56 protein-coding genes and 1 pseudogene (2 of these 57 running past the window's edge) are annotated in these 56,630 nt (G+C 62.2%); 47 read left to right on the top strand and 10 right to left on the bottom strand.

Going from position 1 to position 56,630, the window contains the following annotated elements; all coding sequences use genetic code 11:
- Together PPN31114_RS05490 and map are read right to left on the bottom strand one after the other, a co-directional pair.
- A protein-coding gene (locus PPN31114_RS05490; protein WP_150678432.1) for a [protein-PII] uridylyltransferase crosses the window boundary here: on the bottom strand, positions 1–955 show its 5' end (the start). 1,634 nt of this gene lie to the left of the window's left edge; 955 of the gene's 2,589 nt are visible here — the first part of the coding sequence; its start codon is at positions 953–955; its stop codon lies beyond the left edge, outside the window.
- A gap of 83 nt (positions 956–1,038) precedes the next feature.
- Positions 1,039–1,866 carry a type I methionyl aminopeptidase gene (gene map / locus PPN31114_RS05485; protein WP_150678431.1) on the bottom strand — a complete coding sequence of 276 codons (828 nt, stop codon included), beginning with the start codon at positions 1,864–1,866 and terminating at the stop codon, positions 1,039–1,041.
- Between the two features lie 564 nt (positions 1,867–2,430).
- Between map and rpsB the strand changes: the two genes are divergently transcribed.
- The 16 genes from rpsB to PPN31114_RS05405 all read left to right on the top strand — a co-directional run bounded on the left by rpsB (position 2,431) and on the right by PPN31114_RS05405 (position 18,062).
- On the top strand, positions 2,431–3,180 hold the full coding sequence (gene rpsB, locus PPN31114_RS05480) for a 30S ribosomal protein S2 (protein WP_150678430.1): 750 nt from the start codon (positions 2,431–2,433) through the stop codon (positions 3,178–3,180).
- A 152-nt stretch (positions 3,181–3,332) separates the two neighbouring features.
- Positions 3,333–4,214, top strand: coding sequence for a translation elongation factor Ts (gene tsf / locus PPN31114_RS05475; RefSeq protein ID WP_150678429.1), 882 nt, complete (start codon positions 3,333–3,335; stop codon positions 4,212–4,214).
- Between the two features lie 98 nt (positions 4,215–4,312).
- On the top strand, positions 4,313–5,026 hold the full coding sequence (gene pyrH / locus PPN31114_RS05470) for a UMP kinase (RefSeq protein ID WP_150678428.1): 714 nt from the start codon (positions 4,313–4,315) through the stop codon (positions 5,024–5,026).
- Between the two features lie 89 nt (positions 5,027–5,115).
- Positions 5,116–5,676 (top strand): ribosome recycling factor, encoded by a 561-nt coding sequence (frr, locus tag PPN31114_RS05465; RefSeq protein WP_150678427.1) that lies wholly within the window; start codon positions 5,116–5,118, stop codon positions 5,674–5,676.
- A 65-nt stretch (positions 5,677–5,741) separates the two neighbouring features.
- The gene (gene uppS / locus PPN31114_RS05460; protein ID WP_150678426.1) at positions 5,742–6,524 is read left to right on the top strand and encodes a polyprenyl diphosphate synthase; all 783 of its coding nucleotides are present in this window, start codon (positions 5,742–5,744) and stop codon (positions 6,522–6,524) included.
- A complete protein-coding gene (locus PPN31114_RS05455; protein ID WP_150678425.1) occupies positions 6,524–7,333 on the top strand; it encodes a phosphatidate cytidylyltransferase in 810 nt (269 codons plus the stop codon). The genes uppS and PPN31114_RS05455 overlap by 1 nt, the downstream gene beginning before the upstream one ends.
- Positions 7,334–7,335: 2 nt before the next feature.
- Positions 7,336–8,541, top strand: a complete 1,206-nt coding sequence (ispC, locus tag PPN31114_RS05450) for a 1-deoxy-D-xylulose-5-phosphate reductoisomerase (protein ID WP_150678424.1) — start codon at positions 7,336–7,338, stop codon at positions 8,539–8,541.
- A gap of 47 nt (positions 8,542–8,588) precedes the next feature.
- The gene (rseP, locus tag PPN31114_RS05445) at positions 8,589–9,992 is read left to right on the top strand and encodes an RIP metalloprotease RseP (protein WP_150678423.1); all 1,404 of its coding nucleotides are present in this window, start codon (positions 8,589–8,591) and stop codon (positions 9,990–9,992) included.
- 88 nt (positions 9,993–10,080) lie between these two features.
- Positions 10,081–12,384: an outer membrane protein assembly factor BamA gene (gene bamA, locus PPN31114_RS05440; RefSeq protein ID WP_174987707.1), complete on the top strand. Its 2,304-nt coding sequence runs from the start codon at positions 10,081–10,083 to the stop codon at positions 12,382–12,384.
- Positions 12,385–12,436: 52 nt separating this feature from the next.
- Positions 12,437–12,973 (top strand): OmpH/Skp family outer membrane protein, encoded by a 537-nt coding sequence (locus tag PPN31114_RS05435; RefSeq protein ID WP_370865831.1) that lies wholly within the window; start codon positions 12,437–12,439, stop codon positions 12,971–12,973.
- 14 nt (positions 12,974–12,987) lie between these two features.
- Positions 12,988–14,046, top strand: coding sequence for a UDP-3-O-(3-hydroxymyristoyl)glucosamine N-acyltransferase (lpxD, locus tag PPN31114_RS05430; RefSeq protein WP_150678421.1), 1,059 nt, complete (start codon positions 12,988–12,990; stop codon positions 14,044–14,046).
- Positions 14,043–14,516, top strand: a complete 474-nt coding sequence (fabZ, locus tag PPN31114_RS05425; RefSeq protein WP_150678420.1) for a 3-hydroxyacyl-ACP dehydratase FabZ — start codon at positions 14,043–14,045, stop codon at positions 14,514–14,516. Before lpxD ends, fabZ begins: the two co-directional genes overlap by 4 nt.
- A 17-nt stretch (positions 14,517–14,533) precedes the next feature.
- On the top strand, positions 14,534–15,349 hold the full coding sequence (gene lpxA / locus PPN31114_RS05420; RefSeq protein ID WP_150678419.1) for an acyl-ACP--UDP-N-acetylglucosamine O-acyltransferase: 816 nt from the start codon (positions 14,534–14,536) through the stop codon (positions 15,347–15,349).
- 3 nt (positions 15,350–15,352) lie between these two features.
- On the top strand, positions 15,353–16,528 hold the full coding sequence (lpxB, locus tag PPN31114_RS05415) for a lipid-A-disaccharide synthase (protein ID WP_174987704.1): 1,176 nt from the start codon (positions 15,353–15,355) through the stop codon (positions 16,526–16,528).
- A gap of 122 nt (positions 16,529–16,650) precedes the next feature.
- Entirely contained in the window at positions 16,651–17,286 is a 636-nt protein-coding gene (rnhB, locus tag PPN31114_RS05410; protein WP_174987854.1) for a ribonuclease HII, read from the top strand.
- Positions 17,283–18,062, top strand: a complete 780-nt coding sequence (locus PPN31114_RS05405; RefSeq protein WP_150678417.1) for a TrmH family RNA methyltransferase — start codon at positions 17,283–17,285, stop codon at positions 18,060–18,062. Before rnhB ends, PPN31114_RS05405 begins: the two co-directional genes overlap by 4 nt.
- A 108-nt stretch (positions 18,063–18,170) precedes the next feature.
- Here PPN31114_RS05405 and ppsR read toward each other — a convergent pair whose 3' ends face one another.
- On the bottom strand, positions 18,171–19,070 hold the full coding sequence (ppsR, locus tag PPN31114_RS05400; protein WP_150678416.1) for a posphoenolpyruvate synthetase regulatory kinase/phosphorylase PpsR: 900 nt from the start codon (positions 19,068–19,070) through the stop codon (positions 18,171–18,173).
- A gap of 265 nt (positions 19,071–19,335) precedes the next feature.
- Between ppsR and ppsA the strand changes: the two genes are divergently transcribed.
- From ppsA to PPN31114_RS05385, 3 genes are all read left to right on the top strand, one after another.
- Entirely contained in the window at positions 19,336–21,726 is a 2,391-nt protein-coding gene (gene ppsA, locus PPN31114_RS05395; protein WP_150678415.1) for a phosphoenolpyruvate synthase, read from the top strand.
- A gap of 147 nt (positions 21,727–21,873) precedes the next feature.
- Positions 21,874–22,308 carry an NfeD family protein gene (locus tag PPN31114_RS05390; RefSeq protein WP_150678414.1) on the top strand — a complete coding sequence of 145 codons (435 nt, stop codon included), beginning with the start codon at positions 21,874–21,876 and terminating at the stop codon, positions 22,306–22,308.
- Between the two features lie 123 nt (positions 22,309–22,431).
- Complete coding sequence (locus tag PPN31114_RS05385; RefSeq protein WP_150678413.1) at positions 22,432–23,445, top strand: SPFH domain-containing protein; 1,014 nt, start codon at positions 22,432–22,434, stop codon at positions 23,443–23,445.
- A gap of 126 nt (positions 23,446–23,571) precedes the next feature.
- On the opposite strand, the pseudogene smpB reads toward PPN31114_RS05385, so the two are convergent.
- Positions 23,572–24,033: pseudogene (smpB, locus tag PPN31114_RS05380) on the bottom strand (SsrA-binding protein SmpB); the annotation flags it as partial.
- A gap of 159 nt (positions 24,034–24,192) precedes the next feature.
- On the opposite strand from smpB, the gene PPN31114_RS05375 reads away from it, so the two are divergent.
- Positions 24,193–24,627: a type II toxin-antitoxin system RatA family toxin gene (locus PPN31114_RS05375; RefSeq protein WP_150678411.1), complete on the top strand. Its 435-nt coding sequence runs from the start codon at positions 24,193–24,195 to the stop codon at positions 24,625–24,627.
- Positions 24,617–24,952, top strand: a complete 336-nt coding sequence (locus tag PPN31114_RS05370) for an RnfH family protein (RefSeq protein WP_150678410.1) — start codon at positions 24,617–24,619, stop codon at positions 24,950–24,952. The genes PPN31114_RS05375 and PPN31114_RS05370 overlap by 11 nt, the downstream gene beginning before the upstream one ends.
- 87 nt (positions 24,953–25,039) lie before the next feature.
- Here the strand turns inward: PPN31114_RS05370 and PPN31114_RS05365 are convergent, their stop codons facing one another.
- Positions 25,040–25,969 carry a DMT family transporter gene (locus PPN31114_RS05365; RefSeq protein ID WP_150678409.1) on the bottom strand — a complete coding sequence of 310 codons (930 nt, stop codon included), beginning with the start codon at positions 25,967–25,969 and terminating at the stop codon, positions 25,040–25,042.
- A 191-nt stretch (positions 25,970–26,160) separates the two neighbouring features.
- Here PPN31114_RS05365 and guaB point away from each other — a divergent pair, with 191 nt between their 5' ends.
- The 3 genes from guaB to guaA are packed head-to-tail and all read left to right on the top strand — an operon-like array spanning position 26,161 to position 29,893.
- Complete coding sequence (gene guaB, locus PPN31114_RS05360) at positions 26,161–27,621, top strand: IMP dehydrogenase (protein ID WP_150678408.1); 1,461 nt, start codon at positions 26,161–26,163, stop codon at positions 27,619–27,621.
- 6 nt (positions 27,622–27,627) lie between these two features.
- Positions 27,628–28,335, top strand: a complete 708-nt coding sequence (locus PPN31114_RS05355; RefSeq protein WP_150678407.1) for a hypothetical protein — start codon at positions 27,628–27,630, stop codon at positions 28,333–28,335.
- Positions 28,310–29,893: a glutamine-hydrolyzing GMP synthase gene (gene guaA, locus PPN31114_RS05350; RefSeq protein WP_150678406.1), complete on the top strand. Its 1,584-nt coding sequence runs from the start codon at positions 28,310–28,312 to the stop codon at positions 29,891–29,893. The genes PPN31114_RS05355 and guaA overlap by 26 nt, the downstream gene beginning before the upstream one ends.
- A 91-nt stretch (positions 29,894–29,984) precedes the next feature.
- Here guaA and PPN31114_RS05345 read toward each other — a convergent pair whose 3' ends face one another.
- The 3 genes from PPN31114_RS05345 to PPN31114_RS05335 form a co-directional block, all read right to left on the bottom strand.
- Positions 29,985–30,599, bottom strand: a complete 615-nt coding sequence (locus PPN31114_RS05345; protein WP_150678405.1) for a 3'-5' exonuclease — start codon at positions 30,597–30,599, stop codon at positions 29,985–29,987.
- A 52-nt stretch (positions 30,600–30,651) separates the two neighbouring features.
- Positions 30,652–31,596, bottom strand: coding sequence for an alpha/beta hydrolase (locus tag PPN31114_RS05340; RefSeq protein WP_217426920.1), 945 nt, complete (start codon positions 31,594–31,596; stop codon positions 30,652–30,654).
- A 211-nt stretch (positions 31,597–31,807) separates the two neighbouring features.
- Positions 31,808–32,512 (bottom strand): SDR family oxidoreductase, encoded by a 705-nt coding sequence (locus PPN31114_RS05335; protein ID WP_150678404.1) that lies wholly within the window; start codon positions 32,510–32,512, stop codon positions 31,808–31,810.
- A 136-nt stretch (positions 32,513–32,648) separates the two neighbouring features.
- Between PPN31114_RS05335 and gcvA the strand changes: the two genes are divergently transcribed.
- The 7 genes from gcvA (at position 32,649) to PPN31114_RS05300 (ending at position 39,701) form a co-directional block, all read left to right on the top strand.
- A complete protein-coding gene (gcvA, locus tag PPN31114_RS05330) occupies positions 32,649–33,569 on the top strand; it encodes a transcriptional regulator GcvA (protein ID WP_150678403.1) in 921 nt (306 codons plus the stop codon).
- A gap of 36 nt (positions 33,570–33,605) precedes the next feature.
- Positions 33,606–34,520, top strand: coding sequence for a LysR family transcriptional regulator (locus PPN31114_RS05325; protein ID WP_150678402.1), 915 nt, complete (start codon positions 33,606–33,608; stop codon positions 34,518–34,520).
- 106 nt (positions 34,521–34,626) lie between these two features.
- On the top strand, positions 34,627–36,729 hold the full coding sequence (locus PPN31114_RS05320) for an FUSC family protein (RefSeq protein ID WP_246182405.1): 2,103 nt from the start codon (positions 34,627–34,629) through the stop codon (positions 36,727–36,729).
- A complete protein-coding gene (locus PPN31114_RS05315; protein ID WP_150678401.1) occupies positions 36,719–36,913 on the top strand; it encodes a DUF1656 domain-containing protein in 195 nt (64 codons plus the stop codon). The genes PPN31114_RS05320 and PPN31114_RS05315 overlap by 11 nt, the downstream gene beginning before the upstream one ends.
- Positions 36,906–37,835, top strand: coding sequence for an HlyD family secretion protein (locus tag PPN31114_RS05310; RefSeq protein ID WP_150678400.1), 930 nt, complete (start codon positions 36,906–36,908; stop codon positions 37,833–37,835). The genes PPN31114_RS05315 and PPN31114_RS05310 overlap by 8 nt, the downstream gene beginning before the upstream one ends.
- Before the next feature lie 3 nt (positions 37,836–37,838).
- Positions 37,839–39,275: an efflux transporter outer membrane subunit gene (locus PPN31114_RS05305; RefSeq protein ID WP_150678399.1), complete on the top strand. Its 1,437-nt coding sequence runs from the start codon at positions 37,839–37,841 to the stop codon at positions 39,273–39,275.
- A gap of 33 nt (positions 39,276–39,308) precedes the next feature.
- Positions 39,309–39,701 (top strand): hypothetical protein, encoded by a 393-nt coding sequence (locus PPN31114_RS05300; protein ID WP_150678398.1) that lies wholly within the window; start codon positions 39,309–39,311, stop codon positions 39,699–39,701.
- Positions 39,702–39,707: 6 nt separating this feature from the next.
- Here PPN31114_RS05300 and PPN31114_RS05295 read toward each other — a convergent pair whose 3' ends face one another.
- Positions 39,708–40,358: a GyrI-like domain-containing protein gene (locus PPN31114_RS05295; RefSeq protein WP_150678397.1), complete on the bottom strand. Its 651-nt coding sequence runs from the start codon at positions 40,356–40,358 to the stop codon at positions 39,708–39,710.
- A gap of 109 nt (positions 40,359–40,467) precedes the next feature.
- On the opposite strand from PPN31114_RS05295, the gene PPN31114_RS05290 reads away from it, so the two are divergent.
- Entirely contained in the window at positions 40,468–40,947 is a 480-nt protein-coding gene (locus tag PPN31114_RS05290) for a VOC family protein (RefSeq protein ID WP_150678396.1), read from the top strand.
- On the opposite strand, the gene PPN31114_RS05285 is transcribed toward PPN31114_RS05290, so the two are convergent.
- Positions 40,937–42,148 (bottom strand): MFS transporter, encoded by a 1,212-nt coding sequence (locus PPN31114_RS05285; RefSeq protein WP_217426919.1) that lies wholly within the window; start codon positions 42,146–42,148, stop codon positions 40,937–40,939. The two genes, PPN31114_RS05290 and PPN31114_RS05285, sit on opposite strands and share 11 nt — an antisense overlap.
- A 135-nt stretch (positions 42,149–42,283) precedes the next feature.
- On the opposite strand from PPN31114_RS05285, the gene PPN31114_RS05280 reads away from it, so the two are divergent.
- The 15 genes from PPN31114_RS05280 to PPN31114_RS05210 form a co-directional block, all read left to right on the top strand.
- The gene (locus tag PPN31114_RS05280) at positions 42,284–43,222 is read left to right on the top strand and encodes a LysR family transcriptional regulator (protein ID WP_150678394.1); all 939 of its coding nucleotides are present in this window, start codon (positions 42,284–42,286) and stop codon (positions 43,220–43,222) included.
- A gap of 19 nt (positions 43,223–43,241) precedes the next feature.
- The gene (locus tag PPN31114_RS05275) at positions 43,242–43,856 is read left to right on the top strand and encodes an LON peptidase substrate-binding domain-containing protein (RefSeq protein ID WP_150678393.1); all 615 of its coding nucleotides are present in this window, start codon (positions 43,242–43,244) and stop codon (positions 43,854–43,856) included.
- A 139-nt stretch (positions 43,857–43,995) separates the two neighbouring features.
- Positions 43,996–44,880, top strand: coding sequence for a ParB N-terminal domain-containing protein (locus tag PPN31114_RS05270; protein WP_150678392.1), 885 nt, complete (start codon positions 43,996–43,998; stop codon positions 44,878–44,880).
- A 142-nt stretch (positions 44,881–45,022) separates the two neighbouring features.
- On the top strand, positions 45,023–45,682 hold the full coding sequence (locus tag PPN31114_RS05265; protein WP_150678391.1) for a GntR family transcriptional regulator: 660 nt from the start codon (positions 45,023–45,025) through the stop codon (positions 45,680–45,682).
- 202 nt (positions 45,683–45,884) lie between these two features.
- A complete protein-coding gene (gene dkgB / locus PPN31114_RS05260; protein WP_150678390.1) occupies positions 45,885–46,688 on the top strand; it encodes a 2,5-didehydrogluconate reductase DkgB in 804 nt (267 codons plus the stop codon).
- 109 nt (positions 46,689–46,797) lie between these two features.
- Positions 46,798–48,105, top strand: coding sequence for an MFS transporter (gene tcuC, locus PPN31114_RS05255; RefSeq protein WP_150678389.1), 1,308 nt, complete (start codon positions 46,798–46,800; stop codon positions 48,103–48,105).
- A gap of 113 nt (positions 48,106–48,218) precedes the next feature.
- Positions 48,219–48,836 (top strand): tRNA adenosine(34) deaminase TadA, encoded by a 618-nt coding sequence (gene tadA / locus PPN31114_RS05250; protein ID WP_150678388.1) that lies wholly within the window; start codon positions 48,219–48,221, stop codon positions 48,834–48,836.
- Complete coding sequence (gene ldcA, locus PPN31114_RS05245; protein WP_150678387.1) at positions 48,833–49,765, top strand: muramoyltetrapeptide carboxypeptidase; 933 nt, start codon at positions 48,833–48,835, stop codon at positions 49,763–49,765. The genes tadA and ldcA overlap by 4 nt, the downstream gene beginning before the upstream one ends.
- Before the next feature lie 326 nt (positions 49,766–50,091).
- A complete protein-coding gene (puuE, locus tag PPN31114_RS05240; protein ID WP_150678386.1) occupies positions 50,092–51,048 on the top strand; it encodes an allantoinase PuuE in 957 nt (318 codons plus the stop codon).
- A gap of 118 nt (positions 51,049–51,166) precedes the next feature.
- Entirely contained in the window at positions 51,167–51,682 is a 516-nt protein-coding gene (uraD, locus tag PPN31114_RS05235) for a 2-oxo-4-hydroxy-4-carboxy-5-ureidoimidazoline decarboxylase (RefSeq protein WP_150679171.1), read from the top strand.
- 72 nt (positions 51,683–51,754) lie between these two features.
- A complete protein-coding gene (gene alc / locus PPN31114_RS05230) occupies positions 51,755–52,774 on the top strand; it encodes an allantoicase (protein WP_150678385.1) in 1,020 nt (339 codons plus the stop codon).
- A gap of 74 nt (positions 52,775–52,848) precedes the next feature.
- A complete protein-coding gene (locus PPN31114_RS05225) occupies positions 52,849–53,409 on the top strand; it encodes an ureidoglycolate lyase (RefSeq protein WP_174987701.1) in 561 nt (186 codons plus the stop codon).
- 246 nt (positions 53,410–53,655) lie between these two features.
- Complete coding sequence (locus PPN31114_RS05220; RefSeq protein WP_174987699.1) at positions 53,656–55,080, top strand: circularly permuted type 2 ATP-grasp protein; 1,425 nt, start codon at positions 53,656–53,658, stop codon at positions 55,078–55,080.
- A 45-nt stretch (positions 55,081–55,125) separates the two neighbouring features.
- On the top strand, positions 55,126–56,118 hold the full coding sequence (locus PPN31114_RS05215) for an alpha-E domain-containing protein (protein ID WP_150678384.1): 993 nt from the start codon (positions 55,126–55,128) through the stop codon (positions 56,116–56,118).
- Between the two features lie 4 nt (positions 56,119–56,122).
- A protein-coding gene (locus tag PPN31114_RS05210) for a transglutaminase family protein (RefSeq protein WP_150678383.1) crosses the window boundary here: on the top strand, positions 56,123–56,630 show its 5' portion. It continues 293 nt past the right edge of the window; the window shows 508 of its 801 coding nt (coding positions 1–508); its start codon is at positions 56,123–56,125; its stop codon lies off the right edge, out of view.

Raw genomic sequence — 56,630 nt, 5'->3', positions numbered from 1 at the left:
ATAGCCGCGCTTCGACGTTGAGCAACAGCACCGTGTTGAGTTGCGAAACCGCCTTGGCCGCCCAGTAGTAGCGGCGCATGAGTTGTTCGCTCGCGCGCTTGGTGCTGGTCGCCTCGAAGCCGAGGCTTTGCGCGAGCGGCGTCTGCATGTCGAAGACGAGCACGTCCTGGCGGCGGCGCGCGATCAGATGCAAGCGGGCGCGCAAACCCTTGAGGAACTGCTCGTTACGGCGCAATTCCTTGAGTTCGCGATCGGTCAGCAGATCGCGCGCGAAGAGCTCCGACCAGCTATTGCCGAGGCCCGCGGCCTTCGTCATCCAGAGAATGACTTGCAGATCGCGCAGACCGCCCGGGCTTTCCTTGCAATTCGGCTCGAGGCTGTACGGCGTATCTTGATACTTCGCGTGGCGCTGGCGAATTTCCAACTGCTTGCTGCGGAAGAACGCGCGCGGATCGAGATCGGCGGAGAAGCGTTGCTCGAATTCCTCGAAGAGCGCCGGGTTGCCGGTGAGCAGGCGGGCTTCGAGCAAGCTGGTTTGTACCGTGACGTCGGCATGCGCTTCGGCAATGCACTCGTCGACGGTGCGCACCGAGGAGCCGATTTCCAGCCCGATGTCCCACAAAAAGCCAATGAACGGCTCGACGTGCGAGGTGAGTGCGCCGTCGCATTCGCCGTCGCCGCCGTTGCCACCGTTATGGCGGTGCAAGACGAGGATGTCGACGTCCGAATACGGGTACAACTCGCCGCGCCCGTAGCCGCCCACGGCGACCAGCGCGAGATCGTCGGGCATCGCGCAACTGGCCCACGCTTCGCGCATAGCCTGATCGACGGCGTGGCAAAGGCCATGCAGCAACACGTCGATCTTGCCGTGCGTGGCAAAGCGTTCGACGAGTTCGGCCTTACGTTCTTTGAGGGCCTGACGTAGCGGAGAAGGGGCGTGCGCGCGCGCGTGCATGGCGGCTTCCTGGGCGTGGAGAGACAGGGTCAGGCTGGGCGGCCGCCTGGGGGGGGGGCGGCCGGACACATAAACTCAAAAACTCAAGCGGCAGCGGCGAACGACGCCAGATAGGCCGAACCCGGCGGCGGGGGCGGCGTCAGGGCCGAATGCGTGAGCACTTCGTGGCCCGTTTCCGTGACCAGCAACGTGTGCTCCCATTGCGCCGACAGGCTGCGATCGCGCGTTTTCACCGTCCACTGATCGGGCATCGTGCGAATTTCGCGCTTGCCGGCGTTGATCATCGGTTCGATCGTGAAAATCATCCCGGCCTGCAACTCCAACCCGGTGCCGGGGCGGCCATAGTGCAGAATCTGCGGGTCTTCGTGAAACACCTGGCCGATGCCGTGGCCGCAATATTCGCGAACCACACTGTAGCCCTGGGCTTCGGCGTGCGTCTGAATCGCGTGGCCGATATCGCCAAGGCGCGCACCCGGGCGCACCTGGTTGATGCCGAGCCACATGCATTCGTAGGTCACTTGGGCGAGACGCTTGGCGAGAATGGTGCCGTCGCCGACGATGAACATGCGGCTCGTGTCGCCAAAATAGCCGTCTTTGATGACAGTGATGTCGATGTTGAGCGCGTCGCCGTTTTTGAGCGCCTTGTCGCCCGGAATGCCGTGACAGATCACGTCATTGACCGAAATGCAGGTGGCTTTGGGGTAGGGCGGGTAGCCCGGCGGCTGATAATTGAGCGGCGCGGGCACGGTGCCTTGCTCTTTGACCATGTACTCGTGGCACAGGCGGTCGAGCTCACCGGTGGTGACGCCGGCACGCACGTGCGGCGTAATGAAGTCGAGCACTTCGCTTGCCAGACGGCAGGCGACGCGCATCATTTCGACGTCGTGGGCATTCTTGATGGTGATGGCCATTGGGAAATCGGACATATCGCTGGAACAATGGCGCATTATCGCACCAACCTTCGGTTTTCGCCCCCGCTTTTGCCGGTGCTTGCCCCGTACGGCGTGGATTTCCGGCCGATTGGGCGTCAATTGGCGAGTCGGTTGCCGGGCAGCTTGGCGAGTGGCGCATGTCGGTGTTCCGAACTCGCCGGAAAGCCGCGCAAACCGGGGATTTACGGGATGTCACGGGAAGTTCACGCGTCGCTTGAGTACCAGCACAGTGCGATGCTATAATCTCGGGCTAAGTCGAGGACGAGTTGTCAATAAACCCAAGGGTTTTCCCTTGGAATTCAATGGCTTCTGTTGGGTTTTTGGGGTATTTTCTGCCCCGCGGTGGTGCAAATCGTTTGATTCGCGCTGCTTCCGACGGAGTGCCGGGTGGCGAAACTTGTCATCGGCTTAGAAAACTTTGAAATCGCGGGCCGGCGCACCCAGGGTGCCCGAACTTCGCAGGCGGGTCATGCAAAGCTGTATGGCAGTCTGACGAAACGGGTACGGCAGCCGGTCTAAGACCCAACCCTTACGGAGAATCACATGTCTGTCACTATGCGTCAGATGCTGGAAGCGGGCGTCCACTTTGGTCACCAAACCCGTTTCTGGAACCCCAAGATGGCCCCCTACATCTTCGGCCATCGCAACAAGATCCACATCATCAACCTCGAAAAGACGTTGCCGATGTACCAGGACGCGCTGAAGTACGTGCGCCAACTGGCTGCAAACCGCGGCACGATCCTCTTCGTGGGCACCAAGCGTCAAGCGCGTGAAATCGTGGCAGAAGCCGCAGGCCGCGCTGGCCAGCCGTTCGTCAACAACCGTTGGCTGGGTGGCATGCTGACGAACTTCAAGACCCTGAAGTCGTCGATCAAGAAGCTCAAGGACATGGAGCAGGCTCTGGAAGCCGGCGAGCAAGAGCGCATGAGCAAGAAGGAAGCGCTGCTGTTCGATCGCGAAATGGCCAAGCTGCAAAAGTCGATTGGCGGCGTGAAGGAAATGGGCGGCATGCCCGACGCCATCTTCGTGGTCGACGTCGGTTACCACAAGATTGCTATCACCGAAGCCAACAAGCTGGGCATTCCGGTGATCGCCGTGGTCGACACGAACCACTCGCCGGAAGGTGTGGATTACGTGATCCCGGGTAACGACGATTCGAGCAAGGCCGTCGAACTGTACGTGCAAGGCGTTGCTGACGCGATCCTCGAAGGCCGTGCAAACGCCGTCAAGGAAGTCGTCGAAGCCGTGCGCGGCGATGGCGACGAGTTCGTCGAAGTGAACGAAGAGGCGTAAGCGGCCACCGCTGCGTAACAAAAGGGGCTGCTTGTGGCGCCCCTTTTTTTTAGTCCGATTTCCCCGCGTCGGGTGCGCGGGGCGCCTGGGCAGGGCAGTGCGGCCGCCTGGGTGCCATCCGCCCGACTGATTCGATATACAGGAGTAACGATATGCCGGCAATTACTGCAGCGATGGTGGGCGAACTGCGCGCCAAGACCGATGCGCCGATGATGGAATGCAAGAAGGCGTTGACCGAAGCCGAAGGCAACATGGAACGCGCTGAAGAAATCCTGCGCGTCAAGCTGGGCAGCAAGGCCAGCAAGGCCGCTAGCCGCATCACGGCCGAAGGCGTGATCGCTACGTACATCGACGGCGGCAAGGGTGCTGTGGTCGAAATCAACTGCGAAACCGACTTCGTTTCGAAGAACGACGACTTCCTGAAGTTCGCCAACGACGTGGCCAAGCTCGTCGCTGAGAACAACCCGGCCGACGTGGCTGCACTGGGCGCGCTGCCGCTCGACGGCAAGACCGTTGAACAAGTGCGCACGGACCTGATCGGCAAGATCGGCGAGAACATGACCATCCGCCGCTTCCAGCGTTATGAAACGGCTGGCAAGCTGGCCGCGTACCTGCACGGCACGCGTATCGGCGTGGTCGTCGAGTTCGAAGGTGCTGATGCCGACGTGGGCAAGAACGTCGCCATGCACATCGCCGCGATGAAGCCGGTGTCGGTGTCGGCAGACCAAGTGTCGGCCGATCTGATCGAGAAGGAGCGCAGCGTCGCTTCGCAGAAGGCTGCTGAATCGGGCAAGCCGGCTGAAATCGTCGCGAAGATGGTGGAAGGCAGCGTTCAGAAGTTCCTGAAGGAAGTCACGCTGCTGAACCAAGCTTACGTGAAGGACGACAAGTCGACCGTCGAGCAAATGCTCAAGGCCAACAACACCACGGTCAAGGGCTTCACCATGTTCGTGGTCGGCGAAGGCATCGAGAAGAAGCAAGACGACTTCGCAGCCGAAGTGGCAGCGCAAGTGGCCGCCGCTAAGCAGTCGTAATTCGCGCAGTACCGTAGTATCCGGGGGCGGCGGTGCCGTCCCCGTTGTTTCATCCAGAATACCCTCACAGTGCCAGACCAGACTTCTTAGGGACCGCCATGTCTACTCCTTATAAACGCGTACTTCTCAAGCTCTCTGGTGAAGCCCTCATGGGTGACGATGCGTTCGGCATCAATCGTGCAACCATCGAACGCATGGTCGCCGATATTGCCGAAGTCGTTCGCCTTGGCGTACAACTGGCTGTCGTGATCGGCGGCGGTAACATTTTCCGTGGCGTGGCAGGCGGTGCCGCCGGGATGGACCGCGCAACGGCCGATTACATGGGCATGCTGGCGACCATGATGAATGCCCTGGCGTTGCAAGACGCAATGCGTCACGCCGGCATCGAAGCGCGTGTGCAGTCCGCGCTGCGTATGGACCAAGTGGTCGAGCCGTACATCCGCCCCCGCGCGATCCGTCAGTTGGAAGAAGGTAAAGTTGTGATCTTCGCCGCCGGCACGGGCAACCCGTTCTTCACGACCGATACGGCCGCTGCGCTGCGTGGTTCGGAAGTGGGTGCCGAAGTGGTGCTCAAGGCGACCAAGGTCGATGGCGTGTACTCGGCCGATCCGAAGAAGGATCCGGACGCCGTCAAGTATTCGACCATCAGCTTCGATGAAGCCATCTCGAAGAACTTGCAGGTCATGGACGCGACGGCTTTCGCGCTGTGCCGCGATCAGAAGATGCCGGTGCGCGTTTTCTCGATCGTGAAGCCGGGCGCGCTCAAGCACGTCATCCTCGGCGAAGACGAGGGAACGCTCGTCCACGTTTGAGTTCAAATTGCGGCGTCCGCGCGCATTGGCGCGCCGACGCCGTATCATTTACGTTTGTTTGCGTATCAATTCTAGGTTTGGAGGTTGTCATGACCGTTGCTGACATCACGAAGAATGCCGAGCAGAAGATGCAGAGCTCGATCGAATCGTTCAAGGGTAACCTCGCGAAGATTCGTACCGGACGCGCGCATACCGGCCTGCTCGACCACGTGCAGGTCGACTACTACGGTTCGATGGTGCCCATCTCGCAAGTCGCCAACGTGACGCTCGTCGACGGCCGCACGATCGGCGTGCAGCCGTGGGAAAAGAAGATGGTTGCCGTGGTGGAAAAGGCGATTCGCGATGCGGATCTCGGCCTGAACCCGGCCACCCAAGGCGAGCTGATTCGCGTGCCGATGCCCATGCTGACCGAAGAGCGTCGCCGCGAACTGACCAAGCTGGTCAAGTCGGAAGGCGAGAACGCCAAGGTTGCCGTGCGTAACCTGCGCCGCGACGCCAACGAGCAACTCAAGAAGCTGGTCAAGGAAAAAGAAGCCTCGGAAGACGACGAGCGCCGTGGCAACGATGTCGTTCAGAAGCTGACCGACAAGGCCGTCGTCGAGATCGACGAGCTGGTGCAAAAGAAGGACGCCGAGATCATGACGGTGTGAGTGCGTAAGCACTTGCCGTCTGATTCCTCGCCGACTTCGCGCCCTGACTCCCGCGCCGTATCTCAATGGGTTTTCTGAACTCCACGCTTACTGTTCCTGAAACAGCAAGTATTCCGCGCCACGTTGCCATCGTCATGGATGGCAACGGGCGTTGGGCTACCAGTCGTAAATTGCCGCGCGTTGCAGGTCACAAGCGCGGCGTCGATGCCGTGCGCGAGGCTGTCACGGCCTGCGCGGAGCTCGGTGTCGAGTACCTGACGTTGTTCGCGTTCAGTTCCGAGAACTGGCGCCGTCCGCAGGACGAGGTCTCGACGCTGATGCAACTGTTCATCCTGGCGCTGGAGCGCGAGGTGGGCAAATTGCATAGCAACGGCATTCGTCTTCGCGTGATCGGTGCGCTCGAAGCTTTCGAGCCGCGCATCCAGGAACTGGTGCGCCGTGCCGAGGAACGCACGAAAGACAATAAAGGCCTCACGCTCACCATTGCCGCAAATTACGGCGGCCGGTGGGACATTCTGCAAGCCGCGCAGAAGCTTGCCGCCACGCGTGTGGCGCAAGGCGGGGCCGCGGGGCTTGAGACGTCGTTTTCCGAAGACGATCTCGCGCCTTATCTGAGCATGGCTTATGCGCCGGAGCCGGATCTGTTCATCCGCACCGGCGGCGATCAGCGCGTCAGTAATTTTCTGCTTTGGCAACTGGCGTACACTGAACTGTATTTCACCGAAGAATTCTGGCCGGACTTCAACGCCGATACGCTCAAGCGCGCGGTTGCCGAGTTTCAGCAACGTGAGCGCCGATTTGGCCGTACCAGCGCGCAAGTCCAGAACCCCTCGGGACAATCCGCCTGATGCTCAAGACACGCGTTATTACCGCTGTCGTACTCCTCGCCATTCTTCTGCCCGTGATCTTCGTCGGTACGCCGGCGCAGTTTGCATTGCTCGCCGCTGTGATCGTTGCCGCGGCGGGTTGGGAATGGGGCCGTCTGGTCGGTCTGAACGGCACGGGCGCAGTCTTTTACGGCGCGCTCGCACTGCTCGGTGTGGGCATGACGTGGGCGGGCGGTTGGACGCTCACGCATATCTGGCTGAAACCGGCCGCCATTTTCTGGGTACTCGCCGGTCCCTATACGCTGATGCGCAAGCCCGCCACCAAGGGCTCATGGCGCGGTCTGCTGTTGGTCGCCGGCCCGGTGCTGTTGATTGCTGCGTGGCAGGCGTTGTGTCTGGCGCGCGAGCAGGGTGTGGCGTTCCTGTTGTCGGTGCTCGTCATCGTTTGGCTCGCCGATACCGGCGCGTATTTTGCCGGGCGTGCCTTCGGACGCCGCAAGCTGGCACCGTCGATCAGTCCGGGTAAATCGTGGGAAGGGGCCATCGGTGGCTGGTTGCTGGTGCTCGTCGTGGCAGGTGCGGTGCTCGCGAGCGGCCTTCAGGCGCCGACGATCGTTTCGCATCTTGCTAACACGCTCGGCCTTGCGCTCGGTGTGATCGCCCTCACGGTGCTGGTGGCCTTTTCGGTCGTCGGCGACCTGTTCGAATCTCAACTTAAACGGCAAGCCGGCGTGAAGGATTCCAGCGCGCTGCTGCCCGGCCACGGTGGCGTGCTCGATCGTATCGATGCCTTGCTGCCGGTGCTGCCACTGGCTCTGCTCTTCGTCTGATCATGTCGCAACGTCTCGTCATTCTCGGCTCTACCGGTTCCATCGGCGTTAGCACGCTCGATGTCGTGGGGCGTCATCCCGACCGTTTCTCCGTCTACGCGCTCACCGCGCACCGCAACCTCGAGCGCTTGTTCGAGCAGTGCGTCGCGCACCGCCCGCAAGTCGCCGTGGTGGCCGACGCCGACGGTGCCCGTCAACTGGCGGCACGTCTGGCTGATGCTGGGCTGAAGATCGACGTGACCTACGGTCCGCAAGCCCTGATCGATGTCGCAGAAGCCGGTGAGGCGACGATGGTTGTGGCGGCGATCGTGGGGGCAGCCGGTCTGCAATCGACGCTCGCCGCGGCGCGCGCCGGTAAGCGCATTCTGCTGGCTAATAAAGAGTCGCTCGTGCTCTCGGGCGCGCTGTTCATGGCGACGGCCGAACGTGCCGGTGCCACGCTGCTGCCGCTCGACAGCGAACACAACGCTATCTTCCAATGCCTGCCGCAAGTGGCGGGTGAGAATCGCATTTCCACGCGCGGGGTTGAGAAGCTGGTGCTGACGGCGTCGGGTGGTCCGTTCCGTGAGCGCGAGTTGGCATCGCTCGAGAATGTGACGCCCGATGAAGCGTGTGCGCATCCGAACTGGGTGATGGGCCGAAAGATTTCGGTCGACTCGGCGAGCATGATGAATAAGGGCCTTGAAGTGATCGAGGCGCACTGGTTGTTCAATATGCCGCCTGAGCGTATTGAAGTGCTGATTCACCCGCAGAGCGTGATTCACTCGATGGTTACCTACACGGACGGCTCGACGCTCGCCCAACTCGGTAACCCCGATATGCGCACGCCCATCGCGCACGCACTGGCGTTCCCGGATCGCGTGACCTCGGGTGTCGCAGGGCTGAACCTCGCCGATATCGGCAAGCTCACGTTCGAAGCGCCTGATCTGCGCCGCTTCCCGTGCCTGCGCCTCGCTTTCGAAACGCTGCATCGCGGCGGTACCGCCGGTGCATTGCTCAATGCAGCGAACGAGATCGCCGTCGCAGCGTTCCTCGAAGGCCGTATCCGCTTCACCGCCATCTCGCAGGTTGTCGAGCACGTGCTCGAGAGCGAGGCTGTGGGTGAGGCATCGTCGCTCGACGTCGTGCTCGAAGCCGACCGCCGTGCGCGCGAACTGGCGACGGCCTACGTGGCCAAGTTGCCGGCCCCGGCGGCATCGTCGTCGTGACGCTTTCTTCTATGTTGTCGTAACGCCATCGCGGCCCGAATTCGCTCATGACTCTGCTCACCACGTTGCTCGCCTTCGCCGTCGCCATTGGTGTGCTGGTGGTTTTCCATGAGTTGGGCCACTACACCGTCGCGCGATGGTGTGGCGTGAAGGTGCTGCGGTTCTCGGTGGGCTTTGGGGCGCCGGTCGTCAAATGGACGATGGGGCGCGACCGCACCGAATGGACCCTGTGCGCGCTGCCGCTCGGCGGCTACGTCCGCATGCTCGATGAGCGTGACGAGACGCAGGTGGTGGATCCCGAGGATCGGGCGCGCGCCTTCAATCGTCAGTCGGTCTACAAGCGCTTCGCCATTGTGGCGGCCGGGCCGATCGCCAACTTCTTGCTTGCCATTGCCCTTTACGCCGGTTTGAATCTCGCGGGCGTGACGGAGCCTGTCGCCCGCATTGCCGCACCGGCAGCGGGGACGCTGGCCGCGCGTGCCGGTCTGGCGGGCGGTGAACTCATTACTGGTGTGCGTGAAAACGGCAACAGCCCGGATGAGGCGGTGGGCGACGAAAGCCCAGTGCGTTCCTGGGAAGATCTGCGCTGGCGCCTGGTCGATCCGATGATCGACGGTCAGCGCGTCACGCTCGTTGCGCGCACCCGTGATGGACGGGCCGAGTACATGCTGGACGCTGCCGGTCAGCATTTCGATGCCGACAGCGAACAGGATTTCATGCAGCGTCTGGGGTTGGTGCCGTCGGCGCGCGTCAAGGTGGGGCAGTTGCTGCCCGACGGCGCGGCGGGGAAGGCTGGCTTGCGCGTAGGCGACGAGATTACGGCGGTAGACGGGCTTGCGGTGGTATCTGCCAAAGCGCTGGTCGACGCCGTGCGCGCGCATCCGGGTAAGCCGTTGACGCTCACCATTCGCCGCGACGGCGCGACGCAGCAGATTACGCTCACGCCGAGTGCCGAAGTCGACGCCGAGCAGTCGGGCGGTGGCGCTGCGGCCGCACGCGTGGGCAAAATCGGCGCGGCGCTGGCCAGCCAGGTCGACACGGTGACGGTGCGTTACGGCTTGTTCGAGGCGATCGGGCGGGGTGCGCAGCGCACTTGGGATGTCACGGCCTTTAGCGTGCGGATGTTCGGCAAGATGATCACGGGGCAAGCGTCGCTCAAGAATTTGAGCGGCCCGGTCACGATCGCCGACTACGCGGGGCGTTCGGCTCGACTCGGTCTCGATTATTTCGTTGCCTTTCTGGCCCTTGTCAGCATCAGCCTGGGCGTATTGAATCTGCTACCGATTCCGGTTTTGGACGGTGGCTATCTGTTATATTATGCGGTCGAAGCGATAACCGGTCGGGCAGTCTCCGAGCGGTGGCAGGGCGCGCTGCAACGAGTGGGCATCGTTTGCATCCTTGCGCTCTCTGCCGTAGCACTTTTCAATGACCTGTCAAAGTTGTTGCATTAGGGCGATTTGACCCTGACAGCGTCACGTGCCTGCCGGTCGCAGGCAAATCCGAGTTTTTTACGATTCAATTGTTTCTTGGGGAAGCAAGTTGTCGAATAAATACCACCTTGTTCCGAAGACCCTGGTGATTGCGGTTCTGGCGGCACACAGTTTCCTGGCACGCGCCGTCGAGCCGTTCGTGGTCAAGGATATCCGAGTGGAGGGCTTGCAGCGTATTGAACCCGGCACCGTGTTCTCTTACTTGCCGGTCAAGCCGGGCGACAAGTTCAACGATGATAAGGGCACCGAAGCAATTCGTGCCCTTTATGCCACGGGCCTGTTCTCGGACGTGAGCGTTGAAGCGCAAGGCAGCGTGCTGGTGGTGCACGTCAACGAGCGCCCCGCGATTGCGACCATCGACTTCCTCGGCATCAAGGAATTCGACAAAGACGGTCTGAAGAAGGCATTGCGCTCGGTCGGCCTGACCGAAGGCCGTACCTTCGACCGCAACCTGCTCGACAAATCGGAGCAGGAACTCAAGCGTCAATACCTCACGCGCGGTTACTACGCCGCCGACGTGAAGACGACGATCACGCCGCTCGAACGCAACCGCGTGGGTATCCAGTTTGCCGTGACCGAAGGCCCCAAGGCGACGATCCAGCAGATCAACTTCGTGGGCAACAAGGCGTTCTCGTCGTCTGACCTGACCGCCGAGATGGAACTGGGCACGCCGAACTGGCTGTCGTGGTACTCCAAGAACGACTTGTACTCGAAGGACAAGCTCACGGGCGATCTGGAAAAACTCCGTTCGTTCTACCTGAACCGTGGCTATCTGGAATTCAACATCGACTCCACCGACGTCTCGATCACGCCGGATAAGGACGAGATGTTCCTGACCATCAATTTGCACGAAGGCGAGCCGTACAAGGTGTCGGACGTGAAGCTGTCGGGCGAAATGCTCGGCAAGCAAGACGACATCCAGAAGCTCATCCAACTCAAGGCAGGCGACACGTTCTCGGCCGCGAAACTGCAAGCGAGCACGAAGGCCATTTCGGACCTGCTCGGCAACTACGGCTTCGCGTTTGCCAACGTGAACGCCCAGCCGACCATCGATCGCAACAATCACACCGTGGCGCTGACGCTGACGATCGATCCGGGCCGCCGCGTGTATGTGCGCAAGATCAACATCGTGGGCAACTCGCGCACGCGTGACGAAGTGATTCGCCGCGAAATGCGCCAGCTGGAAAGCTCGTGGTACGACGCCGACCGTCTGAAGCTCTCGCAAGACCGTATCAACCGTCTGGGCTACTTCACCGACGTGAACGTGACGACCGAGCCGGTGGCCGGTTCGAACGACCAGGTCGACCTTCAAGTGAAGGTGGAAGAAAAGCCGACCGGTACGATCAACGTCGGTGCCGGCTTCTCGTCGACCGACAAGGTGGTGCTGCAAGCGGGTATCAGCCAGGACAACGTGTTCGGTTCGGGTACCTCGCTGTCGGTGAACGTGAACACGGGTAAGACGTACCGTACGTTGGCCGTGACGCAGGTCGATCCGTACTTCACCGTCGACGGCGTGAGCCGTATTACCGACGTGTACTACCGTACGTATCAGCCGCTGTTGCTGACCAGCGATTCGGATTTCCGTATCAACACGCTCGGCGGTAACTTGAAGTTCGGTGTGCCGTTCTCGGAAGTCGACACGGTGTTCTTCGGCATCGGCTTCGAACAAACGCGTCTGCACCTGACGAGCGACGGTACGACGCCGCAACGCTACATCGATTACGCGAACCAGTTCGGCTATGTCAGCAACAACTACCCGCTGACGGTGGGTTGGTCGCGCGACTCGCGTGACAGCGCGCTGATTCCGAATCGCGGTCACTATCAGCAGGCCAACATCGAAATCGGCACGCCGATCGGGACGACCAAGTACTTCCGTGCGTACTACCAGCACCAGTACTACTACCCGGTCAGCCGAGGCTTCACGCTGGCCTTGAACGGTGAAGTGGGCTACGGTCACGGGATGGGCGGTCAGCCGTTCCCGATCTTCAAGAACTACTTCGCGGGCGGTATCGGCTCGGTGCGTGGTTATGAGCCGAGTTCGCTGGGTCCGAAGGACACGAACGGCGAACCGCTGGGCGGCGCATCGAAGCTGATCGGTAACATCGAACTGACGTTCCCGCTGCCGGGCACCGGGTATGACCGCACGCTGCGGATCTTCACGTTCTTCGACGGCGGTAACGTGTTCGATAACGGCCAGGCGATTACCTTCAATAACCTGCGCTATTCTTACGGTTTCGGGTTGTCGTGGATTTCGCCGATCGGCCCGCTCAAGCTCTCGATGGGCTTCCCGCTCGTCAAGAAGACGGGCGACCAGTATCAGAAATTCCAGTTCCAGGTCGGTACGTCGTTCTAACGACGGCAACTCGACCGGTTCCGAAGGTTTCATCGTTGTAAGGGGTAATACATTGAACGGTATCCGTAAGCATTGCCTGCGCGGCGTGGCCGCGGCGTTGCTGGCCGGAGCGGCATTTGCCGCATCGGCCCAGGATGCGCGCATCGCCGCTGTCAATTCGGATCGCATTCTGCGCGATTCGGCACCGGCCAAGGCCGCACAAGCCAAGCTCGAAGCAGAGTTCTCCAAGCGGGATCAGGACCTTCAGGCCATGGCAGCACGCCTCAAGGCGATGTCGGACAAGCTCGACAAGGACAACGCCACGTTGTCCGACGCCGAGCGCGCCAAGCGTCAACGCGATCTGGCGGCGGCCGACACGGAATTCCAGCGTAAACAGCGCGAATTCCGTGAGGATCTGAACCAGCGCCGCAACGAAGAACTCGCTGCGGTGCTCGATCGTGCGAACCGTGTGATCAAGCAGATTGCCGAGACGGACAAATACGATCTGATCGTGCAGGAAGCGGTCTACGTGAGCCCGCGCATCGACATCACTGACAAGGTGCTCAAGACGCTGAACGCAAGTTCGGGTAGCAGCACCGGCGGCAAGTGACGGGCGCGCGCTCCATGTCGGTCACGCTCGCTCAGTTGGTCGCCCGCTTCGGCGGCAATCTCGTCGGTGACGGCGAGGTGACCGTCGCAGGTCTGGCGCCGCTCGATCGTGCCGGCGCGCGCGACCTCGCGTTTCTGTCCAATCCGAAATATCTCGCCGAAGTGCCCGATTCGGGCGCGGCGGCCGTCATTCTCTCCCAAGCCGATTTCGACAAACTGCCGTCGCACGACGGCCGTGCGTGGATCATTGCGCCTAACCCTTACGCTTACTTCGCGCGCGTGGCGCAGATGTTCGCGGACGCGGCGGCGCCTGCACCGGCGGCAGGGATTCACCCGAGCGCCGTGGTCGATCCGTCGGCCGTGGTGCCCGCATCCTGCGTGATCGGGCCGAATGTCGTGATCGAAGCTGGTGCCCGTCTCGGCGAGCGCGTGCGGCTGGTGGCGAACGTGTTCGTTGGCCGTGGCACGACGCTGGGCGACGATGTTCTCGTCTATCCGAACGCCACGCTGTACCACACGAGCGTGATCGGCGCGCGTTGCGTCATTCACGCAGGTGCGGTGATTGGTTCGGACGGCTTTGGTTTTGCACCCGACTTTTCTGCCGCTGGCGGCGAGTGGGTGAAGATTCCGCAAGTGGGCCGTGCGGTGATCGAAGACGACGTCGAAATTGGCGCATCGACTTCGATCGACCGTGGCGCGATGGCCGATACGGTGATCGAGCGCGGTTGCAAGATCGACAATCAGGTGCAGATTGCGCACAACGTGCGCGTCGGTGCCTATACCGTCATTGCCGCCTGCACGGGCATTGCCGGTAGCAGTACCATCGGTAAGTTCTGCATGCTGGGCGGGGCGGTGGGTGTCGCGGGTCACGTGACCATCGGCGACAAAGTCATCGTCACGGCCAAATCGGGCGTGTCGAAGTCGATTCCGGGCCCGGGCACGTATACCAGCGCATTTCCGGCAATTCCGAACGCCGAATGGAATAAAAACGCGGCGATCATGCGCAATCTGGACAAGATGCGCGACCGCGTGCGTCAACTTGAAGCGAAGGTCAAGGACCTGCAAGACAAATGAGCGAGACCAATACCAATATCGACGTCAGCAAGCTCGACATCCATAAGATCATGAAGTTGTTGCCCCATCGGTATCCGATGCTGATGGTGGACCGCGTGATCGCACTCGAGCCGCACAAGAACATCAAGGTCATCAAGAACGTCACGATCAACGAGCCGTACTTCACGGGGCACTATCCGCAGCGTCCGGTGATGCCGGGCGTGCTGATCGTCGAAGCGCTGGCCCAGGCTGCTGCGCTGCTCACGTTCTCGGAAGAAGCGGTGCATGACGAAAACACGCTCTACTATTTCGTGGGCATCGAGAACGTTCGTTTCAAGCGTCCGGTCGAACCGGGTGACCAACTGATCCTGGACGTCGACTTCCTGAATGAGCGTCGCGGCTTCTACAAGTTCAAGGGCAAGGCTCTTGTGGATGGCAAGCTCGCGGCGGAAGCCGAGTTCATGTGCATGGTCAAGAAAAACGGCGAATAACCGGAACCGAGACGTCCATGACGAATATTCATTCCACCGCGGTTGTCGATCCCAAGGCGCAACTGGCTGACGACGTCGTCGTCGGTCCGTACGCGATCGTCGGTCCGAACGTGACGATCGGCGCAGGTTCGCAGATCCTGTCGCACACGATTGTCGACGGTCACACGACGCTGGGTGAGGGCAACAAGATCGGCCCGTTCGCGTCGATCGGCGGTACCCCGCAGGACATGAAGTACGCCGGTGAGCCGACCAAGCTCATCATCGGCGATCGCAACACGATCCGCGAGTTCACGACCATCCACACCGGTACGGTGCAGGACGGTGGCCTGACCAGCGTCGGTAACGACAACTGGATCATGGCTTACGTGCATATCGCACACGATTGCCATGTGGCCAACCACACGGTGTTCTCGAGCAATGCGCAGTTGGCAGGGCACGTCCATGTTGGCGATTGGGCCATCATCGGCGGCATGACCGGCGTGCATCAGTTCGTGCGCATCGGTGCGCATTCGATGGTCGGTGGCGCGTCGGTCCTCGTGCAGGACGTGCCGCCGTTCGTGATTGCCTCGGGCGATCGCGCGGTGCCTTACGGCATCAACGTCGAAGGGTTGCGCCGCCGCGGTTTCTCCGCCGATGCGATCAAGGCGCTGCGCGATGCGTACAAGTTGCTCTACAAGAGCGGCCTGACGCTCGACGAAGCCAAGGCGCAGATCGACGCGTTCGACAAAGCCAATACGGCGGCTGCGCCCGCCACCGAAGCTGCCGATGTGCACAGCTCGGTGATCGCACTGCTGGACTTCCTCAATACGAGCACGCGCGGTATCGTGCGCTGACCTATGCCGCCGACCCTTCCCGGTACCGGCCAGCGAACCCTGGCGATGGTGGCCGGGGAGTTGTCTGGCGATCTCATTGCCGGCAACGTGCTTGCCGGTCTCAAGCAGAGACTTCCCGCCGACATCGCGTATGCAGGTGTCGGTGGCCCGCATATGGCCGAAGAGGGCTTTAACGCCTATTGGCCGATCGACAAGCTGTCGGTCATGGGGTACGTGGAAGTCATCAAGCATCTGCGCGAAATTCTCTCGATTCGTAAGCAACTGCGCGAGCATTGGCTGGCAGACAAGCCGATGGCGTTCGTCGGTTTCGATGCCCCCGATTTCAACTTCGATCTCGAAATCAAGCTGCGCGAAGCCGGTGTGCCGACGATTCACTTCGTGAGCCCGTCGATCTGGGCGTGGCGCGGTGGCCGCATCAAGAAGATCAAGCGTGCGGTCGATCACATGCTTTGCCTGTTTCCGTTCGAGCCGGAGATTTACCACCGGGCAGGTATCGACGCGACCTTTGTCGGTCACCCGATGGCCGACAAGATTCCGATGGTGCCGGACGTTGCCGGTGCCCGCGCGAAACTTGGTCTTGCGGGAGATGCCCCCGTCGTCGCGATTCTGCCGGGCAGCCGGACGTCGGAAGTGCAGCGGCTCGCGCCGGTGTTCTTCGCCGCGATGCGTTTGCTTGCCCAGCGCGATCCCTCGATTCGCTTCGTGCTGCCGGCAGCGACGCCGCGCCTGCGCACGATGATGAAGCCGATCTTCGACGCGCACAGCGATCTGAATCTCACGGTAACCGACGGCAAGGCGCCGCTGGCGCTTGAAGCCTCGGACAGCGTGCTGCTCGCCAGCGGGACGGCCACGCTCGAAGCGGCGCTGTACAAGAAGCCGATGGTGATTTCGTACAAGGTGCCTTGGCTCACGGCGCAGATCATGAAGCGTCAGGGCTATCTGCCGTATGTGGGCTTGCCCAACATTCTCTCGGGCGAGTTTGTCGTGCCGGAGTTGTTGCAGCATTTCGCCACGCCAGAAGCGCTGGCCGATGCCGTGTGGAAGCAACTGACCGACCCTGAATTGCGCGAGTCGTTGCAGGCGCGTTTCACCAAAATTCACGAGCAATTGCGCCAGAACACGGCCGAGCGTTCGGCGGAAGTGATCGAGCGTGTGTTGCGCGAAAAGGGGCGACTATGAGCGAAGACGTCGCCCGCACGGGCCGAACGAGCCGTGGCGCCACGCGGGGGCAGGGGGTGGGCGATGTACCGTCGTCGGTTGCCAAGCCGCGTACGCGTGCATCTAAGGCGCCGGTGCCGCAGATGGCCTTCGACCTGTTTGCCGATGCTGCTGAAGACCTGACCTGCGGTGTCGATGAGGTGGGGCGCGGTCCGCTGGCAGGGCCGGTGGTGACTGCCGCCGTGATTCTCGATCCGTCTCGTCCGATCAAAGGACTGGCCGACTCGAAGAAGCTCACCGCAAAACGCCGTGAAGCGCTGTACGACGAGATTATTGAATGCGCGTTGGCGTATCACATCGCCGAAGCCAGTGTTGCCGAGATCGATTCGCTGAACATTCTGCACGCGACCATGCTCGCGATGCAGCGCGCGGTGAACGGCCTGCCGCGTGTGCCGACGCTGGCACTCATCGACGGCAACCGTTGCCCGGTCTTGCCGATGCGGTCCGAGGCGATCATCAAGGGTGACGACAAAGTGCCCGCGATTTCCGCTGCGTCGATTCTTGCCAAGGTCACGCGCGACCGTCAGCTAGTGGCGCTGCATGAGGAATTTCCGCAGTACGGCTTCGACGTGCATGCGGGATACGGCACGCCACGTCATCTCGAAGCCCTGCGCACGCACGGGCCGAGCCCGCACCACCGCCAGTCGTTTGCGCCGGTGCGTGAGGCATTTGCGTTGTTCGGCACGCTCACGGTCTCACGCATGGCCCGTTCGTCATGAAACTGATCAGTTCCAAAGACAACCCGTTCTACAAACGGCTCAAGCTGCTCGCGCAGTCGAATCAGCAGCGCCGCAAGCTCGGGCAGACGCTGCTCGAAGGCGTGCATCTGGCCGACGCCTATCTCGACGCTCTGGGGCAACCTCTGGTTTGCGTGGCGGCAGAGCAGGCACTCGATAACGACGAAGTTGCCGCGATTTGGGCGCGTGTTGAACCGGATCGCCGGGTGTGCCTGCCGCACGCGTTGTTCGAGCCGCTCTCGACGCTTGTGAATGGGGTGCCGCTGCTGTTCGTGGTCGAGATGCCGAGCGGTCATCTGCCCGCCTCGCAAACGGCCGATTGTGTGATTCTCGATGCCGTGCAGGACGCCGGTAACGTCGGCTCGATTCTGCGTAGCGCGGCAGCGGCTGGCGTGCGCGACGTGTACTGCATGTCGGGTACCGCGCTAGCTTGGTCGAGCAAGGTGCTGCGTGCCGGGATGGGGGCGCATTTCTCGCTCAATATCGTCGAGCACTGCACGCCCGATTCGCTGGCACCGCGACTGGCGGTGCCACTGCTGGCCACGAGCCTGCAAGCCAAGACATCGCTTTATCAAGAGGATCTGCGTCAGCCGGTGGCCTGGATTTTCGGTAATGAAGGCGCGGGCGTGTCGCCGCACTGGCTCTCGCGCGTGCAGACGCCGGTGCGCATTCCGCAACCGGGTGGCATGGAGTCACTCAACGTGGCTGCTTGCGCCGCCGTCTGCCTTTTCGAGGCGGTGCGTCAGCGGTTGGATTAAGGTGTGGCGCGTGGCACGCGCGGACTGACGCAAGTCGTGCCGCCAAAAACAAAGGGACGCCAGTGTTTCACTGAGCGTCCCTTTTTCACGCTTGGCTGCAACGTTCGATCAATACACGTCGCGTTCCAGCTTGATTTCCTGAAGAATCGTGGTCGCGATTTCTTCGATCGACTTATGCGTCGACGACAGCCATTTGATGCCTTCGCGACGCATCATCGCTTCGGCTTCGTTGACTTCGTAACGGCAGTTTTCCAGCGAGGCGTACTTGCTGCCGGGACGACGCTCGTTACGAATTTCCGACAGGCGCTGCGGGTCGATCGACAGCCCGAAGATCTTGTCCTTGAACTGGTCGAGCGTGGAGGGCAGTTTCTCGCGCTCGAAGTCTTCGGGAATGAGCGGGTAGTTGGCCGCCTTCACGCCGTACTGCATGGCGAGATACAGCGTGGTCGGCGTCTTGCCGCTGCGCGATACGCCCACGAGGATCACGTCGGCGCTCTTCAGATTCTTGTTGGACTGCCCGTCGTCGTGCGCCAGCGAGAAATTCACCGCTTCGATCCGGTTCTTGTACGCTTCGCTGTCTGCGTTCTGGTGCACGCGGCCGATGGCGTGCATCGACTTAAGGCCGAGTTCGTGTTCGAGCGGTTCGATGAACGTCTGGAACATGTCGAGAATCACGCCCTGCGTGTTGCGCAGAATCTCGTTGGCCCGCGCGTCGACCAGCGTGCTGAAGATAATCGGGCGAACATTGTCGACCCGATACATTTCATTGATCCGTTGCGCCGTTTCATAGGCTTTATCGACGGAATCCACGAACGGCACGCGAATCTGACGAAAACGCATCTCGAACTGCGCCAGGATCGAATGCGCGAAGGTTTCCGCCGTAATGCCCGTGCCGTCGGACACGATAAAGACCGGACGGATGTTCACGGGCTTGGCTGCTGCGGCAGACGTATCGGCAGCAACGGCGGGGCTTGCGGGGGAATTCGGGGGAGTAGAGGCTTCGCTCATGCGCAGAATCGCAAATTGGTGCATTGCACGGTAGAATAGCGGCAACTTGTTGGATAAGCAATTGCGCGGCCATCGCGCGAACCCCCGTCAGAAGCCCGCCCGATGCGGCGCTCCGGGAAGTTCGGGTGGTTTGGGCAAGTTGTTGGGGAGCTAGCCCCTGGTCCTCGACATCGCCAAGGCGCGATTTCTTATCCAACAGGTCAGTCGGCCGATGTTAGTCCCAGCCGATTCGCCGAGAATTTTTTTTCTTACCTTAGGGGCTTTTATGACTAACGCAGCACACGACGGCGCCTACGTGGTGCCGTTTGAGCATCTGCGCATGACCGATGTCGAATCGGTCGGCGGCAAGAATGCATCGCTTGGTGAAATGATCAGCCAACTGGCCAGCGCCGGCGTGCGCGTGCCGGGTGGTTTTGCCACGACCGCCTTCGCTTTCCGCGAGTTCCTCCAACACAACAATCTGACCGAGCGCGTTGCCAAGCGTCTCGAGGGTCTGGACGTCGATAACGTCAAGGCGCTCGCAGAAGCCGGTGCCGACATCCGTCAATGGATCGTCGACGCGCCGCTGCAACCGCAGCTCGAAAAAGACATCCGCGAGCAATTCGCACGCATCACGGCCGATCAGCCGGACGCGTCGTTCGCCGTGCGCTCGTCGGCCACCGCCGAAGACTTGCCCGACGCCTCGTTCGCCGGTCAGCAAGAAAGCTACCTGAACGTGGTCGGCATCGAGCAAGTGCTCGATCGCATGAAGCACGTGTTCGCGTCGCTCTACAACGACCGCGCCATTTCGTACCGCGTGCACAAGGGCTTCACCCACGCCGAGGTCGCACTGTCGGCGGGCGTGCAGCGCATGGTCCGCTCGGACAGCGGCGCATCGGGCGTGATGTTCACCATCGATACCGAATCGGGCTTCCAAGACGTCGTGTTCATCACGTCGAGCTATGGCCTGGGCGAGACGGTGGTGCAGGGCGCCGTGAACCCGGACGAGTTCTACGTCTTCAAGCCGACGCTCAAGGCCGGCAAGTACCCGATCATCCGCCGCACGCTGGGCTCGAAGCTCCTGAAGATGGAATTCACGCAGCCGGGCGAGCCGGGCCGTGTGAAGACCGTCGACGTGCCGATGGAACTGCGTAACCGCTACTCCATTACCGACGACGATTGCGCCGAGTTGGCCAAGTACGCGCTGATCATCGAGAAGCACTACGGCCGCCCGATGGACATCGAGTGGGGCAAGGACGGCAAGGATGGCAAGATCTACATCCTGCAAGCACGTCCGGAAACCGTGAAGAGCCAGGCGGCCGGCAAGGTCGAGCAGCGCTTCAAGCTCAAGGGCGACGCACCGGTGCTGACCACGGGCCGCGCCATCGGTCAGAAGATCGGTGCCGGTCCCGTGCGCGTGATCATGGATCCGAGCGAAATGGAACGTGTGCAGCCGGGCGACGTGCTCGTGGCCGACATGACCGACCCGAACTGGGAGCCGGTGATGAAGCGCGCTGCCGCGATCGTCACGAACCGTGGTGGCCGTACGTGCCACGCCGCGATTATCGCGCGTGAGCTGGGCGTGCCGGCCGTGGTCGGCTGCGGCGACGCGACCGACGTGCTCAAGGACGGCGCACTGGTGACGGTGTCGTGTGCCGAGGGCGATGAAGGCAAGATTTACGACGGCCTGCTCGAGACCGAAGTGACCGAGATCCAGCGCGGCGAAATGCCGAAGATCCCGGTGAAGATCATGATGAACGTCGGCAACCCGCAACTCGCTTTCGACTTCGCGCAACTGCCGAACGAAGGCGTGGGTCTGGCCCGTCTGGAATTCATCATCAACAACAACATCGGTGTGCACCCGCGCGCGATTCTCGAGTATCCGAATATCGATGCCGACCTGAAGAAGGCGGTCGAGTCGGTGGCTCGTGGTCACGCATCGCCGAAGGCGTTCTACGTCGACAAGCTGGCCGAAGGGATTGCCACGATTGCGGCGGCTTTCTACCCGAAGAGCGTGATCGTGCGTCTGTCGGACTTCAAGTCCAACGAGTACAAGAAGCTCATCGGCGGTTCGCGTTACGAGCCGGATGAAGAAAACCCGATGCTGGGCTTCCGTGGCGCCTCGCGTTACATCTCGGAAGACTTCGCTGAAGCGTTCGAAATGGAGTGCCGTGCACTCAAGCGCGTTCGCGACGAGATGGGCCTGACGAACGTCGAAATCATGGTGCCGTTCGTGCGTACGCTGGCCCAGGCCGAGCGCGTGGTGGGCATGCTGGCCGACTTCGGTCTGAAGCGCGGCGAGAACGGTCTGAAGCTGGTGATGATGTGCGAAGTGCCGTCGAACGCCATTCTGGCCGACGAGTTCCTCGAGTTCTTCGACGGCTTCTCGATCGGCTCGAACGACCTGACGCAGCTCACGCTGGGTCTGGACCGCGACTCGGGTATGGAATTGCTGGCCAAGGATTTCGACGAACGCGATCCGGCCGTGCGCTTCATGCTGAGCCGCGCGATCAAGGCCTGTCTGGCCAAGGGCAAGTACGTCGGTATTTGCGGGCAGGGTCCGTCGGACCATCCGGATCTGGCCGAATGGCTGGCGAAGGAAGGCATTGCGTCGATGTCGCTCAACCCGGATACGGTTGTCGAGACGTGGCAGCAACTCGCCAAGCTGGCTAAGTAATTACGGCCGAATTGGGTGGCGTCCGGCGCTCGCGTCGGACGGCTCCCAAAAGCTTGCGAGCCCCATGGGACACGTGCGCTGATTGCCACGGTTTCATGCTATAAACCCCGGTAATACACCGGGGTTTTTGCTTTTTGGGGAATAACAATGGAGCAGGCTTGGCTGTGGTTCGGCGTTGCCGGATTGACGGTGGTACTGGAGCTTGCCAGCGGCACGTTCTATCTATTGATGGTCGCGCTTGGCATGTTCGCGGGCGGCATTGCCGCGTTGCTGGGTGTCAGTTGGCCGGGGCAGTTGGTGGCGGCGGCCGTGGTCGCGGCGGTAGCGGTGTGGCTGTTGCGGCGGAGTAAGTTCGGGCGGCGCCGTATCAAGGTGGATGTGACGGCCGATCCGAATGCGAATCTGGATATCGGGCAGCGGCTTCATGTCGAAGCTTGGCAAGCCGATGGCAGTGCACGCACGAAATACCGTGGCGCGGAGTGGGATGTCGAGTTGTTGCCGGGAGAAGCGGCGAGCGCGGGTTGGTTTGTGATTCGCGAAGTGCGTGGCAGCCGATTGTTCGTCGTGCACGAAGTCGCGTAGGAAAAATCGTTGTTTTACTGGCTTGCGGCAGCAAACGCTGCGTTGACCGGTACGATACACGCCCCGTGTTTACGGGTAACGGGGAACTAGCCGGCAGTGTCCGCCGGCGCTTCAGGGGAAACCATGTTCGCTCTATCCAACGTCGCGTTCATTCTGTTCATCATTGCGGTCATCATCGCGGCGCGCTCGATCAAGATCGTGCCGCAACAGCACGCATGGGTGGTCGAGCGTCTCGGGAAGTATCACGCCACGCTCACGCCGGGCTTGTCGATCGTCGTGCCGTTCGTCGATCGCGTGGCGTATAAGCATTTGCTCAAGGAAATTCCGCTCGATGTGCCGAGCCAGATTTGTATCACCAAGGACAACACGCAGTTGCAGGTCGACGGCATTTTGTATTTCCAGGTGACGGATCCGATGAAGGCGTCGTACGGGTCGAGCAACTTCATCGTCGCCATTACCCAGCTCGCGCAGACGACGCTGCGTAGCGTGGTCGGTAAGCTGGAGCTCGATAAGACGTTCGAAGAGCGTGAGTACATCAATCACAGCGTGGTCAATGCGCTGGATGAAGCGGCGTCCAACTGGGGTGTGAAGGTGCTGCGTTACGAGATCAAAGATCTCACTCCGCCTAAGGAAATTCTGCACGCCATGCAGGCGCAGATCACGGCAGAGCGTGAAAAGCGCGCGCTGATTGCGGCGTCGGAAGGTAAGAAGCAGGAGCAGATCAACCTCGCTTCGGGCGCACGGGAAGCGGCCATTCAGAAGTCGGAAGGCGAGCGGCAGGCCGCGATCAATCAGGCGCAGGGTGAAGCGTCGGCAATTCTCGCGGTGGCCGAGGCCAATGCCGAAGCCATCCACAAGATTGCGACGGCCATTCAGACGCAGGGGGGGATGGAAGCGGTGAACCTCAAGGTGGCCGAGCAATACGTCGACGCCTTCAGCAAACTCGCCAAGACCAACAACACGTTGATCGTGCCGGGCAACCTCACGGACATGAGCGGCATGATCGCGTCGGCGCTCAAGATCGTGCGTGGTACAGAAGGCGGCACGACCGGTGGCTCGGGTGGCAGCGGTGGCGCTAGCGGTTCGGGTGGTTCGGGCGGGGTCGCGGGCTTTGGCGGCTCCAACGTTCGCCGCTGATTTTCACCGTCACATGCTGGGACGCTCACATACGCTGATACGCGCACGCGAGTGAAAACGAAAACGGCCCCTAGGGGCCGTTTTTCTTTGGTGCGGATGTTTTCGCAGAAGGGGGCGGGGTCTTGCTCAATCGCGCGCAGGCGTCGGCGTACGCATCAGGCGGGCTTTCTCGCGATCCCAGTCGCGCTGCTTCTCGGTCTCGCGCTTGTCGTGCTGCTTCTTGCCCTTGCCCAGTCCGATCTCGCATTTCACGAGACCTTTGCTGTAGTGAAAGTTCAGGGGCACGAGCGTGTAGCCGCGCTGCTCGACTTTGCCGATGAGTTTCTTGATCTCGTCGGCTTTGAGCAGGAGTTTGCGCGTGCGAACGGGGTCGGGCTTGATGTGCGTGGAGGCCGTCTGTAACGGGCTGATGTTGGCCCCGATCAAAAAGATTTCGCCGTGCTTGACGACGACGTAGCCTTCCTTGATCTGCGCCCGCCCGGCGCGAATCGCCTTGACTTCCCATCCTTCGAGCACGATCCCGGCTTCGTATCGCTCCTCGATGAAGTAGTCGAAGAAGGCTTTCTTGTTGTCAATGATGCTCATGGATCCTTGGCGGGTAACTTGGTCGGACTCGGTGAGTCGGGCTCGGGTAAAATAGCGATTTTAACAAAGAGTCTCGGCGAGGGGCGGCCCACGACGCATACGTACCGATTCTGATTTTGATTCGATACGCTTCGCGCATACGCACACCTTGCCCGACAGACGATGGCCGAAGTCAGCAAAACCGTTCTCGTGCATTTCTCTGCCGAGCAAATGTACGATCTGGTGACCAATGTCGCCGATTACCCCAAATTTCTGCCTTGGTGCGGCGGTGTCGACATTCGGCATCAGGACGAGCACAGCATGGAGGCGTCGCTGATCATCGACTTCAAGGGGCTCAAGCACTCATTCGCGACGCGCAATATTCAGGAGCGTCCGCACTCCATTCAGATGACCTTCGTCGAGGGGCCTTTCAAGCGTTTTCACGGGACGTGGAAATTCACGCCGCTGCGCGAGAACGCCTGCAAGATCGAGTTCGGTTTGCACTACGAGTTTGCGAATTTCCTGCTCGAAAAGGTCATCGGCCCTGTCTTCAGCCATATCGCGAACACCTTCGTCGACGCTTTCGTCAAACGCGCGGAGGCGGTTTATGTCAGCTGAGCTCTCCGTCGAAGTTTGCTACGCGCTGCCCAATGCGCAAACGATCGTTGCGCTGACGTTGCCGCAGGGCGCGACGGTGGGCGAGGCCATCGAGCGCAGCGGTCTGCTGCAAAAATTCCCCGAGTTGGATCTCTCGCGCATGAAAGCCGGTGTGTTCGGCAAAGTGCGCGCGCTCGATGCCGCGGTGCACTCCGGGGATCGTGTGGAGATTTACCGTCCGCTCAAGGCCGATCCGAAGCTCGCCCGTCAGCGGCGTGTCGATAAAGTTCGCAACGAAGGCAGCCGGGAAGGCCAGAAGTGGCTCGGCAGCCGCCGCGGCAGCTAAATCAGGGCGTCCGGCTAGCTTCGCTGCCCGCCAATCAGTGCGCGGGTACGCGAGGGGCGGGGCATCGGTGCCCGAGCGCCGTAGTTTTCAGTGCGCGGAACCCCGAGCATGCAGCCGCACGGACGCGCTCACCCCGGCCAGCAGCAGGACAACGGCCGCCAATTCCAGCAAACGCGGCAGCCGGTGCTCGTAGATGAAGCCGTAGACCAACGCAAACAGCGTTTCAAACACGATCATCTGACCGGACAGCGTAAGTGGCAGACGTCGGCTGGCCGCGTTCCAAAAGGCATTCCCGATGGTCGAGGCACCAATCGCCACGGCAATGTTCACGATGATGAACATCTGCCAGTCGCGTGGCACGTCGGCGGCCACCGGGTGCGGCAGCAGCACCGCAGGCACGGCCAGCACGAGCGCCAACACGCCGGTGGCCACCCCCGTCAGCAGCGACCATTCCTGACTGGTGAAATGGCCGAATCGAGCCAGATAGCGTGCATTCGCGACCGCATACCACGTCCAACTCACCAGCGCGCCGACGGCACAGAGAATACCGAGCAGCGTAAGCCGCCAGTCGCCACCGCTGGCCGACGCATGCGCAAACACATCCACATTGATGCAGACGATGCCTGCGGCCACCAGCGCCAGCGGGCCTGCGAGCCTCGACAGGGGCAGGGCGCCGTGATCGCGGCTGCCGACCAGCGTCACCGTCACGGGCAGTACGCCAACGATCAGTGAGGCCGGGGCAATACCGGCCATTTGCACGGCACCGGCCAGAAAAAGGTAATAAATCAGATTTCCGACCAAACTCAGGCGGAAGAGCGCCCGCCAGTCGTTGCCCGTGACCGAATGTCGCAGGCGCGTCCAAAGCGGGGCGAGCAGCAGCGCCGATACGAGGCCGTAGAGCACGTAGCGCGCGGCCGACAATTCCAGGGGAGAGAAGCCGGGGAGCAGGCGGGGGGCGAGAAACACCAGTCCCCACAGGGCGCCTGCCGCCAGTCCGAAAGAAATGCCTTGGCCCATGAAATTCGCGTGATTCGTACCATCCGAGAGGGCGCAAGAATAGCATGGGGCTTGCGGGCGCCGATTGTGGAATCCGGCAGTCGGCGGGCGTTGGCATTTGATCGGGGAAAAAGCCCCTTGACATATGGGGTAGACGTGCCATCCCGCGCGCGATTTCTGTATAATTCGGTTTTGCGCCTATAGGATTTGCCATGCGTCTGATCCAAAAAGCACTCACTTTCGATGACGTGCTCCTCGTCCCGGCGTACTCCGCCGTTCTCCCGCGCGACACCAGCCTGAAAACCAAGCTCACGCGCAACATCACCTTGAATATGCCTTTGCTGTCGGCCGCCATGGATACGGTGACCGAAGCGCGTCTGGCCATTGCCATGGCGCAGCAAGGCGGTATCGGCATTATTCACAAGAATTTGAAGCCGGCCGAGCAGGCGCGCGAAGTCGCCAAGGTCAAGCGTTTCGAGTCTGGCGTGGTGCGCGACCCGATCACGATTCCGCCGCATATGAAGGTGCGCGACGTGATGGCGCTGTCGGCCCAGCATGGCATTTCCGGCTTCCCGGTTGTCGAAGGCGCGCAACTCATCGGTATCGTCACCAACCGCGACCTGCGTTTTGAAAAGCGCCTGGACGAGCCGGTGCGCGCGATCATGACGCCCAAGGACAAGCTGATCACGGTGCCTGAAGGTGCGTCGCCGGCCGATGCCGAACATCTGATGCACAGCCACCGCCTTGAGCGCGTGCTGGTCGTGAACGATGCGTTCGAGCTGCGCGGCCTGATGACCGTCAAGGACATCACCAAGGCAACCGAACACCCGCTCGCGAACAAAGATGAACACGGCAAGCTGCGCGTTGGCGCGGCCGTCGGCGTTGGCGCAGACAACGAAGAGCGCGTCGAGCTGCTCGTCGCGGCTGGCGTGGACGTCATCGTGGTGGACACGGCTCACGGCCACAGCCAGGGCGTGTTGGACCGCGTGCAATGGGTCAAGAAGCATTTCCCGCAAATTGAAGTCGTCGGCGGCAACATCGCCACGGCAAGTGCCGCACTGGCGCTGGTCGAGCATGGCGCAGACGCCGTGAAGGTCGGTATCGGTCCGGGCTCGATTTGCACGACGCGTATCGTGGCAGGCGTTGGCGTGCCGCAGATCACTGCGATTGCCAACGTGGCCGAAGCACTGAAGGACACTGGCGTGCCGCTGATCGCGGACGGCGGTATCCGTTACTCGGGCGACATCGCCAAGGCACTGGCTGCCGGCGCGCACACCGTGATGATGGGCAGCATGTTCTCCGGTACGGAAGAAGCGCCGGGCGAAGTGTTCCTGTATCAGGGGCGTTCGTACAAGAGCTACCGCGGCATGGGTTCGGTGGGCGCGATGAAGGATGGCGCGGCCGACCGTTACTTCCAAGACCCGGCCAACAACGCCGACAAGCTCGTGCCGGAAGGCATCGAGGGCCGTGTGGCGTATAAGGGTAGCGTGCTGGCGATCATTCACCAGTTGACTGGCGGTATCCGCTCGTCGATGGGATATCTGGGTTGCCCGTCGATCGAAGACCTGCATAACCGTGCGGAGTTTGTGGAAATCACGTCGGCCGGTATGCGCGAGTCGCATGTGCACGATGTTCAGATCATGAAGGAAGCCCCCAACTACCACGTGGAGTAATTGCCCATGAAGGCCATGTTGCGTACGGTACTGTTCCTCGATGCGGCGTTGAATCTGGCACTTGGCGTGCTGTTGATTGCGTCGTTCTGGTCCTCGCTGTATGCAGCCATCGAGGTGCCTGCGCCATCGCCCGTGCTTTATGCGCAGGCGCTTGGCGTGGCATTCATCGGTGTGGCCTGGCTGCAATGGCACGCCACCGTGAATGGCCAGTTGACGTCCACCGTTGCGAAAGTGACGGGGCATATCAACTGGGTCATCGGTGCGTTCGTGCTGGGCTGGCTGATTTCCGGGCAGTTGCCCGTCACCGGTGGTGGCAAGTTGTTGATGCCAGCGCTGGGGGGCGTGTTGCTCGTGATTGGCGCAATTCTCGTCAAGCTGGCCTCCAGCGTACGCACGAAAGAGCGTGTGAAGGCGGCACAGCAGTCCAATGAGCGGGTGCGTGGCGGCGTCGTGACCGACGGCGCACGGCGTGATTTACGCGATGCCCGCGACACCGCTCAGTACGACTACCCCGATGCCCGGGCCGATGAGGCCCGAGGCACGCGCGCTGAGCCGCGCATGGAGACGCCTCACGGTGGCTCCAACCCCGCCACGCCGGTCGCGCCTGTGGGCGCCACCGGCATTGTCACGCCCGTGCCTTCCGCCACGGCGCCGACGTCCAACGAATCCACTTCATCCGTACCTCACGATGCACGACAAAATCCTCATTCTTGACTTCGGCTCGCAAGTCACCCAGCTCATCGGACGCCGCGTTCGCGAAGCGCACGTCTACTGCGAGATTCACCCGAACGACGTGACGGACGAATTCATTCGTGAATTCAATCCGAAGGCCGTCATTCTGTCGGGCAGCCATGCGAGCACGTACGAAGATCAGGATCTGCGCGCGCCGCAGGCCGTTTGGGATCTGGGCGTGCCGGTGCTGGGCATTTGCTACGGCATGTTCGCGATGACGGTGCAGTTGGGCGGTCAGGTCGAAGCCAGCGATCATCGTGAATTCGGTTACGCGGAAGTGCGTGCGCATGCGCATACGCCGCTGCTCGAAGGGATCGAGGATTTCCGGACGGCCGAAGGCCACGGCATGCTCAAGGTGTGGATGAGCCACGGCGACAAGGTCACGGCGCTGCCGCCGGGCTTCGAGCTGATGGCATCGACGCCGAGCTGCCCGATCGCGGGTATTGCCGACGTGTCGCGCAACTACTACGCGGTGCAGTTCCACCCGGAAGTCACGCACACCGTGAAGGGCCGCGAGCTGCTGGAGCGCTTTGTGCTCCAGATCGCGGGTGCGAAGCCGGATTGGATCATGCGCGACCACATCGAAGAGGCCGTGAAGGCCATTCGCGAGCAAGTGGGCGATGAGGAAGTGATTCTGGGTCTGTCGGGCGGTGTCGATTCGAGCGTCGCGGCGGCGCTGATTCACCGCGCGATTGGCGATCAGCTGACGTGCGTGTTTGTCGATCACGGTCTGCTGCGTTTGAACGAAGGCCAGATGGTGATGGAGATGTTCCAGGGCCGTCTGCACGCGAAGGTGGTGCACGTGGACGCTTCGGAGCAGTTCATGGGTCACTTGAAGGGCGTGACCGATCCGGAGCAGAAGCGCAAGATCATCGGCCGCGAGTTCGTGGAAGTGTTCCAGGCGGAAGCGAAGAAGCTGAAGAATGCGAAGTGGCTGGCACAGGGCACGATCTATCCGGACGTGATCGAGTCGGGCGGCGCAAAGACGAAGAAGGCGACGACGATCAAGAGCCACCACAACGTGGGCGGTCTGCCGGAGACGCTGGGTCTGAAGCTGTTGGAACCGCTGCGCGACCTGTTCAAGGATGAAGTGCGTGAGCTGGGTGTGGCGCTGGGTCTGCCGCACGATATGGTGTATCGCCATCCGTTCCCGGGCCCGGGTCTGGGCGTGCGTATTCTGGGCGAAGTGAAGTTCGAATACGCTGAGTTGCTGCGCCGTGCGGATGCGATTTTCATTGAAGAACTGCGCAACACGGTCGAGCCGAACAGCGGCAAGACTTGGTATGAACTGACGAGCCAAGCGTTCGCCGTGTTCCTGCCGGTCAAGAGCGTGGGCGTGATGGGCGATGGCCGCACGTATGAGTGGGTTGTGGCACTGCGCGCGGTCCAAACGCAAGACTTCATGACGGCCCACTGGGCGCACCTGCCGCACGACCTGCTCGGCAAGGTATCGAACCGCATCATCAACGAAGTGCGTGGTCTGAACCGAGTTGTTTATGACATCTCGGGCAAGCCGCCTGCGACGATTGAGTGGGAATAACCGTCCCGGTTTGAACGAAAAAACGGCTTGGCATTTGCCAAGCCGTTTTTCTTTCTGAGCGTGAGGCGAACAGCCACACTCGGATTAACCGTCACCCGCCCGCCGCCAACGCCCGCAACATCACCGCCACCTTATCCTTACTCGTGACTTGCACTCGCGAGATCAGTGCGTGATCGACGTGCGCAAGGCCGTAGGTGCGTGAGATATCGCTTTGCATCCGTTGCCAAAGATGCGTCGTCATCTCCGCATCGACCATAGCGCGGTGAGCGCGTCCGGTTTGCGGCAGTTGCAGCAGGGCGGCCAGGCTCGATAGCCGGTGATTCGGCGCGTTCGGATAAATCCGGCGCGCCGTGAGCATGGTGCAAGCAAACGCGTGATTGGCCGATGCCCCGAGCAAGGCCAGCTCAGCCTGCCAAAACCGCTTATCGAACCCCGCGTTGTGCGCGACGACAGGGCAATTCCCCACAAACGCCACCGCCTCGCGCATCACCTTCGACACGGGCGGAGCCGACGCAATCATCTCGTTCGTGATCCCCGTCAACGCCACGACGTCGGACGGAATTCGCCGTCCTGCATTCATCAGGCTCTGATAGCGATCGACGATGTGACCGTCACGCCACAACACCACCGCAATCTCGGTCGCCCGGTCGCCTTGTGTCGGCGACAACCCGGTGGTTTCGAAGTCAAGCACTGCAACTGTCTGCATCCGTATCTCAATCAGAATTCAGGGATTACCAACCACTCAGCCAAATGCCGAGTCAAATATTCATCAACGCCAACGTCGCCCGCGACAGCTCGGAATCCGGCCGATTCAGCTCGTTGACCACTTCGAAGTGGTTCGCGCCTCTCACCTGAAACACCCCCGCGAGGCGCGCGCGACCGGCCAGGGCATCGGCAAGCTCCCGATTCTGGCGCTTGAACTCCGGGCTTTCCAACGTCCCCCAAGCCACCAGCGCCGGGCAATTGGTTTTATCCAATTGCTTGATCGGGCTGAATTCAACCACCTGTGCTGCGCTGAGCTTCACATACGACCCGCGCACCGACTGCACCACCGGCGCAAGGTCGCCCATCCCGCTCATGACCACGCCGCCCTTGAGCAATTGCGCCGGCGCGCCATGCGCCTTCCAGTCAGTCGTCAGCATCACCGCCGTGAGATGTCCGCCGGACGAATGCCCCGAGACATAAATTCGCTCGGGGTCGCCGCCAAAACGCCGTGCATTGGCACCGACCCAAGCCAGCGCACGACGGCACTGATCGACCATGCCCGGCAGCGTGTTGCCCGGCATGTTGTCGAAATTGATAGCGACATAAATGGCGCCCGCGCCAACGAACGTCGGTGCCGGACCGGAACTATCGTCCTTAGAGAGCATCTGCCACGCGCCACCGTGAATAAACACCATGACCGGCAAATTGCGTGCGCCCTGTGGAGCAAACACGTCGAGGTTCTCCGACGGCTTGTTGCCATACGCATAGGTCGTAGGCGGCAACTTCTGCCGCACTTCCTCACTCGTGCGTGTGTACCCCTCGATGACTTGCTTGGCGTTGGGTGCCCACACGGTCTGCGTATAGGCGTCGTCCAACTGTTTCTGCGTGTAATCGAGAAAGACCTTCTTATCCGCGTCCTGTGCGTGGGCGAACGGGGACATCGATGCGGCAGCCATGGCGCCTAACCCATAGCGGACAAACTGGCGTCGGTCGATCATGAAGGTCTCTCATCGCGCGTGGAATGCGGCAGATTCTATCAAAGCGGCCATTCGAAAAGCTGAGCGCGTTGTTCTGGCCCACATGGCTTGGGTGGTATCGAAAGCCGCCAATGGAAAAGCCCCGCTGGTCCAAGACCTAGCGGGGCTTTTTCACGGCGCAAGCGCGCTTGAATCGAATCGAGACCGCGCCTAAACCGAGCCTAATCCGAACCTAAACCGAGCGCGTCAGCCCGCCGTCGACTCGAATGTTCTGGCCGGTGATGTAGCCGCCGCCCTCAGATGCGAGGAAGGCCACCGTCGCGGCAATTTCCTCGGCCTTGCCGTAGCGTTGCATCGGCACGCTGTCGCGGCGCGTGTCTTGCTGCGGCAGGCTGTCGATCCAGCCCGGCAGGATGTTGTTCATCCGCACGTTGTCTTTCGCGTACTTGTCGGCGAACAACTTCGTGAACGACGCGAGACCCGCGCGAAACACGGCCGACGTCGGGAACATGTCGCTCGGCTCAAACGCCCACGCCGTCGAAATGTTGATAATCGCGCCCGAGCGTTGGCTTTGCATGATCGGCGTCACCAGACGCGTCGGACGAATCACGTTCATCAGATACGTATCCATGCCGCGATGCCAATCGTCGTCGCTGATTTCGAGAATCGGTGCGCGCGGGCCGTGCCCGGCGCTATTGACCAACACGTCAATGCGCCCCCAGCGAGAGACCGCCGCATCGACCAGTTGTTGAAGCGATTCCACCGACTGATTCGACCCCGTCACGCCCACGCCGCCCAACTCGGCCGCCAGCGCCTCGCCTTTTCCTGACGACGACAGAATGCCGACCTTGTAACCGTCCGCCGCCAACCGGCGTGCCGCTGCCGCACCCATGCCACTGCCGCCTGCCGTCACCAACGCCACTTTTTCTACAGTCATCCTGATATCCTCCGGAAGCGTCAGCTGCCGCCACCATGGCGCGCCGACTCTCGAAATTCATGGGTGAAAGCGTAACATCGCCCGCGCTCGCCGATGCACTAGATTTCAACGCTAGATACAGTAGAAAAACTACACCATGACCGAAGCCTTTGGCCGTCTCCCGTCGCTCAATGCCTTGCGGGCCTTCGAGGCCGCGAGCCGTCATTTGAATTTCCGGGTAGCGGCCGAGGAGTTGGGGGTGACGCAGGGCGCGGTGGCGCAGCAAATCAGAGGGCTGGAAGCCGAACTCGGGATGAAGCTCTTCGAGCGCCATCCGCGTACGCTCTCGCTCACGGAGAACGGCCGACGTTACGCGGGCAGCGTGCGCCGTGCCTTCGAATTGCTCACCGAGGCCACGCAGGCATTGCGTCCCGAGCCGCTTCGCCTGACGATCAGCGTCACGCCGACCTTTGCGGCCAAATGGCTGATTCCGAGGCTTCCCGCGTTTCTGGCGACACATCCCGATATCGATCTGCGCATTCTCGCGACCGACCGGTTGTCGCATTTTCAAGCCGATGCGGTCGACCTCGCGGTGCGCTACGGCCGCCCGCCCTTTGGCGGCGGGCTCAGCACCGAGTTGTTGTTCGACGAAGTGCAGGTGGCCGTCGCCAGCCCACAACTCATTGCCGCGACTGGCCATCCCGCGGCGACGGGCACGCTGCGTGGCCACGCGTTGCTGCACGATGCCCACAACGCATGGCCGCAGTTCCTCGAACGGGCAATGCCGCATGCGTCGCTGCCATCGACTGCGCAAGCCCTGTTGTCCACCGCAAAAAACATCCGCTTCAACCAAACGGCCCTCGCCATCGACGCAGCCGTCGCAGGGCAGGGGCTGGCGCTGGCCCATACGGATTTCATCGCGCCGGATGTGGCAGCCGGACGGCTCGTTCGCCTCTTCGACACCGAACTGCGCACCGGCGCAGGCTTTTACATCGTGTCGCCACGTCGGCAGCGTCACGCCGGGCAAGTCGGCAATGTGCGCGACTGGCTTTTGCAGCAAGCACGCATGACGAGTTAGGATTTCGCCAGGCGCAATCAACGACTTCGACTTGCCATGGCGTATCCCGATTTGAATTTGCTTCACGCGCTCGATGTTTTGCTGGAGGAGGGGAGCGTCGTCGGCGCGGCCCGGCGTATGCATCTGAGCCCACCGGCGATGAGCCGCACGCTGAGCCGTATTCGTGAAACCCTCGGCGATCCGGTCTTCGTGCAAGCTGGCCGCAAGCTAGTGCCAACGCCTCGTGCGCTGGCATTGCGCGAGCAAGTGCGCAGCGCCGTCGAGCAGGCCACGCAAGTGTTGACGCCCAGTGCCGAAGTCGACCTGAAGACGCTAGAACGGCGCTTCAACGTGCGCGCGAACGACATCTTCGTCGGTCTGCATTCCGGGCGGCTCCTCGAGGCGATGGCGAATCAAATGCCGCGCGCGATGTTGCGGTTCGCGCCAGAAGAAGACGATATCGACGACGAAGCACTGCGAAGCGGCCGCATCGATCTGTTCATCAGCGCGTCGCGCCAACTCGGGCCGGAGATTCGTGTGCAGTCGCTCTTCACAACGCGCTTTGTCGGCATCGCGCGCGACGATCATCCCATCTTCGACGAGGACATCACGCCCGAGCGCATCACTCGGTGGGGGCATATCGGTGTGTCGCGACGGGGGAAGTTTGCCGGGCCGATCGATACCGCGCTCGATGCCTTGGGCCTTCGCCGTCATGTGGCCCTGGTGGTATCGACGCCATTCACCGCGCTGTTTGCGTTGCAGGACTCGGATCTCTTGCTCGCGTTGCCCTCCGATCTGGCGCAAAGCGCGATCGCGGCAGGCATGCGCATTCGCCCCTTCGATTTGCCCGTGCCGCTCGAAACCGTGGTGTTAACGCAGGCGTGGCACCCGAGGTTTCAGGCCGACCCGGCCCATCAATGGCTGCGCCGCACGATTCGAGAATTGTGTGCAGACGCGCCCGCGAGCCCCTGATCCATCGTTGCGTATGACGCACGCCTGAATTCCAATCAAGTCACTTTTCGCAGCGTAACGACGGCCCCTACAGTGGTGATCGACATCACTTCGGTAAAGGGTCATCGTGCAATCCGCATCATCGCAGGCGCAGGCAGCCGCTTCGGCAACACCGCCGGGCCGCCTGAGCATTCGTCTGCTGGCCTTACTGGCCTTACTCGGCCGGTTCGATCTCACATCGCCTCGCGCCACTTACGTCGTGCGCTCCATTCTTGCGGCGTGGCTCGCACTGATCGTTGCGTATGCGCTGGAATTGGAAATGCCGTTCTCTGCGGCATCGACGGTCTTGCTGGTCATCCATCCCATACAGGGCGTCGTGATTGGCAAGGGCACGTGGCGTGTGCTCGGCACGCTTGGCGGCATGGTCGTGTCCGTGCTGCTGATGAGCGCTTTCGCGCAGATGCCGTGGCTGTTCTTATTGGGCTTCGGTCTTTGGCTCGGCCTGTGCGTGGCGGGCATGACGATGCTGCGGCATTTTCGCGCATCGGGCGTCGTCGTCGCGGGCTATACGGTCGGGCTGGCGACGTTTGGCGCGCTTGGCCACCCGCAACTGACGTTCGAGCACGTGATTGGCCGTGGCTCGACCGTCATGATCGGCGTCGTGAGTCTGGGGCTGGTGTCGGCGCTGTTCAGCCGACGCGGTGTGCACGGCAAGCTCGAAGCGGTGCTGGCCCGATTGGCGGCGCATGTTGCCGATGCCATTGCCAGTCAACACGATGTGAGTAGCATTCGCGGCGATACAGCGACTCACGCAAACGAAGTGCCCCCGGCTGCCCGGCGGCAACTCATGGCCGAGATCTACGGCGTCGACGACTTGCTTGCGCTGGGGAAGGCCGAATCGTCCGATTTGGCACACCGCGCGAGCGCGGTGCGACACGCGATGGCGTCGCTTTTCGCCGCGTTGGCGGGCGGTGCGGCGGGCGTGCAACTGAGCGGGCCGGACGCCGCGCCATCGCCTGTCTGGCGAGACCTGTCACCGATGCTCGCGAGCGCGTGGCGCGACGCCGCTCAAGCGACGGCAGAAGGTGCCGCAGGCGTGCCGCGTGCCGTTGGCATCCTGCGCGATACGCGTAACCGTCTGGCGGCGGTACTCGAATCGCCGCGTGGTGCTGCCGCGTCGTCTGACTCGTCCGCTTCTTCCGACTCGTCCGACCCGGCAATTCATCCCGCGACTTACATTGCTGTCGATCGCCTGATCGAACAACTCGACGACTACCTCGCGGCGTTGGCGGGTCTGGCTTCACTGCGTCGCTCACGTCCCGGTACGACGTCGACGCCGGTGCCACCCGTGCATTTCCATCGCGACATTCGCGCTGCGTGGCAAAACGGCTTGCGGGCCATGCTCACACTCGTTTGCACGGGCGCGTTCTGGATCGCCACCGGCTGGCCGCAAGGCGACATGATGCTGTTGATCGTCGCGCCGTATTGCGCACTGCTTGCCACCGCCCCGAATCCGGCTGCAGGCGCGTTTCAGTTCGTCAAAGGCACTGTGATCGCGGTGCCGATGGCCTTCCTCTGCGCATTCGTCGTGCTGCCGCATATCGACGGTCTGCCTTTGCTCCTGGTGGTGTTGGCATTGTTCTGGTTGCCGGGCATCGTGGCGACGACCTTGCCGCAACACGGACTCGCCGCACTCGCTTATCTCGTTGGCTTCAACACGCTTACGGGGGCCGACAACCCGATGCACTACGACCTCGCGCTGTTCCTGAACTGGTCAGTGGCGTGGGTGCTCGGGACGCTGTTCGCGTGGATGGGCTTTCGGTTGTTTCTGCCGCGTCAGTTGCCTCGGGACATCGCACGCCTGCGGGCGCTGATTCGCGACGATGCCATGCGGCTGATGCGTGGCAAGCATGGTCGGGACCGTCATGTGGCTAACGCGCGCGCATGGCAATGGCGGCAACAGCACCGTATTGCGCAACTCGGGGCGCTGCTCAAGTCGCAGCCCGAAGTCATGGACCGCGAGATTGCGCACGCGCTAGCCAGTCTGCACTTGGGGCGCGCTGTGCTGCGCCTGCGTGAGTGGTCGCGGCATGACGAAGGCGAGTCGCCACGCGTCGCCGCCGCCCGGGTCGACATTGCCGACTTGCTCGACGCGCACGCGGACTACTTCTCCTCCTCATCCAGCTCGTCTCACTCTTCACCATCACCGGTTGGTTCTCATGCTCACTGAAGTTGCCGTGGCGGGCATCTATTTGCCGCCGTTCTTCGTCTATGCCTGCGTTGCCGTGCCGGTGTTTCTGAGCGTGCGTTATGTCCTCGCACGCACGGGCGTGCTGCGGCGCGTTTGGCATCCGGCGCTCTTCGAGTTCGCCATTTCTCTCTGTCTGGTTGCTTTCTTGATGCTTTATGTCTAATCGTGCGTTGTGGTTTAGGCCGGTCGCGAAAGCGGCGGGCACGTTGTTCTTCCTAGGTCTCGCGGTAGTGCTCGTGGTGGCGCTTTGGCGCGCGTACGTGCTCGCGCCATGGACACGCGACGGCCGCGTCAGTGCCGAAGTGGTGCGCATTGCACCGGAAATCTCCGGCACGGTGCAAGCCGTGGCCGTTAGCGACAATCAGTTCGTGCGGCGTGGCGACGTGTTGTATCGCGTCGACCCTGAACGTTTTCAACTGGCGCTCGCGCAGGCCGAGGCGCAGTTGAGTGCGGCGAGCGCGGTGTTGCAGCAAAAGCGTCAGGACGTGCAGCGCCGTCGCGGCATGGACGATCTGGTGCCAGGCGAAGAGATTCAGCGCGCCGGGCAAGCCGTCGCCATTGCGCTGGCGGAACAGCGTCGCGCACAGGTCGCGCTCGACGTCGCACGGCTCGATCTGGCGCGCACTGAATTGCGTGCACCCGTCGACGGCTATGTCACGCATTTGCGGCTTCGTCCGGGCGACTACGCGCTTGCGGGGCGCGCGAATATTGCTTTGCTCGACGCGCACAGTTTCTGGATCACCGGCTACTTCGAAGAGACGAAACTGCGCGGCATCCGCCCAGGTGCGCCGGCCCGCGTGAGGCTGATGGGTTTCGACGATCTGATCGATGGCCACGTCGCGAGCATTGGCCGGGGCATCACCGACGCCAATGAACATGCCGACGCGCAAGGGCTGCCAAGCGTCGAGGCGTCGTTCACTTGGATACGCCTCGCGCAACGCATTCCGGTGCGGGTCGCCATCGACCGCGTGCCGCCGGGGATCGTGCTGGCCGCTGGGATGACGTGCAGTGTCGACGTTGGTCCGTCGGGGCAAGACGGTACGCCGAAAGGGCGGCTGGCCAGTCTGCTGATGCGGTGGATGTAAGTCATGGTCCGCGTATTTCATTTGTTTCATCGGAAATCGGCCCTCGTCGCGTCGCTCGCCCTGCTCATGAGCGGTTGTACGACGCTCGGCCCCGACTATCACGCGCCGCGCGTCGATGTGCCGTCGCAGTGGCACGAGGCGTCGAAGGTGAGCGCCGTCCACGACGCCACACAGCAAGCGGCGTTGCGTACGTGGTGGCGCGCTTTTCACGACCCGGTGCTCGATCGGCTTGTCGACACCGCATTGGCACGGAATCAGGATCTTGCGATTGCCCGTACACGGCTGACGCAGGCGAGAGCGGAGCGCGTACAGGTCGCGGCCGGGCTGGGGCCAAACGTTTCGGTCGGTGGCATGGGGCAAGCACTGCGCTCGAGCGAGCGGCTCGACTGGCCGCCGGGCATTGGGGAATCGCGAACGTGGCGCGCGGGATTCGACGCCAGTTGGGAGTTGGACATCTTCGGCGGCACACAACGTGCGGTTGAGGCGGCCGACGCGCATATCGAGGCGGTAGCCGACGACGCGCATGCCGTGCAGGTCAGCTTGCTAGCCGAGTTGGCCGCCGATTACGCGATGTTGCGCACGGCACAGGCACGCAGCGCCATCGCCCAAGAGAACATTCGCAACCTGCTGGAGGGGGAACGTTTGGCCGAGCGCGCGCTTGCCCAAGGGCTTGGCACGTCGGCCGACGTGGCGCAAGCGCGTGCCGAGCGCGAGACGGCGCAGGCGTTGCCGCCGCTGCTAGACGCCGACATTGCGCGGCTTAGTCATGCCATCGGCGTGCTGACAGGCGGATTCTCGGGCGACTGGCGCGACGCACTGGCGCAGCCGTCGCGTCAGTGGCCCATCGCGCCTTCGTTGCCGCTGTCGATGCCGTCGGAAGTAATTCGTCAGCGCCCCGACGTGCGTGCCGCGGAACGCAGGCTCGCTGCGGCAACGGCACGCATCGGCGTGGCCGAGGCGGCACGCTTTCCTCGTTTCAGCATTCCGCTGAGTTTGGGGACGACGGCCAGCTTGATCCACGACCTGTTCTCGGGCGCGAGCCTTGCATGGTCGGCGGGTTTGCAGGCGAGTCAGACGCTCTACGACGGCGGCAGCGCGCGTGCGGGTGTGGCGGTGGCGCAAGCGCAAGCGGACGCCGCGCGATTGGCCTATGAGCGCGACGTACGGCTGGCCTTGCGCGACGTGGAAGATGCGCTGACCGGGCTGAACAGCGAAAGGGCGCGGCAGATTGCGTTGACGGCAGCGGTACAAGACAGCCAACTCGCGCTTGATCGGGCGACGCGGTTGTATCAGCGCGGCTTGAGCGGGTACTTGCCGGTGCTTACGGCGCAACGCGCGGCCAACCACGCGCGCGACGCGCTTGCGTTGAGTCAGGGAGCAGAAGTGCGCAGCGCTATCGCGCTATATAAATCGCTCGGGGCAGGGTGGGCGAATGGGTAAGTCGGTTCGTAAGTTAAACAGGAGAAGTTTTTGATGACGCTCGATCCCAAGATGTTTTCGGTGCACGACATTCGTGAGTTGCCATATGTCGTCTTCAATCAACTGGCCGCGCAACCGGGTTATGCGCGCCAGTGGGAGGCGGAAATGGTGGCGTTGGTCAACAACGGCGAGCCATTCGTGGTGGTCTATGACCAACTGACGTCGGACGAATCGCACGAAGACCGCAAGCAGCGCGCGGTTTGGCTCAAGCACAACAAGGCAGCGTTGGCCGAAGTGTGCAAGGCGCTCGTGAGCATCGAGCCGGACGCCGCGCAGCGCGCAATGGTCAAGGCCATGGGGGAAACCGCCGTGAAAGCGTTCGGCATCCCGCATGAGGCCGTGGCGACGCGTGAGGAGGCCATCGCGGTGGTGCGCAGGCTGACGTGATGCCGCTTATCCTCTCGGCGGCATGCGACCGACGTCGGCGTCGGCGGCGACGACGACGGGCTGACGCAGAATCGTTTTCCACTTCTCCGGTGCGACTTTGCGCGGATCGCTGAGATAGATCTCGTGATGCTTGCCCGTTTCGATCAGCCCGTTGTCTGGGAGAAATTCGTTGTGCAGGCGCGCGAGAATCGGCCCTTCGGCGTCGTAGGGGCCGATGTGGAGCGTCTGCACACACCGGCCTTCGCTCAGGACTTCGCGCCGCAGGCGGGCAAGTGCCGGGAGACTTTTCTTCTGTCGTGCCGCGGCAATTGCGCGCTCGGCGAGCGCTGGGGCAACGAAGGCGGGCAGCAGGATCATCAGCGTCCACGACCAGCGGTCTTTTCTGCGTGCCGCGAAATCGTCCATGTCGTCAGACCACCAAAGCCCTTCAACCGGAGGAACGACGTAGTCCTTGCCAAGGGCCTTGCTCATGAACTTCAGCGTGTAAGACGCCGCGTAAAGTGCCTCGACCGCCTCGCGGTAGGCCGGTGCGGTATTGGGATCGCCCTGTCCATCGACCATGAAATAGGCGAGCGGCGGCACCTCCACGACGGCGAAGTCGCCGACCGGGCCGGTGTAGAGCGTTTTCAACGCTTTCTTGATGTCAAATTTTTCCATCGTTGGCGGTTCGGCAGCGGATATGCGTTGCAAATTTGGGATTGCCAAAGACCGCCGATAACGACGGGACTATCATCAGCGAGCAGTATCACTCGAATAGGAGATAGGCATGACACAGCTCGTCACAATGCTTTGGTTCGATCAGGGTCAGGCCCGTGAGGCCGCAGAATTCTATGCCGCAACGTTTCCCGATAGCCGTGTCGATGCCCGTCACGTTTCGCCTATTCCGGGCGTGGGCGTCGGGCCCGAGTTGACCGTCGACTTTACTGTTCTGGGCCGCCGCTTCATCGGCCTGAACGGCGGGCCGAATTTTAAGCCGAACGAGGCCGTGAGCTTCATGGTGGAGACCGGCGATCAGGCGGAAACCGATCGCTACTGGAACGCCATCATCGGCAATGGCGGGGCAGCGATGGACTGCGGCTGGTGTAAAGACCGTTGGGGCTTTTCTTGGCAAATCACGCCCAAGCGCTTGCTCGATCTCATCGGCGGCAGCGATCCCGTTGCAGGACGCCGGGCTATGGAAGCCATGATGCAAATGCAGAAGATCGATATCGCCGCGCTCGAGCGTGCCGTCGCCGCTACCGACTGACGCGCCGCCCCCGTTGCGCGAAACCATGCCGTCGGGCCGCGAAGGCAATCAGCCAAGCTGCGATGACCAGCCCGAGCAAGACCCACGGCATGGCTGTCGCGCCGAGCGTTTCGAGCACAGCACCACCGAGCACGCCGCTCACCGCAAACGATAGATTGAACACGGTCACCAGCATCGACTGCGCGACAGACTCGTGCTCGCCCGCCGCGTCGCCCAGCGCGGTTTGCAGTAGCGTCGGGGCACCGCTGAAACTCAGGCCCCAGAACACCGCGCCGATACAAAGCACCGGCCACGACGCGCCCCATCCGCTGAACGCGACGATCACCAGCGCAAAGGTCCCCAGCGCTACCAACACCAGTTGGCGCAACCAGCGATCCACCCACATCCCCACGCCCCACAGGCCGACGAGCGTGCAAATGCCGAACGTCGAGAGCATGGTGGCGAGCCGATCCTCTCTGCCCACAGACGCCAAGAACGGCGCGATATACGTGTAGAGCGTGTAGTGCGCGATGACCCACAGCATCACCACGGCCAGCACCGGCCGCACTCCCGGCAAGCGCAGCACATGGCCGATGCGGGCACGCGATCCAGTTGCCTCGGCGCGGACGTCGGGCACGATAAGTTGCACCCATCCCATCAAAATCAATGAGAACGCCGACAGCCCGCCGAACACCCAACGCCAGCCGATCAAATGCCCGAGCCACGTGGCCATCGGCACGCCCAGGGCTAGCGCCAACGGCACGCCGAGCATGGCAATAGCCAACGCTCGCCCCTGACGCGCGGGCGGCACGAGGCGGCGTGCGTAGGTGGCGATCTCGCTCCACGCCAGACCGATCGCTAGCCCGACAACGAAGCGTGCGCCGAGTGTGAGCAGGAAATGGCTGGAGAGCGCCGTCACCAAATTGCAGAGGAAGAAGCCAAACAAGGCCGTATTCAGCACGCGGCGGCGCGGCCAGCGCTGGAGCAGCATTGTGAGCGGGACGGCACCAAGGCCCGCCCCGAGTGCGCAAAGCGTCACCCACTGACCGGCCCACGCTTCAGAGACGTGGAAGCCTTCAGCCAACTGCGGAAGCAAGCCTGCGGGCACCGTCTCGTTGGCGGCGGCAATGAAAGTGGCGAGCATGAGCGCCACCATCGAGGCCCAAGGCGTTGCGTCGACGGCGTCTGCGGTGGGGATGGCGGGAGGGGCGAGGGAGGGCATGGTCATTCGTCGAGCATCGAAACGTCCCCTGAAGGGACAACACGACGAAGTCTGCCAACCCGCGCTATATTTGATAATTCGTCAAAAAATTGAATGACTTTCAAATCCAGTCGACAAATGGAGCGGTGAGGGCAGATGGCCACGGATAAGCTGGGCGATATGCGCCTATTCACGACAGCCGCCACGCTGGGGAGTTTGTCGGCGGCGGGGCGCAAGCTGGGGCTCTCGCCTGCGGCGGCGAGCGCGCGGCTGATGAAGCTAGAAGCGTCGTTGCAGACGCGGCTCTTTGTGCGCACCACGCGGCAGTTGCGTCTCACGGATGAGGGGCGTGTCTATCTCGCGCATTGCCTCGTGGCATTGCAGGCCATCGACGATGGCGAGGCGGCGCTGCAAGCCGGGTGTGCGGCCATTCGCGGCAAGATTCGGTTGTCGGCGTCGACGGACTTTGGGCTGCACACGCTCACGCCATGGCTCGACGAATTTACGGCGCGGCATCCTGAGGTGCGCTTGTCGATGACGCTGACCGACTCGATATCGCATCTCGTGCAGGACGACGTCGATCTCGCCATCCGCTTTAGCGAGCCTGACGATGGCGCGCTGGTGGCGCGGCGTCTCGCGCCGATGTGCCGGGTGCTCTGCGCGTCGCCGGAATATCTGGCGCGGCATGGCGAGCCGCACACGCCCGAAGCGTTGGCCGAGCATCAATTCATCGTGTTGGTGACGTCGTCCGGCCCGCTCAATGAATTCCACTTTCGCAAGCACGAAGCGACGTGGCAGTTCACGGTGCCGATGGCGCAGGCATGGGAGACGAACGACGGCACGCTGGCCAGACGCTGGGCCTTGGACGGGCGAGGCATCGTGCGCAAGACGTTATGGGATGCGGCCGACGACGTGCGCGCGGGGCGGTTGAAGATTCTGCTGACCGATTACATTGCGAAGGAGCCGGGCGTGTATGCCGTGCGCCATCGCACGCGCTACATGGTGCCGCGAGTGCGCGCGTTGCTCGATTTTCTGATCGAACGATTCGCACAAGAGACCGCACGCTGGCCGAATGTCGACCGCTGCCAAGTGTGACTTCATGTCATCATATGCCATGGCAAAAATCCCCCTTTTCCCGCTCGGCAACGCCCTGTTTCCCGCTGGGGTGCTGCATTTGCGCATCTTCGAGGTGCGCTATCTCGACATGATCAAACGGTGTCTCGCGGATGGCACCGAGTTCGGGGTGGTCGTGTTGCGTCAGGGCAGCGAAGTCCGCCTGCCGGACGCGGAGGAGGAACCGGCGATGATCGGCACCATGGCGCGCATCGACGACTGGCGCGCGCCCATGCCGGCGCTGCTCGAACTGGTCTGCCGGGGGACCACGAAGTTCCGGCTGTCATCCGTCGAACTGGCTAAATATGGCTTGTGGATGGGCGAAGCCGAGATGCTCCCCGACGATGCCGCCGTCGCCATTCCCGATACCCTGCAAATCAGTGCCGATACGCTCGGTAAGCTGATCTCCGGGCTGCAACGCGACCCGGCCCGCGCGGCCAAACTGCCGCTCGCGCCGCCTTACCGGCTGGATGAATGCGGCTGGGTGGCGGACCGCTGGGCAGAACTGCTGCCGTTGCCCGCGCACGAAAAAGAGACGTTGCTCGGCATCGACGATCCGATTGCTCGTCTGGCCCGTATTCAGGCGTTTCTGACCGATCACGGCGTGTTGTCTTAACACGCTCACGGCATTCTCTTGGGTCGGCTCGCCAGCAGATCGGCGATAATGCCGCCTGCCAAGTTTCTTCTCACGCGCCGCTTCGTCCTGTGATGACCCCGGGACGACCCTCTGTGCGGCGCGACCGTAACGACAATCCATGACAGTCCAGATCAACCAAGAACTCAAGGCGTACATCGATCCGCTAACCGTGGACGAATACGCCGCGCTCGAACAGAGCCTGCTGGCCGAAGGGTGCCGCGACGCGCTCGTCCTGTGGGGCGACGTGCTCGTCGACGGCCACAACCGCTACGAAATTTGCAGCAAGCACAACATCGAATTCCGCACGACACAAAACCCGTCGTTCAAGTCGATGGACGATGTGCGCCTCTGGATGATCGATAACCACCTGGGCCGCCGCAGCGTGTCGGACTACCAGCGCGGCGTGCTGGCGCTGCGCAAAAAGACGATTCTCGAAGCCCGTACCGCCGCTATTGCCACGGCCGATGAAGCCCCGGCGAGCGCACCGACCGCTGGCAGCGATCAAGACGCGGCTGCGGCGTCGAACCCGCTGATTCCCGCTCACACGCTGGCGCTGACGCGCGCGGCGCTCGCGCGTGCGGCAAAGCTGTCGAGCAATACGCTGGGCCAGATCGAACAGATTCACAACGCAGCCGCGCCGGAGCTGGTCGACGCGGTCAAGCGCGGCGAAGTGTCGATCAACGCCGCCGCGGCGGTTTCCACGTTGCCGCAGGCCGCACAGGTTGCCGCTGTCGTCGCAGGCAAGCAGGAGCTGCGCGAGTTGGCGCGTCAGGTGCGCGAGGCGCGCCCGGTCAAGCCGCGCAAGAAGAAGGATGAAGACGAGAGCGAAATGGAAGACGACGGCACGCCGCCATGGGACACCAGCCTCGACCCGTCGCAGTATCCAGACGAAATGACGCGTCTGGCGAAAGAGCTCAAGGCGATGACCGCCGAGCGCGATGCGCTGAAAAAGAAGGTGGCGCATCTGACCATCGCGCTTGCCGAAGCCCGCGCCGGGAAGTGAGCCTCACCCGCATGCCCCGGCGCATTCGAGTGCTAGGGCATGCGATATATATCGAAAAAATATAGTTTCGTATATTGGATCCAATAAAACGTGATTGGATCCAGAATCGCAATCTCCCCCCGAAATATGCTTTAATCGCGCCATGCGAACCCCCGGTCCCCAAGCACTTCATCAGGCAATCCGCGACACGCTCCGAGACGAGATCTTGAGCGGCGTGCTCCCGGGTGGCTACCAACTGCGGCAAGAAGCGTTAGCCGAACGATTCCACGCGAGCCGGGTACCTGTGCGCGAAGCGTTGCGCCAGTTAGAGGCGGAAGGGTTGGTCACGCACCATCTCAACCGTGGCGCGACAGTCGCGAGCATGAATCTCGAGCAGTTGTGCGAATTGCTCGACATCCGTGTGGCGCTTGAATGCCATGCCGCGAAGCTTGCCGTACCGAATATGGCCGAGCGCGATTTTCAGGTGATGGAGCAGATCCTCACCGACTACGCCGCGTCCGAAGTCGTCTCGGAATGGGCTGAGTACAACCGGCGCTTCCACTTGGCGTTGTGCGCACCGGCCAACAATCGCCGCCTGCGCATGCTCATCGAAGAGTACTGCCTCAATACCGAGCGCCACTCGCATCTGGCGATGTCGCAAGCCACCGGTAAAGAGAAGCCCCAGCAAGATCACTACGAAATTCTCGCCGCGTGCCGACGTCGCGACGTGAACGGTGTCGTGGCCTTGCTCGAAGCGCACATTCTCGCCACCCGCAATGAAATCAAAGCGATGGCGCGCGAGGACGTGAGTTTCCTCGCTTAGCCACCGGTCGTCACCGGTCGCCACCCTCATTTTCGAACACAAGCACCTAAGTCGCGCAGATTTGTGAATCAGCGTCACGAATCTTGTGCGGCAGCTTGGGCTTTTGGCGGCTGGCCGATTGGGCCACACTGTCGTTTTCGCGTTGCGCCATTCAACCGTCGTTGATTTTTCCGGCGCAACGTTCTGACAGGAGCTACCACTCATGACGCTGCCCGCTTTCGGTCTCGGGACTTTCCGTCTCAAGGGCCAAACCGTTGTCGATACCGTCACTAACGCACTGGATCTGGGCTATCGCGCGATCGATACCGCGCAGATCTACGAGAACGAGGCCGATATCGGCCGTGCGTTGGCGGCATCGAACGTCAAGCGCGACGATCTCTACCTCACGACCAAAATCTGGGTCGACAACTTTGCTCAAGACAAGCTGATTCCGAGCCTCAAAGACAGCCTGTCGAAACTTGGCACCGACAGCGTCGACCTGACGTTGATCCACTGGCCGTCGCCGGCCAATGCCGTGCCGATGGACGAGTATCTCGGTGCCTTGCTCGAAGCCCGCAAGCAAGGGCTGACCAAGGCCATCGGCGTGTCCAACTTCACCATTGCGCTGTTGCAACAGGCGATCGCGATTGCCGGTCCGGGCCAATTGGCGACCAACCAGATCGAACTGAGCCCGTATCTGCAAAACCGCAAACTGGCTGAATTCGCCCGCTCGCAAGGGGTGCCGGTGACGTCGTACATGACGCTGGCTTACGGCAAGGTGCTCACCGACCCGGTGCTGGTGAAGATTGCCGCAGCGCATGGCGCAACGACGGCGCAAGTCGCCCTGGCGTGGGCGATGCAGCAGGGCTACGCGGTCATTCCGTCGTCGACGAAGCGCGAGAATCTGGCGAGCAATATGAAGGCTCGCGAACTGCGCCTGAGCGACGACGACATGCAGCAAATCGCCACGCTCGACCGCAACGACCGTCAGGCCAACCCGGCCTCGCTGGCCCCGGCGTGGGACTAAGCAATACCGTGTAACAAGCGCGTGTAGGGCGAAGTGAAAGCCATGATGTCAAGTGTCGCGCCAAGTGCTATCTTGAGTGACATCGTCCCCCGACAGAGGTGTACGCATCATGGCTGCCCAACCCGCAAAGTCTGCTGTGTCCCAACCGCCTCCGTCGAAATTTGCCACTGTGATTCGCGTCACGAGTGGCAATTTCATGGAGATGTTCGACTTCTTCCTGTTCGGCTTCTACGCCACCTACATCTCCGCCACGTTCTTCCCGTCGGGCGACGAGTTTGCCTCGTTGATGCTGACGTTCATGACGTTCGGCGCCGGGTTCCTGATGCGGCCCTTGGGCGCCATCATTCTCGGGGCGTATGTCGACCGGATCGGGCGGCGGCGCGGGCTGATCGTCACCTTGTCGGTGATGGCGATGGGGACCATCCTGATCGCGTTCGTGCCCGGCTTTGCGACCATCGGCTATGCCGCGCCGTTGCTCGTGCTCATTGGTCGCTTGTTGCAGGGTTTCTCGGCAGGCGTGGAGTTGGGCGGCGTGTCGGTTTATCTGTCCGAGATGGCGACGCCGGGGCACAAGGGCTTCTACGTCAGTTGGCAATCGGCGAGTCAGCAGGTCGCGATTATCGTGGCGGCGCTGCTCGGGTACTTGCTCAACAAATGGCTCACGCCGGGGCAGGTGGCCGATTGGGGCTGGCGCATTCCGTTCTTCATCGGCTGCATGATCGTGCCGGTGCTCTTCTACATTCGTCGTTCGTTGCAGGAAACCGAAGCGTTTCTCGCGCGTAAGCATCGCCCGAGCACGCGCGAAATCTTCCGCTCCATGCTGGAGAACTGGGGGCTGGTCGTCGCGGGCACGATGCTCGTGGCCATGACCACCGTCTCGTTCTACCTCATCACCGTCTACACGCCGACGTTCGGCAAATCCGTCCTCAAACTCTCGACGACCGACGCGTTGGTCGTCACGTTCTGTGTCGGTGTCTCGAACTTCATCTGGCTGCCGATCATGGGTGCGCTGTCCGACCGTATCGGGCGGCGGCCGCTGTTGATCGTGTTTACCGTGCTGACCATTCTGACGGCGTACCCCGCAATGGCATGGCTGGTGGTGCAGCCCACGTTCAGCAAGATGCTGATCGTCGAGTTGTGGCTGTCGTTCCTTTACGCGAGCTACAACGGGGCGATGGTGGTGGCGCTGACCGAGATCATGCCGGTGGATGTGCGCACGGCGGGCTTCTCGCTGGCCTACAGTCTGGCGACGGCGTTGTTCGGCGGCTTCACGCCTGCTGTCGCGACGGGGTTGATCGGCCTGACCGGCAACAAGGCCGCGCCCGGCTGGTGGATGACCTTCGCGGCCGTGTGCGGTCTGATCGCCACGCTCGTGCTGTATCGCAAACGCGGGGCGACCAACGCGGCAATGGCGTGACGTTCTGACGGGGCGCTGTGCGAGAATGTCGCATTGCCAAAGCGGCCCATCGCGCTGCGTGGCGTCTGGCCGAAAGGGCTGGGCGGTGCGCAGCGGCTTTCCGTCAGCGTTACATGAATCGAGATTTACCCGCCTCGGACGACAGTCCCGGCGCTCCCCCCGACCCGACCCTCCAAAGCACGCCTGAAGCGAGTGCCGATGCCACCTACATGGGGCTGGCGCTCGAACAGGCGCGCGCCGCTATGTTGCAGGGGGAAGTGCCTGTTGGGGCCGTCGTCATTTGCGAAGGGAAAGTCGTCGCTGTCGGGCACAACTGCCCGGTGGGCGGCCACGACCCGTCGGCTCACGCAGAAATGCAGGCTCTGCGCGCCGCGGCGCAGGCGCTCGGCAACTACCGTCTGCCCGAATGCGAGTTGTACGTCACGCTCGAGCCTTGCGTGATGTGCGCGGGCGCGATCATGCATGCGCGTATCAAACGTGTCGTGTATGGTGCCGCCGACCCCAAGACGGGCGCGTGCGGCAGCGTGGTCGATCTGTTTGCGGAACCGCGGCTCAATCACCATGCCGAAGTCGTCGGTGGTGTGCGGCGCGATGAGTGCGTCGGCATTCTGCAACGTTTCTTCAGTGAGCGTCGGGCGGCGGCGCGGACAAGGCGACTTGCCGCTGCGGCCGAAGCTCCCGATGCCGCCTCAGACGTTCCCCCAACGCCTATTCCGGGACAACCGAATTGACCCAAACGAAGCTGCTTGAACTGATTGCTCCCTCCGGTTATCCGGCCAGTCTTGACGTGGCGGCACGCGGCGTCGAAACGCTTGAGCGCCTTGGTTATACCGTGGGCAACCGCGAGGCGCTCGCGCGCCAGTATCTGCGCTTTGCGGGCACCGATGCCGAGCGCATTGCCGAGATCAACACGCTCGCCCGTCGCGACCATCCGGTGCCGGACGTCATTCTGGCCGTGCGCGGCGGATACGGCGCGGTGCACCTGCTCGATCAGCTCGATTACGAGGGGCTGCACCGGCGCTTGTCGGGCACCCCGGCGGCCATCGTCGGCCACAGCGACTTCACGGCGTTGCAGCTAGCGTTGCTGGCGCGCGCGCATCTGACGACGTTCTCCGGCCCGATGCTCACGGCCGACTTCGGGGCCGAAACGCTGAGCGATTTCACGCTGAACCATTTCCAGTCGATTCTGAGCGCGCCGCAGCACGTGGCCGAATGGACCGGCGACGGCGGCGCAGGCGACATCGATGTGGCGGGCACCCTGTGGGGCGGCAATTTGGCGATGGTGTGCAGTTTGATCGGCACCCCGTATTTGCCGGAGATCGACGGCGGTGTGCTGTTTGTCGAGGATGTGAACGAGCCGCCGTACCGCGTCGAGCGTATGTTGTATCAGTTGCATCAGACGGGCATTCTCGGGCGTCAGCGCGCGCTCGTGCTGGGCGATTTCTCCGAGTACCGGGTGAGCGATTACGACAACGGCTACGACATGGACACCATGATCGCGAGCATGCGCAAGGTCATCGGCATTCCTATCGTCACGGGGCTGCCGTTCGGCCATTGTCCCGACAAGCTGACCCTCCCGGTGGGTGGTCAGGCGCGATTGCAGACGGCTGGAGAGCGCGTGACGCTCACGCTTACGGGATATCCCTATAAGGCCGTGTGAGGTCTGAGAACACCGCGACACCGACGCTTCACAACGCACGCCGGGCCGAATTTCGGGCCCGGCGTTGTTTTTTGCGTTTCGTGCAGATCGGTGGTGATTTCTGCGATTTACGAGGGTAATCGCGGTCAGATGGCGGGAGATTGATTGTGGGCTGAATGCTCCCCGAGCGGCGGTTGGGGCAGGGCAGCGGCCCGGTGGGCAGGCATGAGACGACGCGACTATATGTCACGGCGCAGCTTGAATATCTGTGTACGGCTATGTTTTGCCGGAGTGGATTTGGCTACACTGCTTCGATCGTTTCGCCGTCACAAGGATGCCAAGACATCATGGCCAGCAGCCCTGCCAGCAATACCGCAAGCTCCAAGGATTATCCCCGCGACCTGATCGGCTATGGCCGCCACGTGCCGTTTGCCGATTGGCCGGGCCGTGCGCGCATCGCCGTGCAGTTTGTTCTGAACTACGAAGAAGGTGGCGAGAACTGCGTGCTGCACGGTGACCGTGCGTCCGAACAGTTCCTCTCCGAGATCATTGGCGCGGCCGCGTTTGAGGCCCGTCACATGAGCATGGAGTCCATTTACGAGTACGGTTCGCGTGCCGGGGTGTGGCGAATTCTGCGTGAATTCGAGCGCCGCGGGTTGCCGCTGACCGTGTTCGGTGTGGCGATGGCCATGCAGCGTCACCCGGAAGTGACGGCGGCGTTTCAGGAACTGGGGCACGAAATCGCGTGCCACGGCTGGCGCTGGATTCACTATCAGAACATGGACGAGGCGACCGAGCGCGAGCACATGCGCATCGCCATCGAGATCTTCAAAGAGATGACCGGCAGCGCGCCGCTTGGCTGGTACACCGGACGCGACAGCCCCAATACGCGTCGTCTCGTGGTCGAGCAGGGCGGTTTCGTCTACGACTCCGACAACTATGGCGACGACCTGCCGTTCTGGACGAAGGTCGAGACGAGCAGCGGCGAAGTGAAGCCGCATCTGGTCGTGCCGTACACCCTCGACAGCAACGACATGCGCTTTGCCGCGCCGCAGGGCTTCAACACGGCAGACCACTTCTTCCATTACCTGCGCGACGCGTTCGACGTGCTGTACGCCGAGGGCGACGAGGCACCGAAGATGCTGTCGATCGGGATGCACTGCCGCTTGCTGGGCCGCCCGGGTCGTTTTGCTGCGTTGCAGCGATTCCTCGATCACATCGAGAAGCATGACCGGGTGTGGGTGTGCCGCCGTATCGACGTGGCGCGCCACTGGCAGGAGCGTCACCCGTTTGTGGCGGCATAAACCCGCTGAGTCATCCACTAATCTAGAACCGATAGGCGTCATCGGGCCGCGCAAGTAAAGCGCGGCGGGGCGCCACCCTTGTTCTCCAGGAGAGCAGTAAATGAACGCCCCGTTGCCTATGACCCAACGTACCGTTGCCGCGTTGTCGGACTTGCCGCGTGCCGAATTTATCGCGGCGCTCGACGGCATTTTCGAGCATTCCCCGTGGGTGGCCGAAGCCGCTTGGGAAGACCGTCCGTTCGCCACCGTGGCCGCTTTGCACGACGCCATGTGCCAAGCCGTCATCGATGCCGGTGAAGGCCCGCAGCTCGACCTCATCCGTGCCCACCCGGAGTTGGCTGGCAAAGCCGCCGTGCGTGGCGAACTGACGGCAGAGTCGACCCGTGAGCAGGCCGGCGCCGGTCTGGATCAATGCAGCGCCGAAGAGTTTGCTCAGCTCACGAAGCTGAACGACGACTACAAGGCCAAGTTCGGCTTCCCGTACATCCTGGCCGTGCGCGGCCATACCCGCAGCAGCATCATCGAGAACTTCAGCACGCGCCTGCAAAACAGCCGTGCCGACGAAATCGAAGAGTGCCTGCGTCAGATTTTCCGCATCGCCGGTTTCCGCTTGCAGGATCTGGTGAGCGACTAAGCGACCGGGCAGCAGGCATCAGTAAGCATCAGCAAGACGGTTTCAGACACTACAAAGTATTTAGGAGTTGGCATGGCCCTCGTCCCGCAAGATCCGAACGCACCGGAATTCGTGCGCCGCTACGTCAATCTGGCCGATCCGCGTCTGGGTGCCCAGGCGTTGGAGGCCAGCGACGAGTTCTTCGCGGCCAAAGAGCGCATGCTCAACCCCGACCCGGCGGTGTTCATCCCGGGCAAGTACGACGACAACGGCAAGTGGATGGACGGCTGGGAAACGCGCCGCAAGCGCGTGAACGGCTACGACTGGTGCATCGTCAAGCTGGCGCGCCCGGGCGTGTTGTTCGGCGTCGATCTCGACACCAGCCACTTCACCGGCAACTTCCCGCCCGCCGCGTCGCTCGAAGGCTGCTACAGCCCCGACGGCACCCCGTCGGCCAACGCCGAGTGGTTCGAACTGCTCGCCTCGACGACGTTGCAAGGCAACTCGCACCACTATCACGACATCACCACCCAGCGCCCGGCCACGCACGTGCGCGTGAATCTGTATCCGGACGGCGGTTTGGCGCGTCTGCGTCTGTATGGTCTGCCGCAAAGCGACTGGGCGAACCGTTCGCGCGACGAGCTGATCGACCTGATCGCGATGGAAAACGGTGGTTATGTGGTCGCGGCCAACAACCAGCACTTCGGTTTGGCCTCGAACCTGCTGATGCCGGGCCGTGGCGTGAACATGGGCGATGGCTGGGAGACGCGCCGCCGTCGCGAACCGGGTAACGACTGGGCGATCATCGCGCTGGCGCAGCCGGGCGAGATTGGCAAGATCGAAGTCGACACCGCGCACTTCAAGGGCAACTTCCCGGACCGCTGCTCGATTCAGGGCGCGTATGTGACGGGCGGTACCGAGCAGTCGCTCATTACGCAATCGATGTTCTGGCCGGTGTTGCTGCCTGAGCAGAAGCTGGCGATGGACAAGCAGTTCTTCTTCGAAGAGCAGATTCAGAAGCTGGGCGCGATTACGCACATTCGCTTCAACATCATCCCGGACGGCGGCGTGTCGCGCCTGCGTCTGTGGGGCCGGTTGGGCGAGAAGAAGTAAGCGAAGAAGTAAGTCAGCGAGCGCAGCAAACAACGAAGCGACTCACCGTCTGGCAGCACGCGGGCGGTGAGCGAATGAAAAAACAAGAGGGAGAGAGTGATATGGCGGGCCCGGCATTGAAGATTGAGCGATTGACGCGTGAGTCGTTTGCGGCGTTTGGCGACGTGATCGAGTTGGCGGGGGCGAAGCATTTCGCGATCAATGGCGGGACGACGGAGCGGTATCACGATCTGGCGACGGTGGATCTGGGGCCGGAGGGTGGCCGCACGTTGGTGAACGTCTTCCGGGGCCAGCCGCGTGAGTTGCCGTACGAGGTGAAGATGTTGGAGCGTCACCCGTTGGGCAGTCAGGCGTTCATCCCGTTGAAGACGCTGCCGTATCTCGTGGTGGTGGCACCGGCAGGCGAGTTGGACGTGAGCAAAATGCGCGCGTTCGTCTCGGACGGCTGGCAGGGCGTGAACTATGCGCGTGGCGTATGGCATCACCCGCTGCTGGCGTTGCACGAGGTGAGCGACTTCATCGTCGTGGACCGTGGCGGCGAGGGGCACAACTGCGATGAGCAGGATTTGCCGACGACCTACCTGCTGACGCAAGCCGAGTTGGACAAAGTTCAGGGCGCGCAGAAGGCGGCTTGAGCGGCAAGATAAGCGAGCGAGGAGACACGGAGACGCCGGGCGAATGCCCGGCGTTTTCGTTTTGGCGGGTGATGTTACGTGGTGTAAACAGCGAAACCCGGTGCCCAAGGAAGCCCCGACCTATACTCAGAATCACCGGCATGGTGCGTGCTGGAGGAAAGCGCACCGGAATCGTGCCGAAAGCGATCAAAAAAGCTCGGGCATGGATATTGCTCGATCTCGACACAGCAATCTGCGGAGAAGCGTATGGTCGAGAGCTATAACGAGATGGCGAGCATCACAGGCACGACTCGCTCGCACTACCGTCGATTTGACGATTGGCTCAAGTGTCAGTCCGACGACGTCTTGCACCATAAGCGAACCGAGGCGGATCTCGCGTTTCGCCGGGTGGGGATTACCTTCGCCGTCTACGGTAACGAGGCGGGCACCGAGCGGCTGATCCCGTTCGATCTCATCCCAAGAATCATCCCAGCGCACGAGTGGCAGACCCTGCAAACCGGGTTGCGCCAGCGAGTTGACGCGCTCAACCGGTTCATTCACGACGTTTATCACGATCAGGACATCTTGCGCGCCGGGGTCATTCCGGCCGAGCAGGTGTTGATGAACGCGCAGTACCGCCCGGAAATGCAGGGCGTCGATGTGCCGGGAAACATCTATGCGCACATCGCCGGGGTCGACGTGGTACGGGCGGGCACCGGCGACGACGGCGTGTTCTATGTGCTGGAGGACAATCTGCGCGTGCCGTCCGGCGTGTCGTACATGCTGGAAAACCGCAAGATGATGATGCGTCTGTTCCCCGAGTTGTTCGCGAGGAACCGCATCGCCCCAGTCGAACACTACCCGGATTTGCTGCTCGACAACCTGCGCGCCGTCGCTCCGATGGGCGTCGACGACCCGACCGTTGTCGTCATGACGCCGGGCATCTACAACTCTGCGTACTTCGAGCATGCGTTTTTGGCGCAGCAGATGGGGATCGAGCTGGTCGAAGGGCAGGACTTGTTCGTCGAAGACAACCTCGTCTATATGCGCACCACCAACGGCCCGAAGCGCGTCGACGTCATCTATCGCCGCATCGACGACGACTTCCTCGATCCGCTCGCCTTCCGTGCCGATTCCACGCTGGGCGTGCCGGGCCTGTTGAGCGTTTACCGCGCGGGCAGAGTCACGCTGGCCAACGCCATTGGGACGGGCGTTGCCGACGACAAGTCCATCTACCCGTTCGTGCCCGACATGATCGAGTTCTATCTCGGCGAAAAGCCGATCCTGAACAACGTGCCGACGTACCAGTGCCGCCGCGCCGACGATCTGGCCTACACGCTCGATCACCTGAGCGAACTCGTCGTCAAGGAAGTGCACGGGGCAGGCGGCTACGGCATGCTGGTCGGCCCGGCGTCTACCAAAGCCGAGATCGAGGCTTTTCGCCAGCGCTTGCTCGCCAAACCCGACGGTTATATCGCGCAACCCACGCTGGCGTTATCTGCGTGTCCGACGTTCGTCGAAGCGGGCATTGCGCCCCGACACATCGACTTGCGGCCGTTCGTGTTGTCTTCCGGCAAGAACATCACGATGGTGCCCGGCGGCCTCACGCGCGTGGCGCTCACCGAGGGATCGCTCGTCGTCAATTCGTCGCAGGGCGGGGGCACCAAGGACACGTGGGTGCTTGAGAAGTAAATGAACCGATCGCCAGAACTACGTTAATACCTCCGGGAAGCCATCATGCTCAGCCGTACCGCCGACCACTTGTTCTGGATGGCCCGCTACATGGAGCGGGCCGAAAACACCGCGCGTTTGCTCGACGTCAACTTGCAGAACCTGCTGCTGCCGCAAGACGTGATCGACGACGAAGACGACAACGCGCCGGTCTCGCTCGCCGGGCTCAACGACGAAGCGGGCTGGCGTGCCACCTTGCGCATTTCCGAACTCGAACCGGCGTTCAACCGTAAGCACAGCCGGGCCACGCGGGCCAACGTCCTCGACTTCGTCGTGCGCGATCGGGACAACCCGTCGAGCATCGCATGTTGTCTGGCGGCGGCGCGCGAGAACGCGCGTGCCGTGCGCGGCACGCTCACCACCGAGTTGTGGGAAACCGTCAACAGCACATGGCTCGACTTTCCGCGCATGCTCGACTTGCTCGAGCACGACCCGGCGCATCTCTTCGAATGGGTGAAAGTGCGCTCGCATCTCTCGCGCGGCGTGAGCTTCGGCACGTTGTTTCAGGACGATGCCTTTTACTTCACGCGTCTGGGCCTGTTTCTGGAACGTGCCGACAACACCGCCCGTATCCTCGACGTGCGTTTTCACGAGGCGGTGCGCACCGACCGCGCAGGGCCCGATGCGTCGCATCCGACCGACTTCTACTACTGGTCGGCAGTGCTGCGCAGCGTGTCCGGTTTCGAGATTTACCGCAAGGTGTATCGTGACGTGATTACGCCCGAGCGCGTCGTCGAACTGCTCATGCTCAATGCCCATATGCCGCGCTCGTTGCTCGCTTCGCTCACGGGCGTATGTGAAAACCTCGCGACGCTCTCCAACGCGCAGTCCGGCGATGTCGAACGCTATGCCGGGAAGCTGCACGCCGAACTCAAATACACCGATATCCAACAGGTTCAGCAGCAAGGCTTGCACCCGGTCCTGACCGAGTTTCTCGAGCGCGTGTCGGTGCTCGGCAACAAGATCAGCCAGACGTTCCTGATACCGCTCGCGGCCTGATGCCATGCGCCTGACTATCCGTCACGAGACCACGTACCGCTACGACACGCCCGTGCGCTACACCATCCAGCAACTGCGGCTCACGCCGCCGTCCTCGGAAGTGCAGCGTGTGGTGAACTGGCGGCTCAACGCGCCCGGCAAACTCACTGCCGCGCGCGACGCCTACGGCAACGACATGCACACGCTGGTGCTGCACCAGCCGCATAGCGAAATTCACCTGCTTGCCGAAGGCGAAATCGAAACCACGCCATTGGTCGATGGTCGGTTGGGCGAGACGGCCCACACCGTACCGGTGTTATCCTTCGCCAGCCCGACCCCGCTGACCGCCCGTAGCGACGCCATCGACGCCATGGCCGCCGACACCGGCCTCACCACCCCGGACGACCTGCTGGCACTGGCGTCGATCATCTGCAACAACGTCGAATACGAGTCGGGGATCACCGCCGTCACCAGCACCGCCGCACAGGCATTGGCGCTGGGGCGGGGCGTGTGTCAGGATCACGCGCACCTGA

It is taken from the genome of Pandoraea pneumonica, from assembly GCF_902459645.1.
GTDB classification, from domain to species: domain Bacteria; phylum Pseudomonadota; class Gammaproteobacteria; order Burkholderiales; family Burkholderiaceae; genus Pandoraea; species Pandoraea pneumonica.
The sequence above is the reverse complement of the archived record's forward strand: the minus strand, read 5'-3'. Positions and strand labels throughout refer to the sequence as shown.

Coding starts and splice junctions, on each gene's coding strand:
- PPN31114_RS05340 (WP_217426920.1), bottom strand. CDS start 31,596: ATGATCGACCGACGCCAGTTTGTCCGCTATGGGTTAGGCGCCATGGCT.
- PPN31114_RS05265 (WP_150678391.1), top strand. CDS start 45,023: ATGCGAACCCCCGGTCCCCAAGCACTTCATCAGGCAATCCGCGACACG.
- map (WP_150678431.1), bottom strand. CDS start 1,866: ATGGCCATCACCATCAAGAATGCCCACGACGTCGAAATGATGCGCGTC.
- PPN31114_RS05305 (WP_150678399.1), top strand. CDS start 37,839: ATGGTCCGCGTATTTCATTTGTTTCATCGGAAATCGGCCCTCGTCGCG.
- guaB (WP_150678408.1), top strand. CDS start 26,161: ATGCGTCTGATCCAAAAAGCACTCACTTTCGATGACGTGCTCCTCGTC.
- uppS (WP_150678426.1), top strand. CDS start 5,742: ATGGGTTTTCTGAACTCCACGCTTACTGTTCCTGAAACAGCAAGTATT.
- PPN31114_RS05290 (WP_150678396.1), top strand. CDS start 40,468: ATGACACAGCTCGTCACAATGCTTTGGTTCGATCAGGGTCAGGCCCGT.
- ppsR (WP_150678416.1), bottom strand. CDS start 19,070: ATGAGCGAAGCCTCTACTCCCCCGAATTCCCCCGCAAGCCCCGCCGTT.
- guaA (WP_150678406.1), top strand. CDS start 28,310: ATGCACGACAAAATCCTCATTCTTGACTTCGGCTCGCAAGTCACCCAG.
- uraD (WP_150679171.1), top strand. CDS start 51,167: ATGACCCAACGTACCGTTGCCGCGTTGTCGGACTTGCCGCGTGCCGAA.
- pyrH (WP_150678428.1), top strand. CDS start 4,313: ATGTCTACTCCTTATAAACGCGTACTTCTCAAGCTCTCTGGTGAAGCC.
- PPN31114_RS05455 (WP_150678425.1), top strand. CDS start 6,524: ATGCTCAAGACACGCGTTATTACCGCTGTCGTACTCCTCGCCATTCTT.
- PPN31114_RS05385 (WP_150678413.1), top strand. CDS start 22,432: ATGTTCGCTCTATCCAACGTCGCGTTCATTCTGTTCATCATTGCGGTC.
- PPN31114_RS05365 (WP_150678409.1), bottom strand. CDS start 25,969: ATGGGCCAAGGCATTTCTTTCGGACTGGCGGCAGGCGCCCTGTGGGGA.
- PPN31114_RS05390 (WP_150678414.1), top strand. CDS start 21,874: ATGGAGCAGGCTTGGCTGTGGTTCGGCGTTGCCGGATTGACGGTGGTA.
- PPN31114_RS05270 (WP_150678392.1), top strand. CDS start 43,996: ATGACAGTCCAGATCAACCAAGAACTCAAGGCGTACATCGATCCGCTA.
- PPN31114_RS05405 (WP_150678417.1), top strand. CDS start 17,283: ATGAAACTGATCAGTTCCAAAGACAACCCGTTCTACAAACGGCTCAAG.
- gcvA (WP_150678403.1), top strand. CDS start 32,649: ATGACCGAAGCCTTTGGCCGTCTCCCGTCGCTCAATGCCTTGCGGGCC.
- PPN31114_RS05315 (WP_150678401.1), top strand. CDS start 36,719: ATGCTCACTGAAGTTGCCGTGGCGGGCATCTATTTGCCGCCGTTCTTC.
- PPN31114_RS05295 (WP_150678397.1), bottom strand. CDS start 40,358: ATGGAAAAATTTGACATCAAGAAAGCGTTGAAAACGCTCTACACCGGC.
- PPN31114_RS05325 (WP_150678402.1), top strand. CDS start 33,606: ATGGCGTATCCCGATTTGAATTTGCTTCACGCGCTCGATGTTTTGCTG.
- dkgB (WP_150678390.1), top strand. CDS start 45,885: ATGACGCTGCCCGCTTTCGGTCTCGGGACTTTCCGTCTCAAGGGCCAA.
- PPN31114_RS05280 (WP_150678394.1), top strand. CDS start 42,284: ATGGCCACGGATAAGCTGGGCGATATGCGCCTATTCACGACAGCCGCC.
- fabZ (WP_150678420.1), top strand. CDS start 14,043: ATGAGCGAGACCAATACCAATATCGACGTCAGCAAGCTCGACATCCAT.
- PPN31114_RS05285 (WP_217426919.1), bottom strand. CDS start 42,148: ATGCCCTCCCTCGCCCCTCCCGCCATCCCCACCGCAGACGCCGTCGAC.
- PPN31114_RS05355 (WP_150678407.1), top strand. CDS start 27,628: ATGAAGGCCATGTTGCGTACGGTACTGTTCCTCGATGCGGCGTTGAAT.
- tsf (WP_150678429.1), top strand. CDS start 3,333: ATGCCGGCAATTACTGCAGCGATGGTGGGCGAACTGCGCGCCAAGACC.
- puuE (WP_150678386.1), top strand. CDS start 50,092: ATGGCCAGCAGCCCTGCCAGCAATACCGCAAGCTCCAAGGATTATCCC.
- lpxA (WP_150678419.1), top strand. CDS start 14,534: ATGACGAATATTCATTCCACCGCGGTTGTCGATCCCAAGGCGCAACTG.
- rpsB (WP_150678430.1), top strand. CDS start 2,431: ATGTCTGTCACTATGCGTCAGATGCTGGAAGCGGGCGTCCACTTTGGT.
- ppsA (WP_150678415.1), top strand. CDS start 19,336: ATGACTAACGCAGCACACGACGGCGCCTACGTGGTGCCGTTTGAGCAT.
- rnhB (WP_174987854.1), top strand. CDS start 16,651: ATGGCCTTCGACCTGTTTGCCGATGCTGCTGAAGACCTGACCTGCGGT.
- ispC (WP_150678424.1), top strand. CDS start 7,336: ATGTCGCAACGTCTCGTCATTCTCGGCTCTACCGGTTCCATCGGCGTT.
- lpxD (WP_150678421.1), top strand. CDS start 12,988: ATGTCGGTCACGCTCGCTCAGTTGGTCGCCCGCTTCGGCGGCAATCTC.
- rseP (WP_150678423.1), top strand. CDS start 8,589: ATGACTCTGCTCACCACGTTGCTCGCCTTCGCCGTCGCCATTGGTGTG.
- PPN31114_RS05275 (WP_150678393.1), top strand. CDS start 43,242: ATGGCAAAAATCCCCCTTTTCCCGCTCGGCAACGCCCTGTTTCCCGCT.
- tcuC (WP_150678389.1), top strand. CDS start 46,798: ATGGCTGCCCAACCCGCAAAGTCTGCTGTGTCCCAACCGCCTCCGTCG.
- PPN31114_RS05220 (WP_174987699.1), top strand. CDS start 53,656: ATGGTCGAGAGCTATAACGAGATGGCGAGCATCACAGGCACGACTCGC.
- tadA (WP_150678388.1), top strand. CDS start 48,219: ATGAATCGAGATTTACCCGCCTCGGACGACAGTCCCGGCGCTCCCCCC.
- PPN31114_RS05300 (WP_150678398.1), top strand. CDS start 39,309: ATGACGCTCGATCCCAAGATGTTTTCGGTGCACGACATTCGTGAGTTG.
- frr (WP_150678427.1), top strand. CDS start 5,116: ATGACCGTTGCTGACATCACGAAGAATGCCGAGCAGAAGATGCAGAGC.
- alc (WP_150678385.1), top strand. CDS start 51,755: ATGGCCCTCGTCCCGCAAGATCCGAACGCACCGGAATTCGTGCGCCGC.
- PPN31114_RS05225 (WP_174987701.1), top strand. CDS start 52,849: ATGAAAAAACAAGAGGGAGAGAGTGATATGGCGGGCCCGGCATTGAAG.
- PPN31114_RS05345 (WP_150678405.1), bottom strand. CDS start 30,599: ATGCAGACAGTTGCAGTGCTTGACTTCGAAACCACCGGGTTGTCGCCG.
- PPN31114_RS05375 (WP_150678411.1), top strand. CDS start 24,193: ATGGCCGAAGTCAGCAAAACCGTTCTCGTGCATTTCTCTGCCGAGCAA.
- PPN31114_RS05370 (WP_150678410.1), top strand. CDS start 24,617: ATGTCAGCTGAGCTCTCCGTCGAAGTTTGCTACGCGCTGCCCAATGCG.
- lpxB (WP_174987704.1), top strand. CDS start 15,353: ATGCCGCCGACCCTTCCCGGTACCGGCCAGCGAACCCTGGCGATGGTG.
- PPN31114_RS05215 (WP_150678384.1), top strand. CDS start 55,126: ATGCTCAGCCGTACCGCCGACCACTTGTTCTGGATGGCCCGCTACATG.
- PPN31114_RS05310 (WP_150678400.1), top strand. CDS start 36,906: ATGTCTAATCGTGCGTTGTGGTTTAGGCCGGTCGCGAAAGCGGCGGGC.
- PPN31114_RS05335 (WP_150678404.1), bottom strand. CDS start 32,512: ATGACTGTAGAAAAAGTGGCGTTGGTGACGGCAGGCGGCAGTGGCATG.